The sequence below is a fragment of the Ruegeria sp. AF5 genome, assembly GCF_056541905.1.
On record NZ_JBQFYZ010000015.1, the window covers coordinates 1 to 57,671 of the forward strand.

The 57,671-nt window shown below is 55.6% G+C and carries 47 protein-coding genes and 1 tRNA gene (1 of these 48 running past the window's edge); 26 read left to right on the forward strand and 22 right to left on the reverse strand.

All coding sequences use genetic code 11. The features are described from left to right. Window positions 1–1,272 precede the first annotated feature (1,272 nt). A tRNA-Leu gene (locus ACR0DS_RS16520) sits at window positions 1,273–1,357 on the reverse strand. Between the two features lie 835 nt (window positions 1,358–2,192). Between ACR0DS_RS16520 and ACR0DS_RS16525 the strand changes: the two genes are divergently transcribed. From ACR0DS_RS16525 to ACR0DS_RS16585, 13 genes are all read left to right on the forward strand, one after another. Beyond that, window positions 2,193–2,615 carry a hypothetical protein gene (locus tag ACR0DS_RS16525; RefSeq protein WP_209507691.1) on the forward strand — a complete coding sequence of 141 codons (423 nt, stop codon included), beginning with the start codon at window positions 2,193–2,195 and terminating at the stop codon, window positions 2,613–2,615. Window positions 2,616–2,617: 2 nt separating this feature from the next. Continuing rightward, entirely contained in the window at window positions 2,618–4,630 is a 2,013-nt protein-coding gene (locus ACR0DS_RS16530; protein ID WP_480487410.1) for a dynamin family protein, read from the forward strand. An 8-nt stretch (window positions 4,631–4,638) separates the two neighbouring features. Next, on the forward strand, window positions 4,639–6,381 hold the full coding sequence (locus ACR0DS_RS16535; RefSeq protein ID WP_480487409.1) for a dynamin family protein: 1,743 nt from the start codon (window positions 4,639–4,641) through the stop codon (window positions 6,379–6,381). A 46-nt stretch (window positions 6,382–6,427) separates the two neighbouring features. Continuing rightward, entirely contained in the window at window positions 6,428–6,829 is a 402-nt protein-coding gene (locus ACR0DS_RS16540) for a hypothetical protein (RefSeq protein ID WP_480483676.1), read from the forward strand. Between the two features lie 23 nt (window positions 6,830–6,852). Further along, the gene (locus ACR0DS_RS16545) at window positions 6,853–7,719 is read left to right on the forward strand and encodes a hypothetical protein (RefSeq protein WP_480483675.1); all 867 of its coding nucleotides are present in this window, start codon (window positions 6,853–6,855) and stop codon (window positions 7,717–7,719) included. A gap of 69 nt (window positions 7,720–7,788) precedes the next feature. Next, window positions 7,789–9,831, forward strand: coding sequence for a dynamin family protein (locus ACR0DS_RS16550; RefSeq protein WP_480560262.1), 2,043 nt, complete (start codon window positions 7,789–7,791; stop codon window positions 9,829–9,831). Beyond that, the gene (locus tag ACR0DS_RS16555) at window positions 9,828–11,114 is read left to right on the forward strand and encodes a dynamin family protein (RefSeq protein WP_480560260.1); all 1,287 of its coding nucleotides are present in this window, start codon (window positions 9,828–9,830) and stop codon (window positions 11,112–11,114) included. Before ACR0DS_RS16550 ends, ACR0DS_RS16555 begins: the two co-directional genes overlap by 4 nt. A gap of 340 nt (window positions 11,115–11,454) precedes the next feature. Next, entirely contained in the window at window positions 11,455–13,626 is a 2,172-nt protein-coding gene (locus ACR0DS_RS16560) for a serine/threonine-protein kinase (protein ID WP_480560258.1), read from the forward strand. Between the two features lie 201 nt (window positions 13,627–13,827). Further along, window positions 13,828–14,847 (forward strand): FHA domain-containing protein, encoded by a 1,020-nt coding sequence (locus ACR0DS_RS16565; protein ID WP_480483671.1) that lies wholly within the window; start codon window positions 13,828–13,830, stop codon window positions 14,845–14,847. Between the two features lie 3 nt (window positions 14,848–14,850). Next, complete coding sequence (locus ACR0DS_RS16570; protein WP_267366226.1) at window positions 14,851–15,633, forward strand: PP2C family protein-serine/threonine phosphatase; 783 nt, start codon at window positions 14,851–14,853, stop codon at window positions 15,631–15,633. A 21-nt stretch (window positions 15,634–15,654) separates the two neighbouring features. Beyond that, window positions 15,655–16,917, forward strand: coding sequence for a type 2 periplasmic-binding domain-containing protein (locus tag ACR0DS_RS16575; RefSeq protein ID WP_480483670.1), 1,263 nt, complete (start codon window positions 15,655–15,657; stop codon window positions 16,915–16,917). A 43-nt stretch (window positions 16,918–16,960) separates the two neighbouring features. Then, a complete protein-coding gene (locus ACR0DS_RS16580) occupies window positions 16,961–18,067 on the forward strand; it encodes a transporter substrate-binding domain-containing protein (RefSeq protein ID WP_267366224.1) in 1,107 nt (368 codons plus the stop codon). A 269-nt stretch (window positions 18,068–18,336) separates the two neighbouring features. Then, entirely contained in the window at window positions 18,337–19,293 is a 957-nt protein-coding gene (locus ACR0DS_RS16585) for a glycosyltransferase family 2 protein (RefSeq protein ID WP_480528775.1), read from the forward strand. Between the two features lie 390 nt (window positions 19,294–19,683). Here ACR0DS_RS16585 and ACR0DS_RS16590 read toward each other — a convergent pair whose 3' ends face one another. The 3 genes from ACR0DS_RS16590 to ACR0DS_RS16600 all read right to left on the reverse strand — a co-directional run bounded on the left by ACR0DS_RS16590 (window position 19,684) and on the right by ACR0DS_RS16600 (window position 24,002). Beyond that, window positions 19,684–21,897, reverse strand: coding sequence for an NADP-dependent isocitrate dehydrogenase (locus tag ACR0DS_RS16590; RefSeq protein WP_480560256.1), 2,214 nt, complete (start codon window positions 21,895–21,897; stop codon window positions 19,684–19,686). 243 nt (window positions 21,898–22,140) lie between these two features. Beyond that, a complete protein-coding gene (locus ACR0DS_RS16595) occupies window positions 22,141–23,199 on the reverse strand; it encodes an ABC transporter ATP-binding protein (RefSeq protein WP_480560254.1) in 1,059 nt (352 codons plus the stop codon). Further along, window positions 23,196–24,002 (reverse strand): IclR family transcriptional regulator, encoded by an 807-nt coding sequence (locus tag ACR0DS_RS16600; RefSeq protein ID WP_480507002.1) that lies wholly within the window; start codon window positions 24,000–24,002, stop codon window positions 23,196–23,198. Before ACR0DS_RS16600 ends, ACR0DS_RS16595 begins: the two co-directional genes overlap by 4 nt. Window positions 24,003–24,142: 140 nt before the next feature. Between ACR0DS_RS16600 and ACR0DS_RS16605 the strand changes: the two genes are divergently transcribed. The 10 genes from ACR0DS_RS16605 (at window position 24,143) to ACR0DS_RS16650 (ending at window position 35,409) form a co-directional block, all read left to right on the forward strand. Beyond that, window positions 24,143–25,402 (forward strand): ABC transporter substrate-binding protein, encoded by a 1,260-nt coding sequence (locus ACR0DS_RS16605; protein WP_480560252.1) that lies wholly within the window; start codon window positions 24,143–24,145, stop codon window positions 25,400–25,402. Window positions 25,403–25,495: 93 nt separating this feature from the next. Then, window positions 25,496–26,422 carry a carbohydrate ABC transporter permease gene (locus tag ACR0DS_RS16610; RefSeq protein ID WP_480560250.1) on the forward strand — a complete coding sequence of 309 codons (927 nt, stop codon included), beginning with the start codon at window positions 25,496–25,498 and terminating at the stop codon, window positions 26,420–26,422. A gap of 1 nt (window position 26,423) precedes the next feature. Further along, complete coding sequence (locus tag ACR0DS_RS16615) at window positions 26,424–27,272, forward strand: carbohydrate ABC transporter permease (protein ID WP_480483663.1); 849 nt, start codon at window positions 26,424–26,426, stop codon at window positions 27,270–27,272. Next, entirely contained in the window at window positions 27,269–28,609 is a 1,341-nt protein-coding gene (melA, locus tag ACR0DS_RS16620) for an alpha-galactosidase (RefSeq protein ID WP_480560248.1), read from the forward strand. The genes ACR0DS_RS16615 and melA overlap by 4 nt, the downstream gene beginning before the upstream one ends. A 59-nt stretch (window positions 28,610–28,668) precedes the next feature. Further along, entirely contained in the window at window positions 28,669–30,375 is a 1,707-nt protein-coding gene (locus tag ACR0DS_RS16625; RefSeq protein ID WP_480477104.1) for an IlvD/Edd family dehydratase, read from the forward strand. Then, window positions 30,375–31,139, forward strand: a complete 765-nt coding sequence (locus ACR0DS_RS16630; RefSeq protein ID WP_480483660.1) for an SDR family NAD(P)-dependent oxidoreductase — start codon at window positions 30,375–30,377, stop codon at window positions 31,137–31,139. The genes ACR0DS_RS16625 and ACR0DS_RS16630 overlap by 1 nt, the downstream gene beginning before the upstream one ends. Before the next feature lie 4 nt (window positions 31,140–31,143). Then, window positions 31,144–32,037 carry a 2-dehydro-3-deoxygalactonokinase gene (locus ACR0DS_RS16635; protein ID WP_480483659.1) on the forward strand — a complete coding sequence of 298 codons (894 nt, stop codon included), beginning with the start codon at window positions 31,144–31,146 and terminating at the stop codon, window positions 32,035–32,037. Then, the gene (locus tag ACR0DS_RS16640) at window positions 32,034–32,639 is read left to right on the forward strand and encodes a 2-dehydro-3-deoxy-6-phosphogalactonate aldolase (RefSeq protein WP_480487396.1); all 606 of its coding nucleotides are present in this window, start codon (window positions 32,034–32,036) and stop codon (window positions 32,637–32,639) included. The genes ACR0DS_RS16635 and ACR0DS_RS16640 overlap by 4 nt, the downstream gene beginning before the upstream one ends. After that, window positions 32,636–33,496: an SMP-30/gluconolactonase/LRE family protein gene (locus ACR0DS_RS16645; RefSeq protein ID WP_480483657.1), complete on the forward strand. Its 861-nt coding sequence runs from the start codon at window positions 32,636–32,638 to the stop codon at window positions 33,494–33,496. Before ACR0DS_RS16640 ends, ACR0DS_RS16645 begins: the two co-directional genes overlap by 4 nt. Further along, a complete protein-coding gene (locus tag ACR0DS_RS16650; protein ID WP_480560246.1) occupies window positions 33,493–35,409 on the forward strand; it encodes a beta-galactosidase in 1,917 nt (638 codons plus the stop codon). The genes ACR0DS_RS16645 and ACR0DS_RS16650 overlap by 4 nt, the downstream gene beginning before the upstream one ends. A 42-nt stretch (window positions 35,410–35,451) precedes the next feature. Here ACR0DS_RS16650 and ACR0DS_RS16655 read toward each other — a convergent pair whose 3' ends face one another. The 9 genes from ACR0DS_RS16655 to ACR0DS_RS16695 form a co-directional block, all read right to left on the reverse strand. Then, on the reverse strand, window positions 35,452–36,720 hold the full coding sequence (locus tag ACR0DS_RS16655; RefSeq protein ID WP_480560244.1) for an ABC transporter permease: 1,269 nt from the start codon (window positions 36,718–36,720) through the stop codon (window positions 35,452–35,454). Continuing rightward, complete coding sequence (locus ACR0DS_RS16660; protein WP_209597330.1) at window positions 36,717–37,637, reverse strand: ABC transporter permease; 921 nt, start codon at window positions 37,635–37,637, stop codon at window positions 36,717–36,719. The genes ACR0DS_RS16655 and ACR0DS_RS16660 overlap by 4 nt, the downstream gene beginning before the upstream one ends. 12 nt (window positions 37,638–37,649) lie before the next feature. Continuing rightward, window positions 37,650–38,762 carry an ABC transporter ATP-binding protein gene (locus tag ACR0DS_RS16665; RefSeq protein WP_480487392.1) on the reverse strand — a complete coding sequence of 371 codons (1,113 nt, stop codon included), beginning with the start codon at window positions 38,760–38,762 and terminating at the stop codon, window positions 37,650–37,652. Between the two features lie 116 nt (window positions 38,763–38,878). Continuing rightward, window positions 38,879–40,003, reverse strand: a complete 1,125-nt coding sequence (locus ACR0DS_RS16670; protein WP_209507630.1) for an extracellular solute-binding protein — start codon at window positions 40,001–40,003, stop codon at window positions 38,879–38,881. A gap of 124 nt (window positions 40,004–40,127) precedes the next feature. Continuing rightward, a complete protein-coding gene (locus ACR0DS_RS16675) occupies window positions 40,128–42,113 on the reverse strand; it encodes a beta-galactosidase (RefSeq protein WP_480560242.1) in 1,986 nt (661 codons plus the stop codon). Continuing rightward, complete coding sequence (locus tag ACR0DS_RS16680; RefSeq protein ID WP_480560240.1) at window positions 42,110–43,756, reverse strand: amino acid ABC transporter permease; 1,647 nt, start codon at window positions 43,754–43,756, stop codon at window positions 42,110–42,112. Before ACR0DS_RS16680 ends, ACR0DS_RS16675 begins: the two co-directional genes overlap by 4 nt. A 66-nt stretch (window positions 43,757–43,822) precedes the next feature. Continuing rightward, a complete protein-coding gene (locus ACR0DS_RS16685; protein ID WP_480487386.1) occupies window positions 43,823–44,572 on the reverse strand; it encodes a basic amino acid ABC transporter substrate-binding protein in 750 nt (249 codons plus the stop codon). 22 nt (window positions 44,573–44,594) lie between these two features. Continuing rightward, on the reverse strand, window positions 44,595–45,641 hold the full coding sequence (locus tag ACR0DS_RS16690; RefSeq protein WP_480560238.1) for a LacI family DNA-binding transcriptional regulator: 1,047 nt from the start codon (window positions 45,639–45,641) through the stop codon (window positions 44,595–44,597). Further along, entirely contained in the window at window positions 45,641–46,390 is a 750-nt protein-coding gene (locus ACR0DS_RS16695; protein WP_480560236.1) for a sugar phosphate isomerase/epimerase family protein, read from the reverse strand. The genes ACR0DS_RS16690 and ACR0DS_RS16695 overlap by 1 nt, the downstream gene beginning before the upstream one ends. A gap of 220 nt (window positions 46,391–46,610) precedes the next feature. Here ACR0DS_RS16695 and ACR0DS_RS16700 point away from each other — a divergent pair, with 220 nt between their 5' ends. The 3 genes from ACR0DS_RS16700 (at window position 46,611) to ACR0DS_RS16710 (ending at window position 48,846) form a co-directional block, all read left to right on the forward strand. Next, complete coding sequence (locus ACR0DS_RS16700) at window positions 46,611–46,739, forward strand: family 1 glycosylhydrolase (RefSeq protein ID WP_480616868.1); 129 nt, start codon at window positions 46,611–46,613, stop codon at window positions 46,737–46,739. Window positions 46,740–46,830: 91 nt separating this feature from the next. After that, window positions 46,831–47,880, forward strand: coding sequence for a glucokinase (locus ACR0DS_RS16705; protein WP_480560232.1), 1,050 nt, complete (start codon window positions 46,831–46,833; stop codon window positions 47,878–47,880). 39 nt (window positions 47,881–47,919) lie between these two features. Beyond that, window positions 47,920–48,846: a carbohydrate kinase family protein gene (locus ACR0DS_RS16710; RefSeq protein WP_480560230.1), complete on the forward strand. Its 927-nt coding sequence runs from the start codon at window positions 47,920–47,922 to the stop codon at window positions 48,844–48,846. 124 nt (window positions 48,847–48,970) lie between these two features. Here ACR0DS_RS16710 and ACR0DS_RS16715 read toward each other — a convergent pair whose 3' ends face one another. From ACR0DS_RS16715 to nadA, 9 genes are all read right to left on the reverse strand, one after another. Beyond that, window positions 48,971–49,726 (reverse strand): methyltransferase domain-containing protein, encoded by a 756-nt coding sequence (locus tag ACR0DS_RS16715; protein WP_480560228.1) that lies wholly within the window; start codon window positions 49,724–49,726, stop codon window positions 48,971–48,973. Then, window positions 49,723–50,343: a pimeloyl-ACP methyl esterase BioG family protein gene (locus ACR0DS_RS16720; RefSeq protein WP_480560226.1), complete on the reverse strand. Its 621-nt coding sequence runs from the start codon at window positions 50,341–50,343 to the stop codon at window positions 49,723–49,725. Before ACR0DS_RS16720 ends, ACR0DS_RS16715 begins: the two co-directional genes overlap by 4 nt. Then, a complete protein-coding gene (gene bioA, locus ACR0DS_RS16725; RefSeq protein WP_480560224.1) occupies window positions 50,340–51,626 on the reverse strand; it encodes an adenosylmethionine--8-amino-7-oxononanoate transaminase in 1,287 nt (428 codons plus the stop codon). Before bioA ends, ACR0DS_RS16720 begins: the two co-directional genes overlap by 4 nt. Beyond that, window positions 51,623–52,243 carry a dethiobiotin synthase gene (bioD, locus tag ACR0DS_RS16730; RefSeq protein ID WP_480507022.1) on the reverse strand — a complete coding sequence of 207 codons (621 nt, stop codon included), beginning with the start codon at window positions 52,241–52,243 and terminating at the stop codon, window positions 51,623–51,625. Before bioD ends, bioA begins: the two co-directional genes overlap by 4 nt. Continuing rightward, window positions 52,240–53,373, reverse strand: coding sequence for an 8-amino-7-oxononanoate synthase (locus tag ACR0DS_RS16735; RefSeq protein ID WP_480507023.1), 1,134 nt, complete (start codon window positions 53,371–53,373; stop codon window positions 52,240–52,242). The genes bioD and ACR0DS_RS16735 overlap by 4 nt, the downstream gene beginning before the upstream one ends. Next, on the reverse strand, window positions 53,370–54,350 hold the full coding sequence (gene bioB, locus ACR0DS_RS16740; protein WP_209507670.1) for a biotin synthase BioB: 981 nt from the start codon (window positions 54,348–54,350) through the stop codon (window positions 53,370–53,372). Before bioB ends, ACR0DS_RS16735 begins: the two co-directional genes overlap by 4 nt. Before the next feature lie 114 nt (window positions 54,351–54,464). Further along, window positions 54,465–55,313 carry a carboxylating nicotinate-nucleotide diphosphorylase gene (gene nadC, locus ACR0DS_RS16745; protein ID WP_480483640.1) on the reverse strand — a complete coding sequence of 283 codons (849 nt, stop codon included), beginning with the start codon at window positions 55,311–55,313 and terminating at the stop codon, window positions 54,465–54,467. Continuing rightward, window positions 55,310–56,878: an L-aspartate oxidase gene (locus tag ACR0DS_RS16750; RefSeq protein WP_480560222.1), complete on the reverse strand. Its 1,569-nt coding sequence runs from the start codon at window positions 56,876–56,878 to the stop codon at window positions 55,310–55,312. The genes nadC and ACR0DS_RS16750 overlap by 4 nt, the downstream gene beginning before the upstream one ends. Window positions 56,879–56,884: 6 nt before the next feature. Then, window positions 56,885–57,671, reverse strand: the 3' portion of a protein-coding gene (nadA, locus tag ACR0DS_RS16755; protein WP_480483638.1) for a quinolinate synthase NadA. 263 nt of this gene lie beyond the right edge of the window; the window shows 787 of its 1,050 coding nt (coding positions 264–1,050); the start codon falls outside the window, past its right edge; it ends in the stop codon at window positions 56,885–56,887.

The window sequence follows — 57,671 nt, forward strand, 5'->3', positions numbered from 1 at the left end:
GTCGTGACTTCCATGGTGGGGCTCCTTTCCTTGCAGAAGATGTCTTCTGCAGTTTGCCGCAAAGCGCGACGGTTGGCTGCAGACGCCATCCACCCCATCCGCATTGTGTGAATTCAGCCAGCCGATGAATTTGCGCTTGCAGCGAACGGCAGGTTCGGCGGGCCGCGTCACAGCACCAGTTGCCGACGGTTAATGGCCGGTTAGGGCCATTGGAACTTCCGGATGAATACAAGGTTGGAAAAAACGCACCGGTTTCAGTAGCAATCAGTGATCGTTAAAACCGAAAGGATTTGAGTTTTTGTAATGAAATCAATGTGCGGTTTCTACGAACGCGAAGCGAACGTACTTCCATCAAGACATAGACAAAGAACAAGAAAAAGAAATTGATAAAGAGCACTCCATCCGCTTGTGTTACGCAAATCACGGTCGCTGTGTTTGCTGCACGAAGGACGCTTAATCAGAAAGCGGCAACCAGATTGTTTTGCCGGTCCTTCTGTCTCGACCAGCTTCGCGTTCCTTTTGTCCGTCACGGATCCGGGTGCGGGGATTTTCAATCGGGTCTAGGCTGTTCAGATAGGGTGTCAGGCAATAGAAATCTTGCGGATGCTCACGCGATGGTTTCCAGGTGATCATCGCCCACATCCGCTTTAACATTTTAGCACCTGAACGTTTGTATTAGCTGGGTTTTTCACCTGAATAGCATTGCATGGATTGGGTTGTAGCGACCAGCGATTTCTCTGGGAATTGGGTATTCACCGAAAAACCTCATCTCCTTATTGTGACCTTTAGCTGTAATGTGCCAGCTGCCTACTTTTTTGCTGCAGCCAACGCTCCTTATGCCCGCAACCCGACCCCTTTGTTGTGCAACTCGATCACTGTAGCGACTCAAGTGATTAATCGGTGTGGGAGAAATTGTAGCGGTTAAAGTAAAGCTCTGATTTTGGATGCTCAATATAGCACCACCTACATTTTTTCAGAATGCTTAGGTTTCGGACGAAAGTGAGAATTAAAGGAAAGTCCTTTAGCTTGAGGTATCGAACCCCGTGAATCAGATTACTTTTCAGTCAGTTAAGGCCTGCCAATTCTGAGGTGGAAGTGTCGCAAGGCTTCGAGAAAACCAATTTCGTATACCACAGTTGGCACTCGCGCCGATTTTTCGGATAGCAAACAAGGAAGTTGAGAATGGTATTTTCAAAAGGTGGGCCAAGGGGTGGGCTGTAAATAGAATCAAAAACACAACGCATTGATAATTAGATGAATTTTTTGGGGATATGGTGCGGGTGGAGGGACTTGAACCCCCACGCCTTGCGGCGCCAGAACCTAAATCTGGTGCGTCTACCAATTTCGCCACACCCGCAACTCAGCGCCGCAGCGCTGGATTGAAGCGGTCAATAACAAAGCTTGCTTCCGAGCGCGAGGGGTAAAATACATGTATCGCCAAGTTTGTAGATCCTCTGATGAGATATGGGGCAACCACGCTATCTTATGAAAATGTATAGCCCCAAGAGGCTTGTCAGTGGAAAGTTGATGGGAACATCAGTGGCCGTGAAACCCTATATCCTGCGGGACAATGTCCACGCTATTTTGGAAGAGCTCTTCATTCGTGCCGAAGTTAAAATTTAACCCAGTTTGCCTGCGAAATATCGCTCTTACGTTGACCAAAGTCCTAGAAAAAAGCCGACAGCTTGTTGTCAGATCACTAATGGCGAACATGGAAATCCTACTTCATTGCCCTTGCGGGTTCATAGTTGAATCCATGGGAGGAGGCGCGGGATTACTCGCCACGACACCCCAGAAAACGCATCTGCGACCCTTTCCAACTCAGAGAGCAACTTCAGGTTTCTGAAACAACAAGAATAACTTATCCGACTAAAGTGCCCTTCAGGGCCACACAGATTATTGAATAACCCGCACCGTCAGGTTCAGGCAATTGTGTTCCGCCGGTCCCCGCTCGGTTTCATACAGTTGGTGCGGAATGGCTCTTGCGTCATAGGCATTCCCGCGCAGGTTGAGGCATTCTCAAGAGAACTCCACCACAAAGCTGCCACATTTCAAACGCCAAAAAATCTTATTCACGTCAAAATAAGACCGCCTTGAAGGGTCTTGTTGTTTAGCAGGAGTTAATGAGTCTTTTTTGCCACTTTGGCGCCGGTACGAGTTTCCTGCTCAACTCCAGTACAAGGTTTACTGCTGTGACCGATCTGAATCCCTCCGCTACTGCCGAGCAAGAGGCTGTCTTCTTTGCTCGCGAAAGCTTTCTTGGCGAACTCAAGATCCTGAACCGGGACCACCCGAACACGGGCTTTGGGATATCGCTCCGAACCCATTCCGGAGACCACTACCTGCTGGCCAATGCGCGTATGCCATTGCCCGCGGTCAAATCCGAGGGTTTCCCGACCGGACGCCGCGTTGCGTGCCTTGAAAACGGCGATCGCTTCAGCTCGATCGAAGTGCTGGCTGACGCCAAGGCTTACGAAACCATCAGCCCGCGCGCCGAGGCTGACATTCTGGGCAACGCTTTGGACCTGATCGCACGTATCGACACGCTGACAGGAATTCCAACGGGCCGTCCTTCGCATGAACCCCGCATCGCAGCTACGGGAACCGGAGGTTAAGCATGGCGCGCAATGATCACCTGTTGTCTGTAGGCAACGAAGCTCTGGCGCCAATGACTTCGGCAATGTCATCACTGACGGCGCAGATTGATCAATTGACTGAGGTGGCTGATGCGCGCTCCTCGGCACGTCTGGCAACACTCAAGACCCGGATGGAAAACTTCACCGCCAGCATCACTATGGTCGGTCAGGTAAAAGCGGGCAAATCATCGATTGTAAACATTCTTGCGGGGCGCCCATCTTTGCTTCCGTCGGATGTGAACCCGTGGACGTCGGTCGTCACAACCCTGAACATCAACACGCGTCCACCGGGCGATACCAAGGCCAAGTTCACCTTCTTTGAGCAGGAAGAATGGGACAATCTGATGGTCGGGGGCGGCCGGTTGGGCGAACTGGCCAACCGAGCCGGTGCAGATGACGAGATGGAGGACATTCGCCGTCAGATCGGCGAGATGAAAGCAAAGTCGGAAGAGCGTCTTGGAAAGCACTTCGATCTGATACTTGGCCAAAGCCACCAATACGATCACTTCGATGAAGAACTGATCCAAAGATATGTCTGCCTGGGCGATGAGGACGACCCGGATATCAATCCAAAAACAGGCCGGTTCGCAGATGTGACCAAGTCGGCCGAGTTGTACATGGATATCCCTCAGTACCCGATTGCGCTGAAGCTTTGTGATACGCCGGGTGTCAACGATACCTTCATGGTGCGTGAACAGATTACCCTGCGCAGCCTGCGCGGGTCCGAAGTCTGTGTTGTGGTGCTTGCCGCAAGCCAAGCCCTGACCACCATGGACATGGCCTTGATGCGGATCATCGCCCAATTTGAGAACCGCCAGATTGTCCTGTTTGTGAACCGGATTGACGAACTGTCAGACCCGGTCAATCAAGTCCCCGAAATCCGCGACCGGATTCTGGATACTCTGAAACAGAACAACATCGACGCAAAGACAAGTGTCGTGTTCGGCAGTGCCTTGTGGGCCGAGGCAGCGCTGACCGGGAACCCCGAAATTCTGAACGAGGAATCCCGCGAAGCACTCAATACATTTTACCTCGCTGCCGGGTTCGGTGATCAGGCCCCCTCGCTGGATAAAATCTGGGCATTGTCCGGTTTGCCTGACCTGCTGCTGGCGATAAACGAGCGTATTGCAGAAGGTGCCGGAACAAGGCTGATGGATCGGGTTCGCCATCGTGCCCGCAACATCGCCAGCCAGATTCGTGCCACCGCCGTGGCAAAGACTCTGTCAGAGGGTGAAGGCGTTGCGCGTGATCTTGACGGTGTTTCTCCGGAAGATGCAATTGCGAAAGTTTCTGCGGAATATGAAAAGAAAGCAGCCGAACTGACCAATGCATTACGCGACAAAGTATTGGAGCGCCTGAACTCAGCCGAGGCGAATTTTGTGAAGCGCGCCACGGATTCTCTGATCGCGCACCTTGAGAAGAATGGCGAGCAAGGCACTTGGCAATACGACCCTGCTGGATTGAGGACTTTGCAAAAAGCCGCTTATTTCAGTTTTGCCCGCGCAATGCGTAAGGATGCTGGCGCGCTCTACTCAACTGCGGCTGCGGATGTCGAAGCGCTGTATCACAAAATTCTTGGCAACCACCTGGGCGAATTCAGCATCGAAGCACCTATCGTGCCGCGCGTTCCACCACCATTGGGGATCGGCCGGACGATCGCTCTGGACTTGCAAAGTACCTGGTGGCGGCGCTGGTGGCAAAAGCGCAAAGGTTTTGAAGCATACGCTGCCGATTACACACGCCTGATCGCGTCCGAGGCGAATTCGATCACCAAGGATATCGAGGAAAACCAGATTGCGGCCGTGTTGGAAAACGTCCGCGCTATTCTGGCGGATTTCATGCGGGAACAGAAGGAAACGTTGCTGAGCATCTCATCATCAGCAGACAAAAACTCCAGCCAGACCTCGGCAGCGATGGCGGGCCTGCAACCTCAGAAATCGCGAGACGAGATTCTGGGTGACATCCTGAAAGACCTAAGCAACGAAGCGGCATAAGTAGAAAAATGGCAAAAGATTCACAAACACGCTTTGTTTCACCGAAAGCATGGGAACGTATCGAGCAGTGGTCCCGCCGCAAACCGGTTTTCGCTTTGATGGGTGAATTCAGCGCTGGCAAATCCACACTGATGAACTTTTTACTGCGAACGCAAACCTTGCCAACGCAGGTTACTGCAACCCAGTTACCACCGGTCTGGTTTAGCTGGGGCAGTGAAAAACCATATATCAAGCGGCATGACGGAAGCATTGAGCCAATCGAACTGGATCAGCTTGAGACTGTTGGCGTCAACGACGCGCAGTTCATTCGTATCTTCCTTGAGGCAGATATTCTGGAAGCCGTCGATCTGATCGACACCCCCGGCATCTCGGACCCCAAAATTTCGACAGATGTCTGGCAGCGCGCAGTCGGGCAGGCAAACGGCGTCATTTGGTGCACCCATGCGACGCAAGCCTGGCGCGAAACCGAACGTGCAACGTGGGTTTCGCTGCCGGACCGCTTGCAACACAACTCGCTGCTGTTGGTGACGCGGGCGGATGCACTAAACCTTAAAGACCGTCAAAAGGTTCTGCGACGCGTCAATCGCGAAGCCGGACATCTGTTCAACCGGTCCATTTTGTTTTCCGCCCGGGATGCGATCAATGCCCGTGACAAGACTGGCGACGCCGAAATGTGGTCGCGCAGCGGCGGCGGCAAGATGATCGACAGTTTTCTGGAAATCACAGAACAGATCATGGACAATCGCGCCGATCAGCTGGCGCGGTACCAGATCGACAAAAGCCAGTCCGGCGCATTCAAGGTTCAACCACTGCGCCCCGCCCGCAAACCAGACGACCGAGAGGCACTGGCGGACGGCATCGAAGCTACTCCTTTGCGGCTGGTCAATCCGCTGGAAAACGAACAGCAGCCAGAAGCCGACGATCATAATGTCGTAACAAGCTTCCCCATCCGGCCAGCCCGTGTAGAGCGACGCGTTGACGAAGGCGAACGGGTTCGGATCAACCCGGAAGACGCTGAACGGCTGCGGGCAGAAATGGTATCAGACACCGAGCAGATGTCTGAGGAAACCGACACCAGCGACGAGTTGCGTGCCTTCTTCAAGGACACCTCAAGCGATCCTCTTGAGTTGAAGAATGTCGCCGGTCTGGAAGAAGACGTGGACGAGTTCGACCTGTCCGGTGAATTCGGTGCTGCCGATAATGCTGACGACCTGCTGGGTGACGCTCCTGATGCTGAAACGGGCGACAAGTCCGTTGATGACGTGCTGACCTCGTTGAACACGACTCTGCGTGAAGCCGCGGCCGAAGCGGACGAAGTCGAAGTTTTCACGCCGGAAGTTGAATCGCGTGATGATCGGGGTATCGAAGTCTCGGTATCCTCCATTGCGGCTCTGATGGCCGCTCAGCCCGAGAACAACGCCGAGGATTACGAACCTGAGCCTGAGACAAACGGCTTGATAGAAGTCGTAGCCTCAGTCGAGGAAGACGCCCGCGATATCCGCCACGATGCGCACATCGATCTTCCAGAATCCGCAGCCGGGTCGCCGCTTAGCGCGTCGGATATGTGGCGGGAAATTACAATCAAGGAGGACCTGCCAAAGGACGCAGACGGGCTTCAGAACGTATTCAAGGCCTTTCTTGCCGAATTTGACCAGATCGCAGTTGAATATAGTGCGAAACATTCCAAACACGCCCTGCAAGCCATTCCAAAGTCAAAAGAAAACAGCAGTGCAGAGTGGCATGTTTTGTAAGGATGCCTTAATCAAGGCGCTGAGAAAAAGGACGATAAAGAGTTAAATGTCCATTCAGGATGCATTGAACACCGCGATTGAAACAATACCCGACTGCATCGCAGCCGGGTATATCGACATGGAGACCGGCATGCTTTTGGGCAGCAGTGTCTCTGATTCCGATTGCGCTGAAGCGCTGGACACTTTGGCAATCGCAGTGGCCAATCTGTTTCAGGGGCGGGGTGTCGCTGCATTTGAAGCGCTCTTGCACGAGGCCGGAAACACTGATGAGGAAAACGCCGGGTTCGGGGAAATCGCGGTGTTTTCAAAAGACCGATTGAACATCTTTTTGCGGACCCAGGAATATCCTGATCATGTGGTCTGCTATATCTGCCGCAACAGCGCGAATGTGGGACTGGCACTCACGAAATCGCATCTCAGCCTCAAGCCGGTTGCGGCCGCAGTCTGAACGGGACCAGAGGGGGTCACGGTATGATGGACACAGACATTCTCGACATGCTCGAAGATATCGGGCGGTCTTCGGTTGCCCGCCTGTCTCCGACGGTGATTGTCCCCGGTGAAACTGCTGCAGCCCGTCGGGCGGCTGTATTGCGTTTCATTCGCGGAACGATATTGCCCAGACGACTCGAGCTGACCGCGGCCAACGGAAGCTGCCTGAAAATCGAAGTAAACAGTTCCCGGATCACGGATGTGTTTCAGGTGCCGTCCGGGCAGATCCCAGATTTCGAAACGGAATCACGTACCGCGCTGGTCGGCAAACTGGCCCAACTGATTTCTGATATTTCAGCCGCCCCTGCCCCACTGGAACTGATGCCTGGAAAGCCAGCCTCGACGCTGGAGGCTGATGATGTTGGTATTACGCTGAGTGAGATCGAGAACGCCTGCGCCGGAATTGAGCTTTCCTCTGAGCCCATCGTGTCTGTTGTTCCGGACGTTGAAAAACCTTCAGACAACAGCCCTGCCCCGACAGCAGGGTCGGGCAATTCGTTGGCGCAACAGTTTTTTGACGGAGCTGCACGCTTTGCCACAGGTCGTGTTCTAGTGGACAGTATGGAAAACACTGCACTGGCTTGCGAAGGAACCTGCAACCCTTCCGAGGGGATGCACCCCAATCAAGAGATTTTGACACGTTTTGTTTCGGATCTTGCTGGTTGGAACAATGACACCCGGGGCGAATTCGAAGGCCCACATCTGATCGTCATGCGGCCATCGGGTGGTAAGGGTGCGGGCATGGCTGTTCTGAGCGACAACGAACAGATTGCTGTGGCCATTCATGATGCCCGCAAACTTGGTGCGGTAATCAATCTTTGGAAATCTTTGGAGGAGGCTGAGGAATGACCGCCCCCAAAGCATTCAAATTTTCGACTAATTCAATGCGTTGTTTTTTTGTAGTCAGGGTAAAGAGTAATGAGTGAAACACATCGCCGCGAGCTTATTCGCATCGCAGAAGACATGAACGGGACAAGCAATGACGAAACACGTCAGTTCATATCGCGCATCATTGGTGATCTGGGAAAACTGAAACCGTCAGTTGCCTTTGTCGGGCAGATCAAGGCAGGAAAGTCGCGCTTGATCAACGGCTTCACCGGTCAGGCAGAATACCTGCCGTCGGACGTGAACCCCTGGACGACCGTGATCACCGACATGCATTTCGGGCACCCGAACGGTCGAACCGAAGGAGCCGAGTTCCATTTCTTCGACAACTATCAGTGGCAATCACTGATCGCCGAAGGCGAAGAGTTGCGCAACATGTTCCCGGATGACGAGGACAGCTACAAGCGCGAGATGATCGAAGAGCAGGTCGAAGCCATGAAGACCCGGGCGCGTCGGCGACTGGGGGACAGTTATGAACAGCTGTTGGGTCAACATCACGATCTGGATCAACTGACATCCGATGATCTGGCGCGTTACGTGTGCGCTGGGGACGACCCCGCAGAAGATGGGACAATTGACCCCGGCAGTGATCGCGGACTTTACAGCGACATCACGCGCAAGGCCGAGGTCTATTTTGACATCGGACATTTCCCATTCCCTCTGACCGTCACCGATACGCCCGGAGTAAATGACCCCCTGCTGATCCGTGAGGAGATTTCCCGCCAGTATCTCAAAGAATCCGATTTCTTTGTGGTGGTTCTGTCAGCGCATCAGGCGTTGTCGCGTGCGGACCTGAAACTGTTCCGGCTGATGCAGGCACTGGAACTTGGACAGATCGTTGTCTTCATCAACCGTGTCGATGAATTGGGCGGCGGGGCCGAAGATGCGGCAAAAGTGCGTCTGGATGTTGTAGACGGGCTGGAAAAAGCTTTGGGTACTTCGAATATCGATGTCCTGATGGGCAGCGCACAATGGGCGCACTATGCGCTGACCGGCGATGAAACCGGTGTGAACCACGATCATATTCTGGCGTGGTTGCGGGCGCACCCGGAACAGATGCAACAATACCTGAACGGTGTGGCCGAGATCAAACAAGGGCCGGGGCCCATCAGCCGTGAGGCTGTCTTGCGGTTTGCTGCTATGATCGCGTCAGGCTTGCCGGACTTGCGCCGCCATGTCACTCAGGCTTTGACGGAGGGGCCGATAAACGAACAGCTGCGGATGGCGTGGCAGCATCTAGACAGCTTCGCGCGTGGCGATTTGGAGCGGTCCCAGGTACATCTTCGTGCCCTGAAAGATGAAGGCAGCGCGGGTGCACACACCGCTGAGGACAGCGACAAGACGCTGAGCGATCTGCGCAAACTGATTGCGGATAAATCGCAAGACATTGTCAAGGACATGGACGACGTTCTTTCAAACCTGCGTGGGGTCATGGACGACACGGTCTCTGAATCCGTCTTTGTTGTGGTGCGCGGACCTGAAGGACAATCCCCATTGCTTGCCAAAGGCGGCGCTACCGAGTTGAATTTCACCCCTTTACGCGAACACATGCGCGAGCTGGTGCAAGGCGCGTCGCAAGTGGTGCGGCAACGCATGTTGAGCGAGCTTTACGCGATCGACATGCAATGCAACGCCGCTTTGCGGGCACTGCCAGGGTGGCAGGAACCAGTCGACAATCGCATGAACACAAGTGCAGTGCGTTGGTTCCGCCCGGACACCACCGCCCTGACCCGTGGCATTACCGTTGAGCTGCGTGTAAACTGGTTGTCGCGCCTGATATCGCGCAACAGTGTTGTGACGCGGGCCGAGCGCATGATCGTGCAGGAATTCGAGTTAATTGGTGATGACCTGATCGACACAACGCGTGAAAACCTTCTGGAACGGTTGAAAACTGTTCTGGATCATTACTTGGCCCTGTTGGCAGGCCATCTTGAGCACCGTTCCGGAGCGGGTGAGTTGAATGCTCAGGCGGAAGCACAAGCTGCGTTCGAACGGGCGCGCCGTATTGCTGACGAGTTGGATAGTGTCTTTGGAACAAGCAACGTGGACGAACGACAAGCAGAGGCTGCGGAATGATTGAGTTTCCCGGAACCGAACAGGAAGTGCGCCAGCTGGAGCGTTTTCTGACATCGACAGAAAAACTGTCGTCGGACCCGAAATTGGAAGATATGCGCGCACGGGCTCTGGCCCACGCCGAACGCCTCTCCAACGCGGTCAACATCGGTTTCGCCGGAGAGTTCGGGGCGGGCAAGTCAAGCCTTGCAAACATGCTGGCAGGGGCGGATATTCTTCCAACCGGTCCGCAGCACCTGAAGCTGCCACTTGTCATCGTTGCCTACGCGGATACGCCAGAGACGACAGTCGGCTGGTGGAACAAGGAGCCAAAGACATATTCTGGTATAGCACTGGAAAAGGCCGCTGCGGATGAGCCTGACTTTATTTCGGTTGGATTGAACACACCTGCTCTCAAAGAGATATCACTGTTCGATCTTCCCGGCTCTGGCGCATTGGATGATACATACAAACAGACACTGGACCTGCTGAAATTCGTCGACTGTGCCATCTGGTGTACCAATGGCACAAGCGCATGGCGTGAAACAGAACGGCATTTGTGGGCGCAGGTGCCGCCCGAGCTAAGAGCCAACAGCCTGCTGGCAGTTACACATGCTGATTTGCCCCCGGTGCAGGCCGCTCTGGATCGGGTACTGGCTCGATTGAACAAAGAAAAAGAAGGACTGTTTCGCGCTGTGGTCCCAATTGGCACGCCCGTCGCGGTGCGCGCCATGGCACAAGAGCCGGAACCAGATTTTGATCTTTGGGAAAACTGTGGCGGCCAGGAACTCGCGGAAAAGGTCCTTGATGCGGCGTCTGACCGGCGGCGCAGTGACCTTGACGCTGCCCGGAAGGATCTGAAGCACGAGTTTCTGCCATTCCTGGAAACATTGAATGGGCCAGAGCCGGAACCTTCCGTCAACGATGCTGCGTCAATGCAGTCAACGCTCGGGTCTGCCCTTCCGCCACTGAACAACCCCATTCTTGAAGACTGGTTGGCTGCCATTGCCAGCATTTATGAAGATCTGCGTGACACCACTGCCATTGAACCCGCAGCTTTTTTGCAAAGCTGCCAGGAAATCGTCGAAGATTTCGCGGAACGGCTGGACCAAGGTGGCGAGATCGATCCGGATGCTGACTGGATTCCGGCCGAATTCGAAAAAGCGACTGACTTGTTGTTGTTGCTTCAGTTTGAAAGCGGAGATGCGCCTTTGAAAGACGCAATCAGCATACTTGTACAGCTTGGTGACAACCTTGCATGGGCTGGCAGTACCGTCGCCGCGGCACAATCCAAAACCGGTACCTAGCACTTTCCATCAGGATTGAAGCGCTGTTCAGCGATTCGAAGGGCCGAAGAATCGGCCCTTTATTGTTTCGAATTCGTAGACCAAGAGACCGATTTGGGGTCGTCAGTTTTCATTTATTCCACCCCGTTAATCAATATATTGTGCTGTTGCTTCGCACTAGCACCGTATATGCCATATTCGAAAAAACGATCCTTAGTGAAGCCATCAGGCGGCCCCATTAAAGTCAAATTTGAAACGTCTAACCGTTCTCAAGTGTCCTGCGGTTGTTTTTGGTTGTGAGTTCGTGGGCTGCCGGCCCTGTTTAATTAAGCCGCAAAATGAGTAGAACGGGCGGATTAAAATGAGCCACAACCAGGCTGTCGGTGCAACGCACGACGAACCAAAAATTGAAGGACTGCAACCGGGCGCAAAGCTGTTGCGCGGGCAGTATGAGATCCTCCGATATCTCAGCAACGGCGGATTTGGGATCACCTATTTAGCACGCGACAGCCTGGAGCGTGATGTCGTGATCAAGGAATGTTTCCCCGGTGCGTTGTGCCGTCGCAACGGGGACTTGGTTGAGCCGAACGACCCGTCCTACAAGGATGATTTGCGCGCCATTATCGACCTGTTTATTCAGGAAGCCCGCAATCATGCGCGTCTGGTGCATCCGAACATCGTCGACGTTCATCAGGTGTTCGAAGACAACGACACAGCTTATATCGCTATGGATCTGATCCGTGGTTGCGACCTGCTGGACTATGTTGAGAATCCGGAAAACGACGGTGGTCCTGACTTTATCGTGCAAGTCACGGAAAAGATGCTGTCCGCGGTGTCGTTCATCCACCAAAGCGGGATGCTGCACCGTGACATTTCACCCGATAACATCCTGATTGACGAAAACGGAAACCCGGTCCTGATCGACTTCGGTGCCGCGCGTGAGCAAGCCGCAAACAAGTCGGCCGCATTGTTGACCCTGCGCGTTATAAAAGACGGATATTCGCCGCACGAGTTTTACGTCCGTGGTGCCGAACAAGGGCCCAGCAGTGACCTCTATGTCTTGGCCGCGACTCTGTATCACGCAATCAGTGGCGAACGCCCGGTAGACGGCCAGAGCCGCCTGAATGCCTTCAACAACGGGCAGGACGACCCTTATACCCCATTGGCAGGCCGCTTTGACGGATACCCCGATGGATTCCTCGAAGCAATCGACAAGGCAATGGAAGTACACGCAACGGACCGGTTGCAGACAGCCCTGGATTGGCTGCGCATGTTCCGCGGCCCTGGCGTGATGTTTGATACCTTCGCCTATCGCCCGGTTTCCGTGATTGTCGGCATGGATCGCAAGGACAAGGAAGAAGAAAAGGCGCGGATCAAGGCCGAAAGTGAAAATGCCGAAGCGGTTGTGACGGCTCTGCTCGCCGGGAACTCGGACATTGTTCGCGAAACCGAAAAAAAGAATGAACCCGAGATGGCAAAGATTTCTGCAAAAGCGGAAATACCGGTCGCAGTTGATACCGTGGTTCAGAGCGGATCCGGTGGCAGCGGCAAGATGATCGCTGGTGCAGCAGTGCTTGTGGCAGCGTTGGCTGCAGGCGGTTTCTTCGTGATGTCCGGCGACAAAGGTGAAGAACAAGCTGAGGTTACGACGACGCTGCCTGAAGCAACCACACAAACTGCCGAAGCAGACCCGCCCGCGGTGGAAGAACCCGTGGCCGAAACACCTGAACCCGACGTCACGGTCGCTTCAGAGCAACAACCTGAACCAGAAGAGCCTGTCGAGCAGGCGCAAGTTGAACCTGCGGAACCAACCGCTACAGAAACAGCGTCCGAAGCTACCGAGACTGCCGGTGCCCAGGAACAACCTGCAGAACAAGAGGTTGCGGCTGTTGTGGACGAACCCAAAACCGATGCCGCTTCCGGCACTCCGGTCGAACAACAGGTATCTTTCCACCATTGGGATGTTGAAATCCCCTTCCAGACGTCCCGCCGCCGGACCGCAACAGGTGCAACAATTGCGGTAACCGGTGTGGACGCCAATCAGGACATGAGCGTTATCGGCGAATGGGTGGAACCCGGAGTTGTGATCTTTACTCTGAACGGCAACCCGGTTCGTCAGGACGTCTCTTTCGCGGCGCAAGTCCTGGACAAGCTAAGCGTCGACCCAGACGGCTTTACACGGGTTGCAGCCCGCTACCGGCCGCTTGGAAAGACCCGCGCGCAGAATGGCCTGCTGGCACTGCCTGTGCTGCGCTCGGTCGGATTGGAGAACGGTTACTCGTTCACAGTCAGCAGCTCGGGAGGTGAAGGGTGGCAAACAAAAGTAAGCTCGGTTCCAGCCGAGGCGACAGGCAGCTTGCAAAAAGGCGATGTTCTGTTGAGCGAAAGCCAGACCAACATGACATTGAATACGTCTGAAAGCCTTGATGGCATGCTGGCTGCGCTGGTTTCCGACAGTCAGCCAGAGGCAAAGCTGACCGTATTGCGCAACGGTGCTGAGGTAGCTGCGACCATGCAGTTAGCGCAGGAGTGATCTGACCGGTTCAATTTTGATCTGCCAGTGTGTGTTTACTGAGGGTGGCTTTAAGTTTGCCGCCCGGCGGGAACCGGCCCGCCGCAGAGAGTACCAGTTTCCATGTTTTCAATTGAGTGTCTCTGCGTTGTTCCACGCAGGGTTAGGTAGCAGCCCCATGGCACAAAAGGTCCGTGCCAACAATTCGAAGGTGTCGACACCATGTTCAAATACAAAAGCCCTCTGAGCCGGCTTCTCGAAGGTGCCGGCAAATCCAAAGAAGATGATGTTGCTGAAAACGCTCATGCAGCTGACAGCGCGGCACCTGAAACCGAAAAGCAGGAGCCTATCGCAGACTTCAACGCGCTGCGTGCCGCACTGGCCGGTGGAAACATGACGTCTGAATCCTATGAGGAAACAGACGAGCTTATCCCTGAAGAGAAAATGCCGGAATTCGACGAAGTTGCGGCGGAGAACACGGAAGAGCCGGTTGAAGTGTCCATCTTCGTTGAAGATGCAACTGACGAGGACGACCAAGATACCAAGAACTTGATGGCCGACCCCGACGATGACGAGGATATCTCGGACGATCAAATCATCACTTTGCATGTAGCAGACGAGCTTGCCGAAACACCGGATGAAGTTGCGCCGCCTCTGGATGTAGCTGAAATGAGCGCGCCGGAAACGGTGGAAGCTGAGGTTGCAGCCCCGTCCGTGCAAGAACCGGCAGTGGTGGAAGAGGGTGCCGTACAGGCTCAACCCACGCCTGCCGCCCCAGCCGAGGACCGTCGCTCGCGGGTCAAAACAACGTTCCTTGGGTTTGAGCGTGCGGACACGCATGTTCAGGAATTGATCGAAACATCAGAACCCGTCTCAAAAACCGAAGCTGCTCAGGAAACATTCCCGGTTGGCTGGCTGGTGGTGACGGCAGGTCCCGGGCGGGGCGCCAGCATCACCCTGACCGAAGGCCTGATGCAAATCGGTCGAAACGATGACCAGGCGATCCAACTGGATTTCGGCGACACAGGCATTTCACGTTCGAACCACGCTGTTATTGCTTATGACCCGGAAGATCGGAAATGCTATCTAGGGCATGGCGGAAAGGCCAACCTTGTTCGCCTGAATGGTAAACCCGTTCTGAGCACAATCGCACTCTCCAGCGGTGATCTGATCCGCATCAGTGAAACATCAATCCGATTTATGGCCTTCTGCGATGAAGGTTTTGATTGGCGGGATTCCTGATAGATGCTGGCTACTCCGGCATATGATGTTGCGCTGATCCTGAACCAGGGTCAGCGGGAAACGCAGGAAGACGCGATTGCTGCGCGCATGTTCGACGCATCGGACGCGGGCTATATTGCGATCGCTGACGGTATGGGTGGCCACGAGGCGGGCGAAGTGGCTTCGGAAATGGTGATTGCCGCTTGGCGGAACGCGCTGGATACCGAGCTAGAAGCCGATACCTTGAATGAAGGCGCCGCAATTGACGCGCTGCCATTGGCTGCCATGCAAGCCAATGCAGCAATATCAGACCATAACGAGGCACAAGGCCAGGGTTTCAACATGGGCTCCACCTTGTTGGGTGTCCTCTTTCTGGGTCAGCGTGTGTTCCGGATTTCGATCGGTGACAGCCCCCTTTACCTGTTCCGCGAAGGCAAGTTGACACAGGTGAACGAAGACCACTCGATGGCCCCCGTGATCGACGCAAAACTGGCCGCTGGTGAGCTTTCGGAAGCTGAAGCACGGGGACTGGACCGGAACCAACTGACGTCGGTGATCATGGGGGGTGCTATTCCAAAAGTGGATTGCCCTGAAGACCCGCTGATCGTGTCTCCGGCTGATATTCTGATCCTTGGCAGCGACGGGCTTCAGTATCTTAGCGACGCTGAGATTCAGGATGTTCTGCGCCTGCATCAGCAAGAGCTAGCACAGGAAATCGCCGAAGCCTTGCAACTGGCAGTGCAGGCCAAGGGCGATCCCGATCAGGACAATCTGTCGATCGCAGTCGCAAAACTTACGAGAAAATAACCAGGCAAAGCAACAGGACCCATGAGAAAACACCTATTCATATCAAGCCTTGCCCTTGCCGCCGCCACAGGCGCGGCGTCAGCGCAAGAGGCATGTTCAAACTACGAGATTCAGCGTGGCGATAGTCTGCGGGAATTGGCAATCCGAGTTTACGCGACCGAAGATTATCGGCCAATCTACGATGCTAACAGGGATGTTATCGGCACAAATCCCAATATCATTCGTGTCGGCGATGTTTTGAAATTGCCTTGCCTGGAAGATGTCGGGCGCGCACCCGAGTTGCCCGACACCGAAGCAGGACGCCTCGCGGCTGAAATGGCCTCAGAACTGGTAAAAGCGGCAGAAGAACGCGCGGAGAAAGCCGTGGCCGAAGCGGAAGCCCGTGTCGCGGCGGCAGAAGCTGAGGCAAAGAAGGCAAGTGAAGATGCAGTCGTCGCTGCACGGGCCGCTGCCAAAGAAGAGATCGAGGCAGCCCGCTCGGAAGCCGCCGCACTGATCAGAAATGCTAACGCTGAAACGCGCCCGGAAATTCGTGATCGTCAGTTGCTGTTGATTACCGGCGGGAACTACGCTCCGTTTACGGACGAAGCGTTGCCCAACCGGGGGCTTTACACGCATCTGGTTGAGACAGCGATGCTGCGGGCCGCACCAGAACAAGCGTACAAAATTCAGTTCGTGAACGATTGGTCGTCGCATCTGGATCTCTTGATGCCAACACTTGCATTTGACGGCACCTTCCCCTGGTCACGCCCAAATTGCGAAGATGCAGCAGCGTTGTCGGAAAGTGACCGCAATCGTTGTGAGACCTACGATTTCTCAAACCCGTTCTATGAAGTCGTGGATACATTCTTTGCGCGCGATGGATCGGGGTACGAGCAGACGCTGACCTATGCCGACTTTGCCGGGACAACAATTTGCCGCCCGGAAGGTTGGTCGCTTTCACATATGGACGCGGTAAGTCTTTACGAACCCGTCATCAAGCTGATGCGGCCAACATCGCCTGATGATTGCTTTCATGCTGTGATGGACGGAACTGCCGATATCGTGGCAATCGAAGCGCATCTGGCAGAGGAAGCCATCGCACGACTTGGCTATAAACACCGGATTATCGAAAACCCCAACCTGGCGGCGATCAAGTCGCTTAATGTCATGACCCATAAAGATAATCCTGATGGGGAAGCGATCTTAGAGACGCTGAATCAGGGTCTGGCAATCATGCAGCAGTCAGGCGAATGGCGCGATATCGTGTCGACCGCCCTGCGTCACCAAATGGAAAATGGATAAGGCCTCGTCTGGCCTGACAAACAAAAGTCTGGAGGAAGTGAAAATGTTTAACGAGAAAATTAAGAAACTGGCGCTGTCGGCAACTGCCATCACAGCTCTGAGTGCGGGAGCCGCCGCTGCACAGGAAGCGTGCACGAACTACACCGTGCAAGATGGTGACACATTGGCAACCATCGCCATCGCCGCCTATGGCACCTCGAACTACCAGCCGATCTTCAACGCGAACAGGAACGCGATCACAAACCCGGGGGCTCTTAATCCTGGGCTGGTGCTGGCCCTGCCCTGTGAAGACGGTAGCTTGCCGAACGGCCAAAGCGCGCAGGAAATCATCGCCGCTGAAGAACAGCGCGCCGCCAGCGTAAAGCGGTCGAATGTCTATGCGCCGCCGATCAAAATGGTGGCTGGTAACGGTTGGGAACCGTTCACAACCGAAACACTGAATGGCGGGGGCATCATGACTCGTCTGGCAACGACCAGCCTTCAGCGGGCAGGAAACAGCCGTGAGTATTCAGTCAGCTTTGTCGACGACTGGAGTTCGCATCTGGATACACTGTTGCCGCTTGGTGCCTTTGATATTTCAATTGCATGGACCGTTCCTGATTGTACCAACCGTACATACGAATGGTCCCCTGAAACCGAAGCTCGCTGCACTCAATTCGTAGCTTCGGTCCCGGTTTATGATATCGTCGGCGGCTTCTTCACACTGCCGGAAAGCGAATACGCAAGCGCGACCAGTTTCAAGGACCTGGAAGGCTCGACCATTTGCCGTATGGCAGGCTGGAGTATGGTTGTTCTGGAAGAACAGGGACTGAACCGCGAGAACACGACTGTGGTTCAGCCCAGCTCGGCCCGTGATTGTCTTGACGCTGTATTGACCGGAACCGCAGATGTTGCGGCATTCGAAGTTGATCTGTTCGCATCGACAATGAAAGACATGGGTTTGACTTCGGCTGACATCGTTGAGAACCCCTATGTGTCCACACTGTCGTCGATGAGCTTCCTTGCGCACCGCACCAACCCGTTCGCGCGCGAATACATCGCTATGATGAACAAGGGTCTGATCGAAATGCGTCAATCCGGTGAATGGTACGCGATCATCTCGGATACGCTGCGTGAGCAAAACGCAAAGTTGAACGCAGCTTCGAACTGATCCCTCGGTTCAGCTGAAACTTTGGGGCCGGTTCTTGAACCGGCCCCCTTTTGCTGAATTATCGGCGCGATTCAATCGGATGCCAAAATTCGGCCATTTATCTGCTTCAGAAATACCTCATACGCGCAGCATCTTGGGAACAAAGTGCAATCATCCCTCAAGTGACACGTCCGAGCGAGCAAGAGTGACATATGATACAGTGTGCCTTGAATATCCAAAGTGGATCTCTGACACGGGCGTCGTGGCCGGGTTTGGAAATTGCTGTTATCTTGCCCTGTTACAATGAAGCCGTTGCCATTGGTGAAACAGTCAAGCAGTTCCGCGCCGCCCTGCCGGAGGCGGTAATTTACGTATTCGACAACAATTCCACGGACGGCTCGGCGAGAGTGGCGCAAGAAGCTGGCGCGCTGGTCTACTCTGAAACATATCAGGGCAAAGGTAACGTTGTCCGCAGGATGTTTGCTGACGTGGATGCGGATGTCTACGTCATGGCAGACGGGGATGCGACCTACGACAGTATGGCAGCACCTGAAATGATCAATCTGCTGGTCTCGCAAAACCTTGATATGGTCAATGGCGCACGGGTGAACGACGACATTCAAGCCTATCGACGGGGTCATAAGTTTGGAAACGCCTTGTTCAGCGGGCTGGTGAAATTCTTCTTTAACAGCAAAATCAACGACCTGCTGTCCGGTTATCGTGTTTTCAGCAGACGCTTTGTCAAAAGCTTTCCGGCGGTTTCCAACGGGTTCGAGATTGAAACTGAACTTACAGTGCACGCGATGCAGATGCGCATGCCGATTGGAGAAGTTGAGACAAAATACGTCTCACGGCTTCCGGATTCGAACTCAAAACTGGCCACCTATTCAGATGGGTGGCGAATTCTCAAGATGATTGGCCTTTTGATCAAAGACGAAAAGCCAATCGCGTTCTTCCTGTCTTTGGCATTGTTGATATTCTTACCTTCGCTGTCCGTATTCGTATCGGTTTTCCGCGAGTTTTTGGAAACTGGCTTGGTTGACCGAATTCCGTCCTTGGTTGTCGCGGTATCCGGTTTTGTCGGAACCATGCTGTCAATCGTGTGCGCGCTGATCCTGGAATCTCTGGCACTTGCCCGGCGTGAGGCGCGTCGCCTGTCTTATCTGCGACACAAAGGTGTTGCAGCGTACGGAACGAAAAGAACACAGACGCCGATTGCCAACCCAGAACCCCGGCGCGTTGGCTAAGACCCAATCTCCAGTATAATTGTGAGCACTCGATATAGTGTTCGTGTTCAACCATGGTTGAACTGCTTGGCTGCCCAGCAAATTCTGAGAACCAAAATGAAATGACCAGCACCCCAAATGCTGGTCATTCTCTGAGTGAGTGATAAGGCCCTGAGGCATCACCAGTGAAATTCTGTGTTATCCAAGGTTTAAAACAGTCAGAGCTGCCGTGCTATTAGGGGAATCCCGTAAGTACAAACAAATTCATTATAAAGCATTGTAAATGAATAATACTTTTCTCGACCCACTTTCCGTGACAGTGTCGACGATACAAAAAAGGGACCGCACAACTGTGCCGGTCCCTTTCCGTGTTTTGAACAGGCAAAGGATCACCTGTTTTGCCGTTAGCGATTAGCCGATGATTGCGTTCAACGTTGTGCTGGGCCGCATAACCGCTGCCGTTTTGGCCGGATCGGTGTGATAGTAACCGCCCAAATCCGCAGCTTGACCTTGCGCTGCGGCCAACTCCGACAGGATTTGCCCTTCGTTGACGGCCAGATCCTTGGCCAGCGATGCAAACTCGGCAGCCAGTTCCGTATCTTCGGACTGGGCGGCCAAAGCCTCAGCCCAGTAGCGTGCAAACCAATAGTGGCTGTCGCGATTGTCCGGCTGACCAACTTTGCGGCTGGGTGAGCGGTTGTTGTCCAGAATACCCTGCGTCGCTGCTTCGGCCGCCGCACCCAGAATGCCCGCTTTCTCGTTGCCTTTGCTGTCAGCAAGGAAGTTCAGCGATTCACCCAACGCACAGAACTCACCCATCGAGTCCCAGCGCAGGTGATTTTCTTCGACCAACTGCTGCACATGTTTGGGCGCCGAACCACCGGCTCCAGTTTCGAACAAACCGCCACCGTTCATCAATTTGACGATGGAGAGCATTTTGGCCGAGGTACCCAGTTCCAGGATTGGAAACAGGTCAGTCAAATAATCCCGCAGCACGTTGCCGGTGATGGCAATCGAGTCATTACCTGCTGTGATCGTCTCCAACGACTGACGGGTCGCTTCGCGCGGGGCCATGATCAGGAACTTGTCGGCCACCCCAGCGGCCTCAAGCGCCGGTTTGACATATTTGATAAGCTCTGCGTCATGGGCCCGGTTTGCGTCCAACCAGAAAATCGCCTCGGAACCCGTCAGACGCTGACGGTCCATGGCCAACTGAATCCAGTTCTCGATTGGCGCCTTTTTGACGGTGCAGGCGCGCCAAATATCGCCGGCCTCAACACCGTGGCTGTGCAACGTTTCACCATTGGCCAGAACGATGCGGATTGTACCATCCGCCGGTGCCTCGAAAGTTGTCGGGTGCGAACCGTATTCCTCGGCTTTCTGAGCCATCAGGCCCACGTTCGCCACGGCTCCGGCAGTGGACGGGTTCAACGCGCCATTGGCTTTGAAGAACTTAATGGCCTCATCATAGACGGTCGCGTAGCAGCGATCAGGGATCACACAGTTGGTGTCACCTTTGGCACCCGTCTCATCCCAGCCCTTACCCCCGGCGCGGATCACTGCAGGCATTGAGGCATCAATGATTACATCCGATGGGACATGCAGGTTCGTGATTCCGCGGTCCGAATCCACCATATACATGGACGGGCGGTCCGCCTTGATCGCGTCGATGGCCGTCATGATGTCGGCGTGACCCTGTACGCGCTCCAGCAGCGCCCCCAAACCGGAATTTGGGTTCACACCCAACGCATCCAGTTCCGCGCCGAACTTTTCGAACACGGGGGCCAGCCAGGCTTTGACCGCATATCCAAAGATGATCGGGTCTGAAACCTTCATCATCGTGGCTTTCATATGCAGCGAGAACATGGTCCCGTCTTTTTTGGTGTCCTCAATGGCATCTGAAAGGAACGCAGACAGTGCCTTGACCGACATGAAAGTCGCGTCGGCTATGGTTCCTTCTTCCAGCGACCAGCCGTCTTTCAGAACGGTGACGTCACCATCCTTGCCCACAAATTCGATTGTCGCATCGCCTGCTTGTGCTGCGGTAATGGTGGCCGAAATCTCGTTTGCATAGAAATCACTGGCCGGCATGGACGACACTTTGGTCTTGCTGTCCGACGCCCATTCGCCCATCGAATGCGGGTTGTTCTGGGCATAGTTTTTCACGGCACGCGCCGCACGGCGGTCACTGTTCCCTTCGCGCAGAACCGGGTTAACAGCAGAACCTTTGATCGCGTCATAACGGGCGCGGATCGTCTTTTCCTCATCCGTTGCAGGTTCTGCAGGGTAGGTCGGAATGTCGTAACCCTGCGATTGCAGCTCTTCGACGGCCGCAACCAACTGTGGAACCGAGGCAGAGATATTTGGCAGCTTGATGACATTGGCATCAGGTGTCTTCACCAGATCGCCCAAATCAGCCAGATCGTCGCTTACACGCTGATCGTCGGTAAGGTTCTCGGGGAATGCTGCCAGAATACGTCCCGCCAGAGAAATATCTTTGGTGCCAACGCGGACGCCAGCAGCAGATGCGAACTTGCGGATGATGGGCAGGAACGAAGCGCTGGCCAGTTCTGGCGCTTCGTCTACAATGGTATACAATATGTCGAAGTTCGATTTATCTGCCATATTCTTTTACCTTTTTTAAGCCTTTCGGGGCGTGCGATCCAAGAGTTGCAACCACAATTGCGCGGCGTGAGAGGGGCTAAACCACGATACAGCCCCTGGGTGACTCTGTTTTGACAGGGCTTCCCTTAAATCACGTTTGACTTGGAATCAATCGCATCTGCCCGCGCGTTTTGCCACGGGTCAGATAAAGTGTCGTGCAACTCTTGGGACGGGTAAGACTGCCCGTGGGCTGGAAGGTCGTGACTAACGATACCGTTGCCCGGTCTCTGGATCAAAAAACATCACACGATCTGGCTGTATGGCGATGCCGATCCGATCCCCGGTTCTGCTTCGTTGATCGTCCCGTTCCTCAATGATCAGCTTATCACCATTTGGCGTCCGTAAATAGGAATAGGACACGCCGCCTAAGGCTTCGGTCAGGTCCACGGTGCAGGCATCGGCCGAACGGTCAATCTGAATATGCTCGGGCCGCATGCCCAATGTCACCTTGGTCCGACCAGAGGGTATAGCCACAGAAACGGGCAAGGGCTTGCTAAGTGCGGGATGGGAGACTAGGCCGTCCTCATACTCACATTCCAGAAAGTTCATTGCAGGCGAACCGATAAAACCTGCGACAAACCGGTTGTCGGGATCGCGGTACAAATCCATCGGAGCGCCAACCTGTTCAACACGACCATCCCGCAGCACGACGATCTTGTCGGCCATGGTCATGGCTTCGACCTGATCATGGGTCACGTAAATCATGGTCGCGCCGATTTCCTGATGAAGGCGCGCGATCTCGACACGCATTTCCACGCGCAACTCGGCGTCCAGATTGGACAAAGGTTCGTCAAACAGAAAAACCTCGGGGCCACGAACGATGGCACGGCCAATCGCAACCCGCTGCCGCTGACCACCCGACAGGGCCTTGGGTTTGCGTTTGAGGTACTGGTCAAGCTTCAGAATGTTCGAGGCTTCCTGCACTTTTCTGGTGATCTCTGCCTTTGGGATGCCGTTCATGCGCAGCCCAAAGCCCATGTTTTCCGCTACGGTCATATGTGGATAAAGCGCATAGGTCTGGAACACCATCGCCACGCCGCGCTTAGCCGGGTCCATGTGGGTTACGTCCCGCGCCCCTATGTGGATCTCGCCTTCCGACGTTTCTTCAAGACCCGCGATCATCCGTAACAATGTGGATTTGCCACATCCCGAAGGGCCAACGAAAACACAGAATTCACCATCTTCGATCTGCAAGTCGATGCCGTGAATGACTTGCGTCTGGCCGTACCGCTTGATTGCCTGGTTCAGAGTTACACCTGTCATGTCGCTTGCTTCCTGTCATTGCCGAGGTCTGGTCGCGTTTCAGGGAAACGCCAAGCCTGTGCCTCGGTGCTGATTTGTTCAGCCACCCGCCGCACACGAGGCACCCATGCCTCGAGTTGTTCAAAATCCATTCGTTGAGTCGAGCCGGTTACCGAGATTGCGCCTAGGACCCGTCCGCTTGTTGTCAGAATGGGGCAGGCAACGCAGATAATTCCGGGTTCATGTTCTTCGTCATCAACGGCAAAACCCTTGCTGCGAATTCGATCAAGATCGGTGCGCAGATCATTGTCCGACGTCAGGGTCTTGTCGGTAAAGCGGTGAAAACTCTGCTGCGAAATTGCCCGGTTAAGGTCTCCCTCATCCAGAAATGCAAGCATCGCCTTGCCGACGCCCGTGCAGTAGGCCGGGCCCACCTTACCCGCCTGAGAATACATCTCGATCGGTTGCGCTGCGTTGCGTTTATCAACGTATAGAACCTGACCTGCATCGAGCTGCGCCAAATGCACGGTCTCGCCGGTTTCCTGGCTTAGAATATCGAGAAACGGACGTGCGATAGGGGCCAGTGAGCTTTGGGTCCAGGCTGCATGCGCAAGCCGTACCAAACGCATACCCGGCGCGTAGGTTTGGCGCTCGGGGTCGTAACATAGCATTCCCTGATTGGTTAATGATTGCAAAAACCGATACAGTGTTGCTTTCGGGAAATCGCTGTCGTCCAGCAATTCCGAAAATCGCACAGGGCGCTGAAATGCGGCGACCTGATCCAGCACGTCACATGCTTTGCCAATAGTTCCGTCACCTGACACGGGCGTCCGTTCTCCTCCGCTTGCCCATCGCAGTTTGCACGAGGGTCTTGACAAGACTAACCGAGTCGATGTGTAGTTTTCAATATATAAAACTAGGTTTCATTATTTGAAACTTGCGTGGAGACAACAGGGAGGAAACCATGTATTCCACTTTCAAGCGCACAACCGCTGCGCTGGCACTTGGCGTTGCTATGGCGGCACCGGCGGCGGCTGACCTGACCGGAGAGCTTCGGATATTCCTGGACACGTCAAACCCGGCCCCGCGCGCAACGATGGAAGCGATGATCGAACGGTTTGCAGCGCAGCACCCCGGCCTGGAGATTGAAACCACGGTTATCGACCGCGAGGCGTATAAGACCCAGATCCGCAACTTTCTGACGGCTGACACACCTGACGTGGCCACTTGGTACGCCGCCAACCGTATGAAGCCGTATGTCGAGGCTGGCCTGTTTGAAGACGTATCAGACCTGTGGGCCGAGCCCGAAATTGCCGAGAACCTGGCTTCGACCAAAGGCGCTATGACCATAGACGGCAAACAATGGGGCGTGCCCTATACCTACTACCAGTGGGGCGTTTACTACCGCAAAGATATCTTTGATGAGCTGGGCCTCAGCGAACCGACGACGTGGGAAGAAGAGCTGGCAAACTGTCAGAAGATCGTCGATTCCGGCCGCGCCTGCTATACTATCGGCACCAAGTTCCTGTGGACCGCTGGTGGCTGGTTCGACTACCTGAACATGCGCACCAACGGGTTTGATTTTCACAACCAGCTGGCCAATGGTGAAATCAGCTGGGAAGATGACCGGGTCAAGCAGACCTTTGCCAACTGGAAGCAGTTGATCGACATGGGGGCCTTCATTGATAACCATCAGACCTATAGCTGGCAGGAGGCTTTGCCATTCATGGTCAACGGAGAGGCCGCTGCTTATCTGATGGGCAACTTCGCAGTCGCGCCTTTGCGTGAAGCAGGGCTGACAGACGATCAGCTGGATTTCTACCAATTCGTGTCGATCAATCCTGATGTCGAACTGGCTGAAGACGCGCCGACCGATACATTCCATATCCCGGCGAATGCCTCGAACAAAGAAGCAGCGCGTGAATTCCTGCGCTTTGTTGTCTCGGCGGACGAACAGACCGAGATCAACAATGGGTCAAACCTCGGTCAGCTGCCGGTGAACGCGCAATCTTCGGTGGATGATGACAAGTTCCTGCAGCAGGGCTTTTCGATGCTCTCGACCAACAGCCCCGGCGGAGTGGCTCAGTTCTGGGACCGCGACGCACCGGCTGAAATGGCCAAAGTGTCAATGGAAGGTTTCCAGGAATTCATGGTTAAACCAGACAATGTTGACCGTATTCTGGCCAAGCTGGAACGCGCGCGAGAGCGTATCTACGACAACTGATCAGGCTTGGGCCGGGCTGAAGCCCGGCCCATTTGACCCGCTTTGTAGGGCGGGCTTCAGCCCGCCTTCACCTCAAGAAAATCCGGGACACCCATGACCACTGCCGCCGACGCCCCAGAACAGGAAAGCTGGTTCCACAGAAACCAACAGCGCATCGCGCCGTGGCTATTTCTGGCTCCGGGCCTGCTGTTCTTTATGGTCTACGTGATCATTCCGGTCTTCCAATCCTTCAACCTGTCACTTTACGAGTGGGATGGGTTGGGGGCCGCTGAATATGTGGGCTTGCGCAACTATGAAGACTTGTATTGGGAATGGGTTGACCGGGACGCATTCTATATTTCGCTCAAAAACAATCTGATCTGGCTGATCCTGTACCTTCTGGCCATTCCGGCGGGCCTGTTCATTGCCTTGTTTCTGAACCAGACAGTCTGGGGTATCCGCCTTTACAAATCGCTGTTTTTCTTTCCATTTGTCATTTCTCAGGTTGTCGTTGGCCTCGTATTCACGTGGTTTTACGACCCGACTTTTGGTCTTCTGAATGAGCTTCTTGGCTTATTTGGAATAGGCCCCTTGAATGTGTTGGGCGACGAACGTTTGGTCACCTACGGCATCATCGTCGCGGGCCTTTGGCCGCAAACCGCCTATTGCATGATCCTCTACCTCACCGGTCTGAATGCCGTCGACCCCGAACAGATCGAAGCCGGGCGCCTGGACGGTGCCAAAGGCTTGAGAATGCTGTGGCACATCATTCTGCCGCAGTTGCGCCCGGCGACTTTCATTGCATTCGTCGTGACAATCATCGGAGCGCTGCGCAGTTTCGACCTGATCTCAATCATGACACAGGGCGGGCCGTTCGGATCCTCCCGCGTGCTGGCCTATTACATGTTCGAAGTCGCCCTATCTGAATATGGCTTCCGCATGGGGTATGGCGCGGCAATCGCTGTGGTGCTTTTCCTGATTATGCTCTGCTTCATCGCCTATTTCCTCTGGTCGATGTATCGCGAAGAAAGAGGGCACTGAGATGTTTCCCAAACCCATCGAAAAACAACCTCGCGCCGCGCAGATCACCTATCAGGCGATGCTGCCACTTGCATTGTTGCTGTGGCTGGGGCCCCTGCTGGCGGTGGCTCTGTTTTCGGTCAAACCAGCGGCGGATTTCACCAACGCCAACTATTGGGGCTTGCCATCCAGTTTTGAAGGTGCAGTCAATTACGGGCTGGTGTTCTTCAACTCGGACATGCCGCGATATTTGCTGAACTCTTTCATGATCACCATTCCTACGGTAATCGGTGCCGTTGCTCTCAGTTCCATGACCGGCTTTGCACTAGGCATCTACAAATTCAAATCGAACCTATGGATTTTCTTTATGTTCGTAGCCGGCAATTTCGTGCCATTCCAGATCCTGATGGTGCCTGTGCGCGACCTGACACTGGATTTAGGCCTCTACAACACAAAAACCGGCCTCGTCTTGTTCCACATCGCCTTCCAGACCGGCTTTTGCACATTGTTCATGCGCAACTTTATCCGGGCCCTGCCCTTTGAATTAATCGAGGCCGCGCGGGTCGAGGGTATCAGCGAATGGCGCATCTTCTGGTACGTGGTGCTGCCGTTGATGAAACCCGCAATAGCCGCACTCAGCGTGCTGATCTTTACCTTCATCTGGAACGATTACTTCTGGGCGGTCGTCCTGACACAGGGCGCGGAAAGCCAACCTGTCACGGCAGGCATCACCAGTTTCAACGCCCAGTTCCGCGCCGCCTACCAATTAATGAGCGCGGGCTCGATCGTAGCAGCGCTGCCGCCGGTTGCCATGTTCTTCCTGATGCAAAAGCACTTTATCGCGGGCCTGACCCTCGGAGCTGTAAAATGACAAAGATAACTTTTATCGGAGCAGGTTCCACGATCTTTATGCAGAACATCGTGGGGGATGTTCTGTTAACGCCTGCTCTGGCGGACAGTCATTTTGCGCTGATGGATATCGACCCCGTACGCTTGACGGAAAGCGAATCTGTAGCCCGCGCCATGGTCCGTTCCGTCGGGTCAAACGCGACAGTATCCACACATGCGGATCGTCGCGCGGCACTTGATGGCGCCGATTTCGTTATCACTGCCTTTCAGATTGGCGGGTACCAGCCTTGTACCGTCACTGATTTTGAGATCCCCAAACAATACGGGCTGCGCCAGACCATCGCGGATACGCTGGGCGTAGGCGGCATCATGCGGGGGTTACGCACTGTGCCGGTCTTGTGGGACGTGGCGCATGACATGATGCAGCTATGCCCGGATGCGACATTGCTACAGTACGTCAATCCGATGGCCATCAACACCTGGGCACTGGCCGAGCAATACCCATCCTTGAAGCAGGTCGGTCTGTGCCACTCGGTTCAGAACACGGTGGCGGAACTGGCACATGATCTGGACCTGTCAAAAGACGACATTCGCTACAAGGTCGCGGGCGTCAATCACGTCGCCTTCTTCCTGCGGCTTGAGCATCAGGGCCATGATTTATACCCCGCCCTTCGGCAAGGTTATGTCAGCGGCAGGATCCCCAAGGCACCGCTGCTGATGCCGCGCTGCCCCAACAAGGTGCGCTACGAAGTGATGGATCACCTTGGCTTTTTCTGCACCGAAAGTTCTGAGCATTTGGCAGAATACGTGCCATGGTTCATCAAAGACGGGCGGGCGGACCTGATCGAGAAATTCTCAATCCCACTCGATGAATACCCGACCCGCTGTATGGAACAGATGAACAACTGGAAAGAGCAGGCCAAAACCCTGACTGACGGGCGCGACATAGCCGTCACTCGCAGCCATGAGTTTGCGGCAGACATAATGAACGCAATCATCTCTGACACCGCCTACGTGGCCTATGGCAATCTGCCAAACACCGGCCAGATACCTCAGCTGCCTATGGGGGCTGCTGTCGAAACACCGTGTCTGGTTGATGCAAATGGCATTCAGCCTTCTGTCATCACAGACGTCCCAGCGCAGCTGATCGCCCTTATGCGTACCCAGATCAACGTTCAGGAACTCACAGTCAGGGCATTGGTCGACCAGAACCCCGAGCATATCTATCATGCAGCCATGATGGACCCGCACACCGCCGCCGAACTGGACCTGCGCCAAATTCGAAATCTGGTGAACGACCTTCTGTCTGCCCATGCCGACTGGCTGCCAGATTGGTGCCGCCCATCTCGCGCCGCTTGAATTTCACCTTTTTACAAATACTCAAATCCACCCAGACCTAAAAAAAGCATCACAGAACAATGTCAAAACGCCGCTCACAGCATTGGTACGGGAAACTCGACAAGGATGGGTTCATCCATCGATCCTGGATGAAAAATCAGGGTTTTCCTGATCACGCCTTCGATGGGCGGCCAATCATCGGAATCTGCAACACATGGTCGGAGCTGACCCCTTGCAATTCCGGCCTGCGTGATCTGGCCGAAGGGGTAAAGCGCGGTGTGTGGGAGGCCGGGGGCTTTCCCGTCGAATTCCCGGTCATGTCGCTGGGCGAGACCCAGATGAAACCCACAGCCATGCTGTTTCGCAATCTGCTGGCCATGGATGTCGAAGAGTCGATCCGCGCATATGGCATTGACGGTGTGGTTCTGCTGGGCGGGTGCGACAAGACCACGCCGGGCCAATTGATGGGCGCGGCCTCGGTCGATCTGCCGTCGATCGTTGTCAGCTCCGGCCCTATGCTGAATGGAAAATATCGCGGTCAGGATATTGGCTCAGGAACCGATGTGTGGAAGTTCTCCGAGGCCGTGCGTGCCGGAGAAATGACCCTTCAGGATTTTATGAACGCGGAATCCGGGATGTCCCGCAGTGCCGGGGTTTGCATGACCATGGGGACAGCCAGCACCATGGCGTCTCTGGTCGAAGCGATGGGCATGAGCCTGCCCACCAATGCCGCCCTGCCCGCCGTTGACGCCCGCCGCATGGCCCTAGCCCATTTGACCGGCAAGCGGATTGTCGAAATGGTCGACGAAGACCTGAAACCATCGGACATTTTGACCAGGGAAGCCTTCGAGAATGCAATCCTCGCCAATGCAGCCGTTGGGGGATCGACCAATGCCGTTGTGCATCTACTGGCACTCGCAGGTCGCGTGGGCGTTGACCTGACGCTCAAGGACTTTGAAATCGGATCAGAGATTCCCCTTCTGGTGAACTGCATGCCCTCGGGCACATACCTGATGGAAGATTTCTGTTACGCTGGCGGTGTTCCGGCTGTGTTGAGCGAACTCAAACCTTTCCTGCGCCCGGCCAGAACGGTTCTCAACAAGGACATCTCGGCCCATTTCGAAGGTGCCGAATGTTTCAACCGCGACGTCATCCGCCCCTTCAACGATCCGGTGAAGCCCGCTGCTGGCCTTCGCGTTTTGCGTGGCAATCTTGCGCCCAACGGAGCCATCGTCAAACCTTCTGCCGCAACAGATGCCCTTCTTGAAACCGAGGGAGAGGCGTTCGTTTTCGAAAACATCGAAGACCTGAAAGCCAATATCGACCGGGATGATCTGCCGGTTACTCCCAAAAGCATTCTGGTGCTCAAGGGATGTGGACCCAAGGGTTATCCCGGGATGCCCGAGGTAGGAAACATGCCGATTCCGGCCAGATTGGTGAAGGAAGGCGTTCGCGACATGATCCGTATCTCGGATGCCCGTATGTCCGGCACCGCCTATGGCACCGTCATCCTGCATGTCAGCCCTGAGGCACAGGCGGGTGGCACGCTGGCGCTGGTGAAAACCGGCGACCGCATCCGCGTATCTGCCAGCGCCGGCAAGCTTGAACTGTTGGTGGACGAAAAAGAATTGGACGCGCGCCGAGCTCAATGGAAACCAGACAAGCCGCATTATTCCCGCGGGTATGCCAAACTTTACGTCGATCATGTGCTGCAGGCCGATCAAGGTGCCGATCTGGATTTCCTTGTCGGCAAAGACACCCGCCTTGTGACCAGAGAGAGCCACTGATGACCCAACCAGCAACATTTCATGACTTGAACGGCTCATCCGTCTATATCACCGGCGGAGGCTCGGGCGTGGGCGCAGCATTGACGGATGGGTTTCTGGCTCAGGGGGCCAATGTGGCTTTTATCGGCAGATCGGACGCCAGCGGTTTTGTCGAAGAGATGCGCGACAAACACGGCCGCGCACCTCTGTTCATGCAGGGTGACATGACCGACACCCAGCTTCTTCACACGACAATGGCCAAAGCCGCCAAAGCCCACGGCCCCCTGAACGTTTTGGTTAACAACGCGGCCAATGACCAACGCCATACACTTGAGGAAACCACGACCGAGTTCTGGGACTGGATGATCGAGGTAAACCTGAAAGCCTATTATTTCGCCTGTCAGGAAGCGGCCCGGCAAATGAAAGAAGGCGGCGTTATCATCAACTTCAGCTCGATCAGCTACATGATGGGCAATGCAGGCTATCCGATCTATACGACGTCAAATGCGGGCATTACAGGGATGAGTCGGTCTTTGGCCCGCGAACTGGGACCAAAAAACATACGTGTGAATGCGCTGGCTCCCGGTTGGGTCTTGACGCAAAAACAACTGGATATGTGGGCGACGCCCGAAGATTTGGCCGCGCATTTGGATCGACAATGCCTGAAAGAACATTTGACGCCCGAAGACATGGTTGCACCGACATTGTTCCTGGCATCCAACGCCAGCCGGGCGATGACCGGTCAGTGTATGGCGGTTGATGGCGGCGTCGTGGTTTCAGGGTGACACAATGAATACTGAATGGATCGCCGCCGATTGGGGCACATCTCACCTGCGGGTCTGGGCCATGCAGGGGGCCACGGTGCTGGACTGCGCGCAGTCCGACAAAGGTATGGCACGTATCGAAGCCGACAGTTTCCAGCCCGCTCTGTTGGACCTTGTTGAAAACTGGCTGAAGGATGGCCCCATCGATGTGATCGCCTGTGGTATGGTCGGTGCACGCCAAGGCTGGGTCGAAGCACCTTATTCTACCGTTCCGTCGCAGCCCTTGCCGCAAGTACCGGTCCGTGTTCCCAGCACAGACCCGCGCATCCGGGCCTTCGTCATACCCGGATTAAAGCAATTGACCCCACCGGATGTGATGCGGGGCGAAGAAACACAAATCGCGGGATTTTTGGGAACTCGCCAGAACTGGGATGGTGTCCTCTGCCTTCCAGGAACCCATACGAAATGGGTTCAGGTCAGCGCAGGTGAAATCGTGAGCTTTCGGACGCTCATGACTGGAGAGCTTTTTGATTTGTTAAGTGCGCAATCTGTTCTGCGGCATTCTATAGGTGAAGGATGGGATGAAGATGCCTTTGCAGATGCTGTGGCGGATACATTGTCCAAACCCGAACAGTTGGCTGCGCGCCTGTTCGGCTTGCGGGCTGCAGACCTGCTGCACGATCAGGACAAAGACATCGCGCGCGCACGGCTGTCCGGACTGCTTATCGGTGCTGAATTGGCCGCCACTCGTCCATATTGGCTGGGCCAACAACTGGCTATCATCGGCGCAGATGCCGTATCGCGGGTCTATGCGGCAGCGCTGAGACAACAGGGCGCTTTTGTTGAGACTGCAAACGCCACCGAAACAACCCTGGCCGGGCTGGCGCTGGCGCGCAACATGACAAGGCAAATCGCATGAGCCGCCCCATCATCGCCATTCTGCGTGGTCTGCAACCACAGGAAGCCGAGGCGGTTGGCAGAGTTATCATCGATGCAGGGATCGACCGGATCGAAGTTCCACTCAATTCGCCTGATCCGCTCGACAGCATTTCCATTCTGGCCGAAGCTTTCGAAGATCGCGCCCTGATTGGCGCTGGTACTGTACTAACGGTTGATCAGGTGGACGCAGTTCGGAATGCCGGCGGCAAGCTGATCGTGTCACCCAATTATGATACTGATGTGATCAAACGGTCTGTGGCGTTGGGGATGCAAAGCTGGCCGGGCGTTTACACGCCGACCGAAGCGTTTGCCGCTCTCAAAGCAGGGGCCACAGGATTAAAGCTGTTTCCTGGCGTCATGGCAGGCCCCGCAGGGTTGGCTGCACTCCGACCCGTATTACCCAAGGAAACACGCGTCTTTGCCGTCGGCGGTGCCGGGCCCGAAAATTTCGACCAATGGATCAAAGCCGGTGCCGATGGATTCGGGATTGGATCAGCGCTGTACAAACCCGGCATGGACACAGTCGAAGTCGCAGAACGCGCGGGGCAAATCGTGGCAGCCTTTGACAAGGCGGCAGGATGAGTACGGTCTTTGACGACCGCCCATGCGCGTTGGGCGAAGGTCCGCTATGGCACCCCGCTCGGCAACAGCTTTTCTGGTTCGACATTCTCAACAAACGCATGATGACGCGCGAAGGCGAACATCAGATAAGCTGGGATTTCGATGAACATGTGTCTGCCGCAGGCTGGGTGGATCGTGACACATTGCTTTTGGCGTCAGAAACGGGTCTTTGGCAGTTTGACTTGAAGTCAGGGCATCGAGCGCTGGTCACGCCGCTTGAGGCAGACAACCTAATCACCCGCTCGAATGACGGTCGCGCTGATCCTTGGGGCGGTTTCTGGATCGGCACGATGGGCAAACAGGCTGAATCCGGGGCCGGATCAATCTATCGGTTCTGGAAAGGTACACTCAGATGTCTCGTGCCGGGTGTGACGATTTCTAATGCAATCTGTTTTGCACCGGATCGATCCGTGGCCTATTTCTGTGACACGACGGTCAGGCAGGTCAGGCGCTGGAGCTTGAATGCAGAAAGCGGATGGCCCGAAGGGAAAAGCACGGTATTTCTGGACCTTCGCAAAGAAGGCCTGAACCCGGACGGTGCGGTGGTTGATGCCGACGGCAACATCTGGATCGCGCAATGGGGGATTGGACGTGTCGCGGCCTACACGCCCGAAGGTCAATTCCTGAAGGCCATTTCCTTCGACGCGTCACATACGTCCTGCCCGGCCTTTGGTGGCGACGGCTTGGGCACGCTGTTCTGCACCTCGGCACGGCAGGGGTTGAGCAACGCGGATATTGAATCCCAACCCACCAACGGCATGACCTTTGCAATGCCAAACGCGGGGCGAGGGCAGGCAGAACACAGGATCATATTATGAAGCCGGAACTTGGTGTGTGTTACTACCCTGAACACTGGCCCGAGGCGATGTGGGCGGAAGATGCCGCGCGCATGGTGGACACCGGCATCTCGTGGGTACGCATAGGAGAGTTCGCCTGGAGCCGGCTGGAGCCCCACCCCGGAACCCTGCAATTCGAATGGCTGGACCATGCGGTTGAAACACTTGGCGAGGCGGGATTGAAAGTCGTGCTTGGCACACCAACAGCAACGCCACCGCGTTGGATGCTGGACAAACATCCGGACATGCTGGCCGTGGATGCACATGGAAACGTGCGCAAATTCGGGTCACGGCGACATTATTGCTTTAGCCACCAGGGTTATGTCGATGAATGTGTCCGTATCGCAAGGGTCCTGGGGAAGCGCTATGGTCACAACCCGTATGTGGCGGCATGGCAGATCGATAATGAGTATGGGTGTCACGACACAACCGTCAGCTATAGCACCCCGGCTCTGAACGCATTCAGGCGCTGGCTGGCTGTTCAATACAGTTCCATAGAACAGCTGAACAAGGCCTGGGGAAACGTGTTCTGGTCGATGGAGTACCGTAGCTTCGATGAGGTTTATTTACCCAATCAAACTGTAACCGAGCCTAACCCCGCTCATGTACTGGCGTTCCGTCGGTTCAGTTCAGATCAGGTTGTGGCATTCAACAAAGCTCAGGTCGATGTATTGCGACCTTTGACCGATGCGCCGCTGTTGCACAACTACATGGGCCGTATTCTGGATTTCGACCATTTCGAGGTTGGCGCAGATATGGATATTGCGACTTGGGACAGTTATCCGATCGGATTTCTATCGGACCGATTGGAAGATGACGAAGCCCACAAGACCGCCTTTCTTCAGCAAGGCGATCCGGACATGCAGGCGTTTCACCATGATCTTTACCGGGCAGTAGGCCGTGGCCGATGGTGGGTGATGGAACAACAACCCGGTCCGGTGAATTGGGCGCCCTATAACCCGGCACCCCTGCCCGGAATGGTACGGTTGTGGTCGCTTGAGGCTGTCGCCCACGGTGCTGAGGTTGTGAGCTACTTTCGATGGCGCCAAGCCCCCTTTGCACAGGAACAGATGCACGCGGGTTTGCTAACACCGGACAATCGCCCTGCCCCTGCCTTGCACGAGGCCCGTCAGACAGCGGATGAGCTATCCACATTGGGCGAGGTGCATCAGGCGCAATCCAAAGTTGCCATATTGTTTGATTACCCCTCGGACTGGGCCTGGACATCGCTACCGCAAGGAGCAGGCTTTGATTATTTCCGGTTGGTCTTCTCATCTTATCGTGCATTGCGCCGTGCGGGGTTGTCGATTGATTTCGTTTCGTCCAATGACCTGTCCGCGCATTATGCACTGATCCTTGCCCCCGGACTGGCAACGATTGACCCGGATTTGGAGCGTAGGTTAACGGACAACTCGGATCTGGCAATCCTCGGCCCGCGCAGCGGCGCAATTACTCGTGATTTCCAGATCCCCGTCGTCGGTCGACCTGGCCTGAAAGGGTTGGATTGCAACGTGGATTTGGTCGAAACACTGCCCCCCGCAAACAACCGGACTGTCCGAGGTGGCGGCGCGGTACAACATTGGATTGATCGCCTTTCAGGATCAGCCGAAGAAATTCTGAGTTTTGACGACGGAGCGCCTGCGCTTATGGCAGGGGACGGGCTCTGGTATCTTGCAGGCTTCCCAAACGAAATATTATGGGATCGCGTCATCGGCCTGGCTGCGGAAGAAACGGGATTGAGCCTGAAGCCAATGCCGCCAGGACTGCGACTGCGTGAGACAGCCGATCACGTGTTCCTGATCAACTATAACGCTGAACCGGTGGTCTGGAACGGGTCGACCATCGGCGGTTGTGATGTAAAAATCCTGAAGCGCAATCTGCCCGGACAGATTTGAATCCTGTCCGGGCAGTTGCGTTGGTTGCCGCTTAGCACAGCATTAGTCGCTTTTCAGGCTGTTGGGGTCAAACACCCCTCCGAAACCACTGTTGTTGGATGGCTCACTCTCGGATTCAGAAGTACCTTCGTTGCTTTCATTCTCGCTACCATCCAGCGAGTTCGGAGCGAAGACATTACCAAAACCGCTGTTATTTGACGGCTTTGGCGCGGTTTGGGCATCACCCTGCCCGGCTTTTTCCGCCTCCTGCTGTTTGCGGCGTTCCTCACGCTGCTTGCGAAGTTCCTGAATGCGTTGTTCCGCTTCCAGCTGTTTTTGCTCGCGAACATCGGCAATGCATTGCGCCGGACTGTAGGTCGCCGCTGTGCCGATAACAATGATCGTTGCAACCGCAAATGCGACCAACAACACGGCGGCCATGTTACCGGCAAAGAAACTGGGCAGCTTGATCTTTCCAGCCAGTTCCTCGACCGTTGCGTTCTTACGCGCCGCGGCCACCAGTTCCTGACGTTTCAGCTTGGCTTCGTTAAGCAGAGCGAAGAAAACCGTCAGCGCAACGATGATGAATGCCAGCGCCGAGATCGCAGGCGTGATGCCGTAGCGAACCTTCTGAGCCAGCTCAATCGTCAGCGTCGGGTATTCACCAAAGGTGAAAGTGGTGGTGTTGTAGTTCTCGAACGAAGCCAAGAATGCCAGCACCGCCGCCGAGGCAATCGCCGGGCGCATGAACGGCAGCAGGATTTTGCGGAAAGCCTGAGCGTGGCTGGCCCCAAGGTCCAGCGCAGCCTCGGTCAGGGCGACATCATAACGCTGCAACCGCGCCACCAGCACCAGCATACAGTAACTGGCGATGAAGGTGGATTGGCCGATCACCGTCAGGAAAATACCGTTCGACAGAAAGCTGTCTGCACCCAGCCCCAGCATCCGGTTGATCCGGTCCCAGAAGACCAGCGTCGAGATACCAAGAACCACACCGGGGATCAGGATCGGAGCGATGATGACTGTATAGTAGGTCGCACGAAGCTTCGGCCAGATCTGGGTCAGCATCAGCGCGCCCGCCAAACCCATCGCCACGGACAGAATCACTGTGCCAATTCCGATGATCAGCGAGTTCTTGATACCGTTCAGGATTCGCTGATCCTGAAACAATTCACCAAACCATTGGAATGTCAGACATTCCCATGGGCTCATCCGGGGGAACCCGGACGAGTTGAACGCGGTGATCGACATGATCACAAGCGGGCCCAGCAGATACAGGAAGAAGATCGCCAGATAGACCCAGATGCTTATACGGAGGAAGGAATTGTTCATTTCCCGATATCCCCCATGTTCACTTTGAACAGGCGCATCATGGCCAGTACGAACAGAATACAAGTGACCAACAGAACGATTGCGTAGGCGGCGCCCTGTGGCCAGTCGTTGTTGTCATTGAATTGCTGATAGATCAGTTGGGTGAACCACAAACTGGACGGCCCGCCCAGAATTTGCGGCGCAGCCAACGCACCGGCGGACAACATGAAGACCATGGTACAGCCCGAGCTGATCCCCGGCTTGGCATAAGGAATGACCACACGCCAATGTATCCGCCACCACGGCGCCCCAAGGTCGCGTGCTGCTTCGATCTGGTTTTTGTCCAGACTTTCAATCACGTTATACATCGGGAAAATCATCAGCAGAATGTAGGCGTATCCCAGACCCGCATAGAGCGCGATGTCATTGCGAATGAAGTCGAACGGCGTATCCCAGATGCCCAGTCCCGTGAACAACGTGTTCAACACACCTGTTTCCCCAAAGATGATGCGTAGCGCAAAGGCGCGCAGGATTTCGTTGATCCAGTAAGGGATGATCAGCATGATCGCAAAGATACGAATATGGCTACCTTCGGCCTGACCCAGGTAATAGGCAATCGGATAGCAGATGATCAGGTTGAAAACCGTCACAAAAACCGCAGCCACAAGAGTTCGGAAAAACACCCTCAGATCAACGGTGTTGTAGTCCTGACTGCCGCCTTCGGGGCCATAAATCAGATATTTGTAGTTCTCTAGCGTATATACGTCTTTGGGTCCGCCGATCTCTGGCGGCGGCAGGTTCGGACGGAACGAGAAGTCCAACATCGACAGCTGCGGAAGGATGATCAGGCCGATGGTCCAGAACAGAACCAGACCCAGGATCGCCACTCCCATGCCGGTGCCGTTGCGATTGAAGAAGTCTTTCAGAAACTGGGGCATGAGTTTTTCCCCTTATTCTGCAGCCAGTTCACCCGCAGGAACGATGACGGCATTATGCGTCTTGTATTCCAACGTGATGTTCTGTCCGGTGTGGTCCTCGAAGGATTGTCCATGGTTCGGGATCGACACCTTGATCTCTTTTCCACCTTCACCTTCGGTAAAGATGTTGAAGACGTTGCCTTCGAATTCTTCGTGGTTGACCCGCGCGGTAACAAAATGGTCACCCGAAGCCCCCTCGGGCGCAATGGCGAAGGCTTCGGGACGAATGAACATCATCGCACTATCGCCTTCTTTCATCTTGCCTTGGTTGGCGGTCGATATCCGTGCAACCAGGTCGCCCGAGCGGTTGGTCGAGATCAGCGCCTCGTTGCCCATGACCTGTTTGATCTTGCCACGGAAAACGTTGTTTTCGCCGACAAATGAGGCCGCGAAAGCCGTGTTGGGATCGTTGTAGATGGTTTTACCGTCGGCAATCTGGTCAATCACACCTGCACGCATGACGGCGATATTGTCTGACATGGTCAGTGCCTCGCCCTGGTCGTGTGTGATGTAGATAAAGGTAATGCCCACACGCTGCTGTATCTCACGCAGTTCCGTTCGCATGTGCTGGCGCAGTTTGAGGTCAAGTGCCGACAAAGGTTCATCAAGAAGCAGAACGTCCGGCTCGGCGCAAAGGGCGCGAGCGATGGCCACTCGCTGACGCTGACCCCCAGACAATTCGCTGGGAAGTTTGTCACCTTGCCCCGGCAGCGCGATCATGTCCAAAAGCTCATCAGCGCGCTTGCGCCGTTCGGCGCTGCTGGCACCTTTGATTTCCATCGAGAACGTGATGTTCTCCCAGACCTTCATCAAGGGAAACAACGCCAGGTTCTGAAAGATCAGAGCAGTGGGGCGCTTGTTGGGCCCGATGCCCCGCATGTTCTTGCCGCCGATCAGGACATTGCCTTCGCTAGGCTCGAGAAAGCCGGAAACAGCCCTTAAGATCGTTGTTTTTCCGCAACCCGAGGGCCCGAGGAACGAAAAGAAATCGCCCCCGTTTATATTGACGTTTGCATCGCGCACGGCGACGAAGTCACCGAAGCGGATCCACAGGTTTTCCAGATCGACTCCGACCCCTGCACTCATTTTTGGTATCTCCCTGAGGTGCGTGCTGTCACCACACCACATAGCTTTCCGTTACGCCGGAGCGGCGCACAGATTGTTGCCCCCCGCAGAACGCGAGGGGCATGGTTTCAGATCGCTTATGCGCTCTTGAACTTGTTGACGAACTCGGTCCGCGTTTCAGCATACCACGGTGCTTCGGCCGGCCACGGGTTGAGGTTGGCCAGCGAGTCGCCCGGATAGGCCTCGGCAAAGTTCTTCTTGTAAGTGTCGCCAGAATACTGGTCAGCCCCCAGAACAGGAGAGTTGTACCCGTGGCTGTCGATGGCAACACCGGCAGGTTTGGCCTGATAGGCGAAGTCGATGAAGGCATAGATCTGGTCGATATTCGCCGCGCCGGATGGAATCGACATCCCGTCAACCCATGCCATCGCCCCTTCGATAGGCGCCTGATAGTGCACCGGTTCACCAGCCGATTTCAGTGCCAGTGGTGGGCCGTCCCAGGTTTGACCGACAACAACACCTTCGTTCAGAAGGCCGTTCTTCTGCGTGTCGGCGTCGTTCCAGATCAGCTTGATGCGATCCTTACGTGCAATGCACCAGTCGGTGATCTGACCCCAGACCTTGCGCATGGTTTCTTCATCGCCATATGCGGCCCAGACCGAACCCGGTTCCATCTCGCCGGAACGCTCCATGTAGAGACCAGCGCCAAGCATCATCGAATGCGCACGACCCATGGTTTTGCCTGCGTTTTCTTCTGACCAGACGTCGCCATAGGATGGTGCGTCCCCAGCCGGCAGCCACAAGTCGGTGCGGTATGCAATACCTTCGGTGCCCCAGATATGCGGCAACCAGTGGACCCCGGCGCCGCCAAAGTTCCAAGCATCCGTACCGATTTTGGCCATGGCAGGGTTCACCAAGTCGACCGGAACCTTGTTCATGTCAAAGGGCTGCAACAGCTCCAGAGGCTCCCACTGCAACGAGCGGTTGTTGGTCGGCGAGACGATGTCAAAGCCCTGACCTTTGGTTGCCTTCATCTTGTTGATGATTTCTTCGTTTGAGCCGATCCCGGTGTAGTTCACCTTGATGCCGGTAAGGGTCTCAAACTCTTCGATAAAGCTGGGCGGCAGGTAATCCGACCACATCAGGATGTTGATTTCACCGGACGACGCCAGTGCGCTCTTGCTGTAAAGAGGCGCGGCAAGTGCAGCGGCACCTGCTCCTTTCAAAACAGTGCGTCTGGAAAGTGATGATTTGGTAACCATAGTGTTCTCCCGTTGTTGGACTCGATTTTTTTGTTTTCTATTCATAGGACTTTCTGCGCCCATCCGTCAGTCCAAAAGTGACAGTTTGCGAAAATCTTATGTCCAGTTTCGCGATTTGACACGTCTAAGCTGAATTATGAGGCGCCGCATTCTCCTGCCAAACGGTAATGTCCTTTGGATTGACCGGATCTGAACCAAGCAAAATTTGACGTGCAAGGCCAACAGGCAAAGGCTTTGAAACGTCACTGAAGTTGAACGCGTAGTAGGTCGAGCCGCGTTGGGTTATGCGCAAATCGGGATCGCAAGGCGTTGCATTTATCCCAGCCCAGTTCAGTACCTCACCGACAATCGCTTGCAAAAGCTCATTACGCGGAACCATTGCCAGATAGGTCGTGCGGTCAGAACGGATGACCGCCGGGCTGGCATCGCAATAAGCGCTCTTGAAGCGGGCCAAAACGTGCTCTTTGGTTTCGACGATTTCACGCCAGCCCGTGAATTCGAGTTGCTGACCATCGGGAAGAATCACAGCCTCCTGCGCAAGTGAAGGGAGTGATTCGACGCGCGTGACACGGATACCTGTTAACTTTGCCAGTTCGCCCGGAGCCAGATTGGAAGGAGTGTTCATCCCGGATGTCTTGCTGCCCGAACGGGCACCTATCAGTATCTTGGCTCCCGAAGCGTCAAGCTTGTCTGCAAGGTCAGCCGTCACGATCATGCTTTGCGGTAATACGATGAGGGCATAGCCGCTCAGTTCATCTTCAGGGCCAACAAAATCAAGATCGACCCCAAAACCACGAATAGCAGTGTGCCACTCGCGAAAAATCTGGACATTGGGGAAATCCCTGTCATGCGGCAGGATATCCGCCGCCCAGATCGAGGTATAATCCAGCAGCATTGCAACCCGCGCTTTTGCCCGCCTCTCGGGTGGCAAAATGGCGCGATCCTTTACGATCTCAGCCAATTCAATAGCAGCCTGATCCAGGCTGCCATCTGACCGCAATATCGCTGTATGGTATTGTTCTTGAGCAGATTTTGCCTGTCGCCAGCGAAAGAACATCACGGCTTGCGCGCCATGTGCATAGGCCGCCCAGGTCCAAAGCCGAACCATCCCCTCTGCCGGAGAGGGGTTCTTATCGGCCCAATCTACCGGACCCGGCTGCTGTTCCAGAACCCACATCCGACCGCGCCCCTGACTGCGATATAAATCACAATGAAATCCCTGATAGTCCGGTGCGCCGGTGCGCAGATAACGGCGCTTTTCTTCATCCGAAAGGGAAGAGCCCAATAGGTTCCCCAGCGGGTAACTGTCGAACCCGACAATATCCAGATCAGCAGCCACGACGTGGTGATCGAACTCGAAACTGCCTGCCATAAAGTTATGGGTGATATCCCGGCCCGGCGCATATTTGCGCAGAACATCCACCTGCGTTTTGTTGAACAGCCGAACCCGCTCTGAAGAATAGCGCGCGAAATCCAGCGCGTGGGCTGGATTGGGCATGGCGACCAGCCCGTTGGGCAGTTCGATCTGACCAAACCGTGAGTAAAGCGACCCCCAGAAAACGGTTCCCCACGCGTCGTTCAATACGTCGATTGCACCATATCGTTCCTCCAACCAGTTCTGAAAACCAGTCCGCGCGGCATCGGAATAGCTGAGAACTGTATCGTGGTCGTTATACTCATTGTCGATCTGCCACGCTTGTACATACGAATTCTGACCATATCTGCGAGCGTATTCGGTTGCGATCCTTTGCGCCTCGGTCAGATAAACCTCACTGGAAAAACAATAATGCCTGCGCGAACCGAACCCTCTGACCCGACCATCCGGCCCTACAGGCAGGATTTCGGGGTACTCATCGATCAACCATTTTGGGGGGGCGGCTGTTGGGGTGGACATCATGACCCGCAGACCGGCTTGCCCCAAAATCTCAATCACCTCATCCAGCCAGCCCCAGTGGAACTGACCGCGCGCGGGTTCGATCAGGCCCCAGGTGAATTCAGCAATCCGCACCCAATCCAACCCCATATCTGCCATTCGGGCAGCATCGTCTCGCCATTGCAAAGGGTCCCACTGTTCGGGGTAGTAACAAACCCCAAGTTCCAGCGCGCTCATCGTGTGTCCTTTGCCGTGCGTCGTTCGATCCACTTCAGGAAACTGGCGCAGCCGAGTGTGAGAACGACATACAGGATTGCTGCCGTGTTGAAGGGGGCAAAGGGCAAAAAGCTAGCCGCCTGAAATTCTCGCATCCTCTGGGTCATGTCGCGGACGGACAGGATTGACAGCAATGACGTGTCCTTGATCATCGCGATAAACTCATTGCCAAGCGGTGGAGTTACAATCCGCAGGGCTTGCGGCAGAACGATAAGCCGCGCCGTATGCCATCGCGACAAACCCAGAGAGCTGCCCGCTTCCAATTGGCCTTTTGGTATCGCCTCGATCCCGGACCGGAAAATTTCGGCCATATAGGCGGAATAACCAACCGAGATCGCGATGATCCCCCGTGTCATATTGGTCATATCGATACCGCCGCCGGTTACATCCTTGACTGCGCCCGCCAGCGGCAAACCGATATAAAGAATGATTACCAGCATCGGAATGCCGCGTATCGTATCCACGAAAAACTCGGCCCCGACCGCCAGCGGGTGCAGTTTATGCTGCGCCCCGCCGATGGTCAGTGTCAGCAACAAAAACCCGAGCACGGCAAATGCCAGGGCCGGATTGCGGTACTTATCGGGTAGAAATCTTGTTTGCCACAGGACCGGATAACCTTGCGTATGCGCCTCCGCCGGGACAAAAGCGCCCGAGACGCTGTCGACCGTTTCGATCTGTTCAAGCGCGGCAGTGGCATCGGTTGCGCTGCGGATCCGATACTGCTGACCATCGGCCCCCTCGAACTCGCCAAACCGGATGACGTCAGCCTGCGCCTGCGGCGTGCCGCGCACAACCGCGATACGCCCCTCGGTGCTGCCCACCAGAACAAAGCTGACCTGCGGCTGCATGAAGAAAAAGGCCGAGGCTGCCAGCAATGCCAAACTGATCGAACCATAGACGACCGTAGTACGCGCCTTTGGTTTAAACGATTGCAACCCGACCCAGACCAAACCAAGAATGGCCGCGAAGATATAGGCAAAGATGGCCGCGCGGAAAGTAATGGCCACCCCGGTCGCGAACTGCCAATGAGCCATGAACATGAGATAAAACAGAACCGCGCCTGTGAGACTCTCCAACCCCAACAAGACGCGCCCGCGCCAGGGCGGCTGCAAACGTGCCGACAATAGGCAAAGCGCGACTACAGCTGCGTAAACCGCCAGGAAAACCTGTAATCCCGTCTGAACCCTGGCGATCACGTCCGGAAACAGTACCCAGGTCTGATTGGACCGATCGATGAGGGGCGAGGTGTTTTCGCTGAGCGCATGAAAGAAGACCGACTCGGCAAATGGCATCAGAAGTTGAGGAGAAACAAAGCTGATGACCAAAAGCGCCGCAGCAGCCGGTAACGCGGCAAGCGCGCTGAACCTCAACCAGCCGGGGGAGTTTTGTGAAAACCGCGCGTAGCGGGCGCAAAGATATCCAAGGATCGCAACGGTCGAAATCAGCAGAAACCCTACAAAAATGGGCCCCGCGTCAATACCGATCCCCAGAATTGCGACCAACGACCGCAAGTATTTTGAGGATGTAGCGAACAGGTAGATAATAAAGGGCGCTGCAGCGAGCAACACCAGGTTACTCGGGCGGATCGTGCTGAGGCGCGACATGGAACTTCTCCGCTATGACAAGGCCCGGCGGCACTGGCCGCCGGACCAAAAAAGGGCGCTAATGGATCAGTTGGTGCCCCAGTACTTGGCTGTCAGCTCGTCCAGCGTTCCATCCTCCTGAATGGCTTTCAGACCAGCGTTAATTGCATCCACTGTCGGATCGCCTTCCTGAAACACGATGCCTAACGGGTCGGATTGCAGGCCTGTGATGCCAACAGTCAATTCGCCCGCAAATTCCTGTTCGTAGGCCGCCGCCGATGTGCCATCGATGATCACGCCCTGGACGTCTGCGTTCTGAAGCGCCAGAATGGCGGCCGAGAAGTTGTCGTAAAGGCTGACATTCTCGCGCCCGACAAGCTCTTCCGCCAATTGGGCGTTGGTCGTCGCGGTTTGCGCGGCCAGTTTCTGGCCACCGGCTTTGAAATCCTCAAGTGTCATGTCAGCATTATCGACCTGCAACAGAATGGCCTGGCTGACAACGATGTAAGGCTCGGAAAAATCCATGGTTTCTTCGCGTTCCGGTGTGATCGACACGCCCGAGATAACCAGATCGAACTCGCCCTGCTGAAGGGCCGCAAAGATACCGTCCCAGGCGGTGTTTACGAAGTTGGGAACGCAATTGACCTTCTCACAGATCGCATTCATCACATCGACGTCAAAGCCCACGATCTCTCCGGTTGTTTCATCCACGGTTTCCATCGGTGGGTATGTCGCATCGGTTCCGATTTTCAGAACACGACCTTCCAGGTCGGCAGCAATAACCGCTGGAGCCATAAGTGTCGTGAGTGTGGCAGCGGCAAGTAGGTTTTTAATCATGTTCAGGTACTCCTTTGTTGGATCAGGTGGTCTGCGCCGCATCCGGCGCCGGGGTGTCAGGTTGTCGCTCGATCAATGTGGCCCTGATCTTTTTCTGAATCTCGGACGGATCGACCCCGTCCAAAGCTTTCAACATGAACTCACCCAGCAGACGGCTTGTTTCAGCAATCGGCAAGTAATAAGTGCTAGGTGGCGGTACAAAATACTGGCTGAGCTTCAAGTCGTCGTTCGAGATGACCACAACGTCCCTGCCAACCTGCACTCCGGCTTTGTCGGCAGCTGACAGCGCCCCAAGGGTTATGGCCTCATTGGCGCAGATTATTGCGCTCGGCGGTTTCGGCAACTGCATAAGCGTCGCAAATTTCTGCTGACCGGATTCCGCAGTGGTCGGGCCGGTGGAAACCAGTGTCGGATCGAACTCCACACCGCATTCTGACAGCGCATCAGCATAACCCCGGCGGCGTTGCTGTGCATAGATCAGGTCATCCGGCGGGTTTATCAAAGCGATGCGACGATGCCCCAGCGCAAGCAGCCGGGTCGTGGCATCATAGGCCGCTGCCTGACTGTCGAGATCCACATAAGGATGCGGTTGAGGGCTGTCGCTCATGCCGTATGTGACAAAAGGAAAGCCCTGCCCCTGCAGATACGCGACGCGTTCATCATGAACACGCGTGCCGGAAAAGATCACGCCATCAGCCTGCCCTTCCTGCACGATGGACTTCAACGTTTGCAGCGCGGCCTCGCCATCACATGCGCTGAATACGCTCAGCTGATAGCGTGATCCCATTAGTGCATTGGATATTCCGGCCAGAATTCGCGTAAACTCTACACCTTCCCACTCTTCCGCGGCATCGTTCGAAACACGGACCATAACCGCGATTCGATAGGATTTATTGGTGCGCAGCTTCAGGCCATCCAGATTTACCCGATATCCCAGATCCGATGCAACTTTCTGAATCTCTTCCCGGGTTTCCCGTTTTACCGATACGGAACCCCGCAAGGCATTCGAGACTGTGCCAACCGAATACCCGGTACTTCTGGCAATCGATTTAATCGTCGCCCGCGCCATCACCCAAACCCTGCCAGTTGTTCCGTCAAAAATGACCGACCCGTTTGCAGGGTGCGCACGTGATCATCGGTTTCGTCATGTTCGACAAACAGGTCCGTGCAGTTGGTCGAGGCAAGCGCGCGCAGGGTTGCGTGCCAGTCAACCACGCCTTCGCCCATATCGCGCCAGCGCGCGTCACCTGTTCCGCCTGCTGGGTCGATATCCTTTGCATGCACGGACAGGATTCGATTGGCGTGGCGGCGGATCGCGTCCGCCGGATTCAGACCAGCCGCAACCAGCCAACCGATATCTGGCTGCCAAAAGACGTCTCCGCCGGAAAGGATCAGATCAAGAGGTGTGTCGCCAGCCTCACCGATAAGATCAAAATCATGATTGTGATACGCAAGGCTGATACCATGATCTGTCAGTTGGTTTGCCCATTTGGACAACTGGCCCGACACCGCCCTCCATCCCTCTTCAGTGTCGGGCCGCACCTGGGGCGCCAGCCAAGGCATGACAGCCACCCGGCATTCCATTAGGTTTAATACTTCGACGATATCCGTAAATCGCCCTTCAAACTCTTCCCAATCAAAATGTGCTGACCGAACATTAAGGCCTGACCCGATAATAATGCCCGCCATCTGAGCGGGGGTCAGGCCATGCAAGCCGGTGGTTTCGACATCTGAATACCCGCAGTTCGCAACCAATTGCAGTTGATCTGCAAGATCACCGCATTGCCGCACTGTGTAGAGTTGGGCAGAAACTCGCATCCTTCACCATTGAAACGTTTCAATTAGGGTGAATTACGAGCTGCACCCTTGTCAAGCGCCGTATGGTTGCGATCTGTATGGCCAGCCCTGAGAAGGGGCTCCGAACCTTTGCCCAAAACCCAGATGGGGTGGGCAATCGAGCCTTTTTTTCAACCGATTTCAGATCCAAACAATGAAGGGCTATACGAGCGGGCTACCAATCTGTATCACCGAAAACGGTATGGCGAGCGGGGAACGTCTTCAGAATGATGATCGTATGGATTATCTCAACCGACACCTGGCTGCCGTAAGGGACGCTTTGGCACAAGATGTTCCGGTAAAGGGCTGTTTTGTCTGGTCACTGCTGTGACAAATGCGATTGGGCCTTCGGATGTGGAAAAAGGTTTGGACTGGTGGACGTGAATTTTGAAACGCTTGAGAGAACACCCAAAGCGTCTTTCATGGCGCTCAAGCCTGCCCTTTCCGGGGGTCAGAACGTCTCTCAGCCGTTAGCGCAACCATCCAGTGCAGTGCATGAGCATTGGAATCTGGTTGCCGACATAGGAGGCACCAACACGCGGCTGGGCGTGGTAACGAACGGAGAGCTGACAGACCTGCGCAAGCGCCCAACGGGGACACTGGAAGATCTGCTGGAAGCGTTTCACGCGCTTAGGGATGAAATCGGAACAAATCCACAGGCGGTCGTGGCGGCGGGTGCGGGCCCTGTCCGGAACGGCACGATTCGGCTGACAAATGCCAATCTGGACCTGTCCGAGGCCGAATTGGCAAAGGCCACTGGTGCCAGTCATACGTTTGTAATTAATGATTTCACCGCTGCAGCGTGGTCGGTGGCAGAAGTAACCCAGAAAGATGTTGCCGTCTTGCAAGGTCACGCGACACCGCCCGCGGGCACGCGATTGGTGGTGGGCCCCGGCACAGGGCTTGGCGTGGGGGCGTTGCTGTTTTCCGAGGGCCACTATCACACAGTCTCTGGCGAAGGTGGGCATGTGGGCCTGTATCCGCGTCACCGCGACGAAGTTGACATCTTTGAAGCAGCCCGCAGCATTGCGCCTGAGTGTTTTTTTGGTGACAGCCTCGCGCTGGAAGCTGAAATGTTCCTGAGCGGTACGGGCTTGCCTATCCTCTATCAGGCGATCGGGCTGGCGGCAGGCCATATGCAGACACCAACGCGCTCGGCGAAAGACATTCTGCTTGATGCCCGCGACCGTTCTGACCCCATCGCGGTACAGGCCGCTCGGATGTTCAACACCCATCTGGGGGCTTTGATGGGCGACATGGCCGTCACACTGATGCCTGCAGGCGGAGTATTTCTTGTTGGCGGTGTCGCAGAAAAGAACCGCTGGTTATTCGGTGATGAGTTCAGAGAGGCGTTCAACGGCGGTGGCCGTTTCAGCGAACTGCGCCGCTCATTGAACCTTTATGTGTCCGAGCAAGCAGAATTCGGCATCATCGGGGCGAACAATTTCTGCAAGAACGCTTTGATGCGATAGCAAGTCTTCCTGACGAAAAATTCTGAAAAGGACTACGAAATGATCCTGTGCTGTGGTGAAGCCCTGATCGACATGATTTCCGAGCCGACAGTGTCGGGCGCACAAGGATTTGTACCGCACACAGGTGGGGCGATATTAAACACAGCGGTCGCAGTCGGTCGTCTGGGTGTTTCCGTCGGAATGCTGACCGGTGTGTCGTCTGACATGTTTGGCCAACAAATTACAAAGGCGCTGAATTCAAGCCATGTTGACACGTCACATGTGATTGTCTCTAACCGCCCCACGACCCTTGCCTTTGTACAGCTTAAAGATGGTCACGCCACTTACAGCTTTGTTGATGAAAACACCGCCGGACGAATGCTGCAACCCGAGGACATGCCGGACCAGCTTACAGCCGTGTCCGCCTTGTATCTTGGGGGTATCAGCCTGGCATGTGAACCCTGCGCGGATGCTTATGCCTCCCTTCTGAATCGCCACGGAGCGGATCGCGCAGTGATGTTGGATCCGAATATCCGACCGGGCTTCATCAAGGATCAGACCCGGTATCGAACCCGTCTGAACCGCATGATTGCGCAGTCCGATATTGTGAAGGTTTCAGACGAAGATCTTGACTGGATCATCCCGGGAGCCGAACCCGAGGCGGCTAAAGCGTCTCTTTTGTTGCAGACCGGTCCGTCAGCCCTCATCGTGACCAGGGGTGGCGACGGGGCGAATGGGTACCTGGCCGACGGATCCAAGGTTTCGGTTCCTGTGAAACCTGTTCAGGTTGTCGACACAATCGGCGCGGGCGACACGTTTAACGCTGGTGTTCTGACTGAACTCAGCCGCGCAGGGCATTTGACAAAGCAAGGGCTGCGCAATCTGACCTCCGAAAGCTTGCGGGCGGCCATGGCGTTGGGCGCAACTGTTGCCGCCGTAACAGTATCACGCGCCGGGGCAGAACCGCCCTGGGCACATGAGATTTGATTGCCTGCAAAAACCCGAAAAAACGAACTGGTGACAATCGCTTCAAGGCCGAGGGCCGTGGCTGCGGAGATTGCGACCGTCTGGCAGGCTCACAAATTACGTTTGGCCACGGCAGAATAAGCACCTATCGCTTCCGGGCAATGATCCACACGGGATGATATGTCAGTGAGACCCCGCGATCCGTGCCGAACTCCTTAGCGTATTCGTTTTCGAACCGAGCCAGCGTGGACTTGGTCCATGTCCCTTGCGCCCTGCCGTTTACACCTGTTCTTCGCAAATACCTAAGTACCTCGCGGGGCGTATCGAAATAGGTTTGCCTCAGGCTTTCACCAACGGCCAATACCTGCATCGGGCCGTCGACAGCAGCGGCAAGAGCAGTCGGCGTAGTAAGTCCCGGTGCACGCGCAGTTGATCCAATCTGACTAAGCTCTTGATATTGCTGAGGGCCAAAACCCGAAACCGCCAACCACCCGCCGGGCTCCAGCGCGTCCATCGCTTTGTGAAGCAATTGCAACGGGCTTGCCATCCATTGGATCATCGAAGCCGAGGCGATCAGATCAATCCGGGAAGGCCAGTGAACTTCACGCGCATCACCGGCAATGAACGTGGCCTGTTCCGCATCCGCCGTTGCCTGAGCCTGCGGCGCGATGTCGTTCAATATGAGGTTTGGCAGGTGAAATTTTTGTCGCATCAGACGGGTCAGATGCCCTGTGCCACATCCCAGCTCGAAGACAGTTTCAAAGCGGTCCGGGACTCCGGCACGACGCAGTTCGGACACCAGCTTGCCTGCGACCCAGGCTTGCTGATTTGCCGTGTCGTGGTAGGTTTGAAAGCTTCGGCTAAAGCTCCGCTGCACCCTGTCTGCCAGTTGCGCTGTCATGATACCCAACTCGCCCAACTTTGCTCCGGTAGGAATGGTACGTGCGGCCCCGCAACATGTTCGACTCGGGCCGAGGTTGAGGCCCATGCGGCATCTTGGGCCGCTGTCGGAATGATCCGGTCGTTTGTGGGTATCCACACCCTGTCAAAACCCGGATCAGGGGCAGACCCGCGTTGGATCACGGCAAATAGTTCCCGCCGCGCCGCTGCGATGTCCAGTTCCGGGGGCTCGCCTGGCAAACCCGCGCGGCGGCAGAACTTGGCAAAGCTGCGCTCGGAAAGCTGAGCCGCCGTTGCCTTGATCATGTCAGGCGCAATACCACGTTCCGGGCACGCCGGGTGCAAAGTGCCGCTGATGGCGATCAATCGGTCGGGACGAAAGCCCGAGCACGCCAGCCAATGTGCAGCCGACGCGACACCAAAGGAAAAGGCCAGCATATCAATGTGATCGAAACGGGCGAGATCAGGCAGGGGGTCATTGAGGCTGGTGTAGCCTTCCACCAACAGGATATTCCCGCCCCCCGTAAGACCCCGGAACGGAGCATCGCTTAATGCCCATCCACCGAACACAAGGGTCAGAATACTGTCGTCTGATTGGGCCAGCCAACGGCTTTTCATTTCTGCCCCCCAGCCAGAGCAAGCATCGCAGACGTTACCCTGCTCAGTTCGTCCGGCGAAATAACATAGGGAGGCATGCAATAAATATTGCGAGCAAACGGGCGCAGCCAAACACCGGTTTCTGCGGCCAATCCATGTGCGATGGAGGGGTCGACCCGCTCTTCCATCTCGATAACGCCAATTGCGCCAAGAACGCGCACATCTGCAACACCGGGCAGATTGCGCGCGGGCGCGAGTTCGGTTTTCATCTGCTGCGAGATTGATGCAACTTCCTGCTTCCAGTTTCGCTGTTGCAACTGGTCAAGGCTCGCCACACCTGCCGAGCAAGCCAAAGGGTTGGCCATGTAGGTGGGACCGTGCATCAAAACACCGGCCTCGCTTTCGCCAATCCCGTGAGCGACGGCCTCGGTCGCAATAGTGGCGGCCAAAGTGATATGCCCACCGGTCAGCGCCTTGCCAAGACACAGGATATCCGGAACTACCCCGGCGTGATCCATTGCAAACATCTCGCCGCTGCGTCCGAAACCGGTCGCGATTTCATCGAAGATCAGCAAAACGTCATGCGCATCACACAAGGCACGCGCCCCGCGTAACCAGGTGGGGTGATAGAAGTACATCCCACCAGCGCCCTGCACCACCGGTTCAAGGATCAGCGCGGCGATCCTGTTGCCTTTGTCATTCAGCAACGCCTCTAGCGCCTCCAACCCGTTCTCGGAAGGATCGTCGAGCCACACATCGCCGAACTGGATGTGAGGGCGTGGCAGAAAGTGCTGGATCGACAACGCACCGCGAAACAGACCATGCATCCCGTTGACGGGATCACAAACGCTCATCGCTTTCCATGTGTCGCCATGATAGCCACCCCGGATCGTGGCAAATTCAGACCGTTCGCCCCGGCCTTTGGCAATCTGGTACTGGACTGCCATCTTCAACGCGACTTCAATCGCGACCGAGCCGCTGTCGCTGTAGAAAATGCGATCCAGGCCATCTGGCAGAAGGTCGACCAACCTGCGCCCGAGTTCCACGGCGGGTTCGTGGGTCAGACCGCCAAACATCACATGCGGCAGTGTATTCAGCTGCATTTGCATCGCATCGATGATGGCCGGGTGCCTGTGGCCATGCACCGTACACCACCAGGACGACATTGCGTCGATCATTCTGATGCCATCAGCACGCGTCAGCCAGACACCTTCTGCCCCGGAAATCAGGTGCATCGGGCCGGGTTCAAGCACATGTGTATAAGGGTGCCACAGATGGCGCGCATCAAATTCCAACGGGGTCACAGGAACCTCCGAATGGTCGCCACATCGATTGCCGAAAATGCGCCGTTCAGGCGCTGCGGTGTCAGGTCGCTCAGAAATGGCAGGCGTCCCAGATGATGCACTTTACACATCTCGACGATGGTTTGCTCTACGTCCGGCACGGGGTCACCCACGAATGCGACGCCGACAACCTCGCAGCCAGCAGCCCGAAGCGCCATTAGAGACAATGTGGTGTGGTTGATCGTTCCCAAGGCGGTGCGCGCAACAAGAACAACCGGAGCCTGCCATCCGGCAATCAGGTCCAGAAAAAACGACTGGCGGTTCAGCGGCACCATAAGGCCCCCTGCCCCTTCGACAACAAGAGGCCCGTCCACTTTCGGAATTTCAAGACGCGAGAGGTCAATCTCAATACCCATGTCTTCGGCAGACAGATGCGGTGAGGCGGGCATGTTCAGCCGGTACGCTTCGGGCAGGACCTCGGCACCGCTCAGCGCGCTGACGGTTTCAGTGTCTGTAACATCCTCAAGACCAGATTGAACAGGTTTCCAGTACCGAGCCTGCAAAGCTGCCGCCAGACCGGCCGAAAACACGGTTTTCCCGACACCTGTGTCGGTTCCGGCAACGATCAGCGCGCTCATGCGGCCTCCGACTGACAGATTGCGATGGTTGAAAATAGGGTCGAGATATCCTGAAGGGTGACATTTCCGGTAATCGAGACGCGCAAACGGGATGTGCCTTTTGGGACAGTGGGCGGGCGGATGCCCCGAACGTCAAAACCCTGCTGCTGCAAAGTGGCCGCCATCGCCATTGTGCGCTCGTCGTCTCCCAGTACAACCGGGATGATCTGGCTGTTCAACGCGGCTGCGGGCAACCCCAGTTCCCGTGCGGTGTCATGGGCATGGCGCATACGTTCATGCGCACCTTCAACCAGACTGACATCCTTGGCCAACTCCCGTAGCGCAGCACGAACCAGAGAAGCGTTCAAAGGCGACGGAGCGGTCGCAAAGATGAAGGGACGAGCGCGGTTGATCAGGGTATCTATCATCACGCGCGGACCGCAGATCAGCCCACCTGAGACACCAAGCCCTTTACCACAGGTATGCAATGTCAGCAGATCAGCATTCAGGTCATGCGCAAGACCCCGGCCTCGCCCTCCGAAAACGCCGGTGGCGTGGGCTTCATCAACAACCAAAACCGCATCAGCTTCGCGCGCAAGTACGGACAGGTCTTCCAGTGGCGCCAGATCACCTTCCATGGAATACACGCTTTCGACGGCAATCCAGACCTGGCCCGAACCGCCTGTAGATTGCCAGTCGCACAATACGTTACGTGCATCCGCAACATCATTGTGGCGGAAGGCACGCAGGCCTGCACGGCTGGACCGCATACCTTCATGGGCGCTCGCGTGAACCAGTGCGTCATAAAGGACCAAATCCTCAGCCGCAGGCAACGTGGAGAAGATCGCCTGATTGGCCTGAAACCCGCCTCCCATGAACAGTGCGGCCTCGGCTCCAAAGAATGCGGCCGCTTCCCGCTCCAGCGCTTCATGTTCAGGGTGGTTGCCCCGCAACAGACGCGAACCTCCCGAACCTACAGGCACACCCCGCGACAACGCATCATGCGCCGCACGTTGTAACACTTGAGATCCGGCAAGACCCAAATAGTCATTCGACGCGAAATCCAGCCCTTGTGTCGGGATCAAGGCCCGGCGGCGGTGCCGGGCTTGAAGCGCATCAAGCATCGATTCCAGTCGGTTGACTGCTTTCATTCGGCAGCTTCCGTGCAGTTTCGCGTTTCGGCTTTTTCGGCCTGAAGACCAAGTTTCGCAAACAGGACCGCGTCGGTGTCTTCTTCGGGGTTTTCTGCTGTCAGAAGCGTTTCGCCAACAAAGATCGAGTTGGCACCGGCGAAAAAGCACATCGCCTGCATCTCGTCACTCATGTCGCTGCGCCCGGCCGAAAGCCGCACATAGGACTTGGGCATCAAAATGCGGGCCGTTGCTATGATCCGCACAAAGTCGATCGGGTCAATCGGCTCGGCGTCGGCAAGTGGGGTATCGGCCTGCGGCATCAACATATTGATCGGCACCGAGTCCGGTGGAGGCGTCATGTTGGCCAATGTCAGCAACATGTCGATACGGTCACCAGTATGTTCACCCATCCCCAGAATGCCGCCTGAGCAAACCTTGATCCCTGCTTCCTGCACCCGGTTCATCGTATCGATCCGATCCGCAAAGGTACGGGTGGTGATGACTTCGGAGTAATAGCGTTCCGATGTGTCGATGTTGTGATTGTAATAGTCCAAACCGGCATCGCGCAGCTGCACCACCTGAGTGTCGTCGAGCATACCCAACGTCATGCAGGTTTCCATGCCCAGTTCCTTGACGCCCTCGACCATCGCGACCAGCGCATCCATGTCACGCGCCTTTGGCTCGCGCCACGCCGCGCCCATGCAAAACCGGGTCGCGCCGCCATCGCGGGCTTTCTTGGCCTCGGTCAGAACGCGCTGAACCTCGATCAGCTTCGATGCTGGTAAGGTTGATCCATTGCGGGCTGATTGCGAGCAATAGGCACAATCTTCGGCGCAGCCACCTGTCTTGATCGACAATAGCTTCGAAGTCTGGATCTGGTTTGGATCAAAGTTTTCCCGATGCACGGTCTGCGCACGGAACAAAAGGTCCATTAGCGGAAGATCATGAATAGCTTGCGCAGTTTTACGGGTCCAGCCGGAGTGTGGGATGATCATTTTATCTATAAAACTTTCTGCAGCTTGCGTTGCTGTGGATTTATTATCGATAAAATCTGAATGCGCAACTGTGTTGGCGCAAACGATCATAAATCAAGCGGAAATGCCGCGCCTTCAGAAATCGAGCCCCAGATCGACGGTGCGGGCGGAATGCGTCAAGGCACCGGACGAGATGTAATCCACCCCTGTCGCCGCAATTGATGCGACCCGTTCCAACGTCACATTGCCGCTGGCTTCGGTCTTCAACCGCCCGCCCACCATGGCAACCGCTTCTCGCAGCATGTCATTGTCCATGTTGTCCAGCAAAACCACTGAAGCACCGCCAACGTCCAGCACTTCGGCAAGCTGGTCCAGTCGATCAACTTCAATCTCGACCGCCATCATGTGACTGGCCTGCGCCTTGGCGGCTTCAAGAACCTGACGGATACCGCCTGCCGCAGCAATGTGGTTGTCCTTGATCAGGATCGCATCTGATAAGGAATAGCGGTGGTTGAAACCGCCACCGTGCAGCACGGCCTGTTTTTCCACGATGCGCAGGCCTGGCGTGGTTTTGCGCGTGCAGGTCATGCGGGCCGTAGTGCCGTTGGTCTGCTCCACAAATGCGGCTGTCTTTGTGGCAATACCCGTCAGGCGCCCGGCAAAGTTCAGAGCGACACGTTCGCCGGACAGGATCGATGCGGCAGAGCCCTTGATGGTCATCAGTGTATCACCGCGTGCGCAACGCGAACCATCGTTGATCCGCACGTCAACCTCAAGCGACGGGTCCACAAGCCGGAACGCGATTGCGGCGACCTGCATCCCCGACACGACGGCGTTTTCGCGCGCGTTCAGTCTGGCTGTATAGGTTGTTTCCTGCGGAATAACCGCGCGAGTTGTCACATCACCGTAGCTTCCCAGATCCTCCATCAGCGCAGCGCGGACCATGGGTTCCAGGATCAGATCTGGCAGGATCGCATATGTCATGACACTTCCTCGCAGGCTTTGGCCCGAATGCTCATTGCTTCGGACAAATACATCCGGGACCGCTCTCCGGGCCCATCATTGGCTTTTGGAAAATCGGATCGCTTGTGTGCACCGCGGCTTTCTTCACGGTACAAAGCAGCAGCAGCGATCAGGGTCGCGGTGGCACACATGTTGCAAAATGACGGGCAGGCATCGTGCTGCGCCTCCAAATGCGCAATAGTTTGCAGAGCACGGATTAGGCCCGTCCGGTCCCGGACAACACCAACGTCGCGCGTCATGGTTTCGCGCAACTCCTGGATAGCCCTTGTCGTGTCTGGAGTCACCACATGGACAAACTGCAATGTAACGGGGTCGGCATTTGACACCACCGGAACGGATGCCCCGATGCTTTCGGCGCAGATGCGCGCAAAGACAAGCGCCTCAAGCAGCCCGTTCGAGGCCAGCCGGTTGGCGCCGTGAAGGCCGGTCGAAGATGCCTCGCCGCAGACCCAAAGCCCGTCAAGTGTCGCGCGACCGTCAGTGTCGGTGGCAATACCACCCATGTGATAATGCGCTGCCGGTGCGACCGGAATCGGTTCGTTGACCGGGTCGATACCATTGCGCGCGCAGTATTCGGCAACTGCCGGGAACAGGTCCGTTATCTTCGAGCCTAATGCGGTACGGGTGTCCAGCATGGGTCGGTTACCCGCCTGCACTTCGGCAAAAATTGCACGCGCAACGACGTCTCGCGGGGCGAGTTCTGCGTCCGGGTGAACGGATAACATGAACCGGTCACCCTTATTGTTGATCAGCGTTGCCCCTTCGCCGCGCAACGCCTCGGTTGCCAGCGGAGCCGGATCTTCACCAACATCCATTGCCGTCGGATGAAACTGAACGAATTCGGCGTCAGCAATAAGCGCACCAGCACGTGCGGCCATCCCGATGACCTGCCCGCGAATGCGTGCCGGATTGGTCGTCAAGGCATACAACCCGCCAGAGCCACCCCCGGCAAGCAATACGGCAGGCCCGCAGATCGTAACGGGCTCGGACCCTGTTTCTGATGCGTCCTGAACCGTGACACCTGTCACCCGACCGTTTGATACGTCCAGCGCCGTGGCAAGGACACCTTCCAACACTTGAACCGAGGGTGTTTCATGCACCCGTTCGATCAGGGCAGCCATGATTTCACTACCTGCCTGATCCCCCTTCACCCGTACGACACGGGCGAAGCTATGCGCCGCTTCGCGTGACAACACGTAACTGCCATCCTTGGTGCGATCGAATGGTGTGCCCAATATCGTCAGGTCAAGGATATATTGCCGAGCCTCGCGCGTGACCAGATCGGCAACGGCCGGAACGACTATTCCCGCGCCAGCCTTGACGGTGTCCAGGCTGTGGCTTTCCGGGCTATCCGACAAATCCATTGCCGCGGCCACACCGCCTTGCGCCCATGAGGAACTTGCACCTTCGCCCAAAACATCGGGTGAGATTACAACCACTGGCCGCGGCGCGAGCTTCAATGCTGCATAAAGCGCGCCGATGCCAGCCCCCACAATAATGACGCGATCCGTGGTGACTTTGGTCATTTCAGATCAAATGCCGAGCTTGCGGGACAGATCAATCATCGCCTGAACGGATTTTCGCGCCTTTTCAGCCACATCTTCGGCGACCTCGACCTGCCCTTCCATCGTGTGCAGGGCGAAGAGGATCTTTTCAAGCGTGATTTTCTTCATATACGGGCACATGTTGCATGGCCCTACAAATTCGACCTCGGGCAATTCATCGGCAATGTTGGATGCCATCGAACACTCGGTGATCAGCATCGCCTTTTTCGGCTTTTCATCATGCACGTATTTGATGATGCCGCTGGTCGAGCCGGAATAGTCTGCCTCGGCCACCACATCCGGCGGGCATTCAGGATGCGCGATCAGCCGTGTTCCCGGGTTCCATTCGCGGAAGTCGCGCAGGTCCTGTGCCGTATATTGTTCGTGCACAATGCAAGAGCCGGGCCAATACACCACGTTCTTGTGGCTTTGATTGGCAACATTTTGCGCCAGGTACTGATCCGGCGTCATGATGACCGTATCACTTTCCATGGCGTTGACGATCTGAAGCGCGTTCGAAGAGGTGCAGCAGATATCCGAAGCTGCTTTGACCTCGGCAGTGGTGTTTACATAGGACACAACCGGCGCGCCGGGGTATTTGGCGCGCATTTCATCGATTCCCTCAGCGGTGATCGATTCTGCCAATGAACAACCGGCTTCCATGTCGGGCATCAGCACAGTCTTCTGAGGGCTGAGGATTTTCGATGTCTCGGCCATGAAATGAACACCGGCCTGAACGATCACATCTTCTTCGACTTCACTGGCCTTGATCGCA

Coding starts and splice junctions, on each gene's coding strand:
- ACR0DS_RS16530 (WP_480487410.1), top strand. CDS start 2,618: ATGGCGCGCAATGATCACCTGTTGTCTGTAGGCAACGAAGCTCTGGCG.
- ACR0DS_RS16535 (WP_480487409.1), top strand. CDS start 4,639: ATGGCAAAAGATTCACAAACACGCTTTGTTTCACCGAAAGCATGGGAA.
- ACR0DS_RS16540 (WP_480483676.1), top strand. CDS start 6,428: ATGTCCATTCAGGATGCATTGAACACCGCGATTGAAACAATACCCGAC.
- ACR0DS_RS16545 (WP_480483675.1), top strand. CDS start 6,853: ATGATGGACACAGACATTCTCGACATGCTCGAAGATATCGGGCGGTCT.
- ACR0DS_RS16550 (WP_480560262.1), top strand. CDS start 7,789: ATGAGTGAAACACATCGCCGCGAGCTTATTCGCATCGCAGAAGACATG.
- ACR0DS_RS16555 (WP_480560260.1), top strand. CDS start 9,828: ATGATTGAGTTTCCCGGAACCGAACAGGAAGTGCGCCAGCTGGAGCGT.
- ACR0DS_RS16560 (WP_480560258.1), top strand. CDS start 11,455: ATGAGCCACAACCAGGCTGTCGGTGCAACGCACGACGAACCAAAAATT.
- ACR0DS_RS16565 (WP_480483671.1), top strand. CDS start 13,828: ATGTTCAAATACAAAAGCCCTCTGAGCCGGCTTCTCGAAGGTGCCGGC.
- ACR0DS_RS16570 (WP_267366226.1), top strand. CDS start 14,851: ATGCTGGCTACTCCGGCATATGATGTTGCGCTGATCCTGAACCAGGGT.
- ACR0DS_RS16575 (WP_480483670.1), top strand. CDS start 15,655: ATGAGAAAACACCTATTCATATCAAGCCTTGCCCTTGCCGCCGCCACA.
- ACR0DS_RS16580 (WP_267366224.1), top strand. CDS start 16,961: ATGTTTAACGAGAAAATTAAGAAACTGGCGCTGTCGGCAACTGCCATC.
- ACR0DS_RS16590 (WP_480560256.1), bottom strand. CDS start 21,897: ATGGCAGATAAATCGAACTTCGACATATTGTATACCATTGTAGACGAA.
- ACR0DS_RS16595 (WP_480560254.1), bottom strand. CDS start 23,199: ATGACAGGTGTAACTCTGAACCAGGCAATCAAGCGGTACGGCCAGACG.
- ACR0DS_RS16605 (WP_480560252.1), top strand. CDS start 24,143: ATGTATTCCACTTTCAAGCGCACAACCGCTGCGCTGGCACTTGGCGTT.
- ACR0DS_RS16610 (WP_480560250.1), top strand. CDS start 25,496: ATGACCACTGCCGCCGACGCCCCAGAACAGGAAAGCTGGTTCCACAGA.
- ACR0DS_RS16615 (WP_480483663.1), top strand. CDS start 26,424: ATGTTTCCCAAACCCATCGAAAAACAACCTCGCGCCGCGCAGATCACC.
- melA (WP_480560248.1), top strand. CDS start 27,269: ATGACAAAGATAACTTTTATCGGAGCAGGTTCCACGATCTTTATGCAG.
- ACR0DS_RS16625 (WP_480477104.1), top strand. CDS start 28,669: ATGTCAAAACGCCGCTCACAGCATTGGTACGGGAAACTCGACAAGGAT.
- ACR0DS_RS16630 (WP_480483660.1), top strand. CDS start 30,375: ATGACCCAACCAGCAACATTTCATGACTTGAACGGCTCATCCGTCTAT.
- ACR0DS_RS16635 (WP_480483659.1), top strand. CDS start 31,144: ATGAATACTGAATGGATCGCCGCCGATTGGGGCACATCTCACCTGCGG.
- ACR0DS_RS16640 (WP_480487396.1), top strand. CDS start 32,034: ATGAGCCGCCCCATCATCGCCATTCTGCGTGGTCTGCAACCACAGGAA.
- ACR0DS_RS16645 (WP_480483657.1), top strand. CDS start 32,636: ATGAGTACGGTCTTTGACGACCGCCCATGCGCGTTGGGCGAAGGTCCG.
- ACR0DS_RS16650 (WP_480560246.1), top strand. CDS start 33,493: ATGAAGCCGGAACTTGGTGTGTGTTACTACCCTGAACACTGGCCCGAG.
- ACR0DS_RS16655 (WP_480560244.1), bottom strand. CDS start 36,720: ATGAACAATTCCTTCCTCCGTATAAGCATCTGGGTCTATCTGGCGATC.
- ACR0DS_RS16660 (WP_209597330.1), bottom strand. CDS start 37,637: ATGCCCCAGTTTCTGAAAGACTTCTTCAATCGCAACGGCACCGGCATG.
- ACR0DS_RS16665 (WP_480487392.1), bottom strand. CDS start 38,762: ATGAGTGCAGGGGTCGGAGTCGATCTGGAAAACCTGTGGATCCGCTTC.
- ACR0DS_RS16670 (WP_209507630.1), bottom strand. CDS start 40,003: ATGGTTACCAAATCATCACTTTCCAGACGCACTGTTTTGAAAGGAGCA.
- ACR0DS_RS16675 (WP_480560242.1), bottom strand. CDS start 42,113: ATGAGCGCGCTGGAACTTGGGGTTTGTTACTACCCCGAACAGTGGGAC.
- ACR0DS_RS16680 (WP_480560240.1), bottom strand. CDS start 43,756: ATGTCGCGCCTCAGCACGATCCGCCCGAGTAACCTGGTGTTGCTCGCT.
- ACR0DS_RS16685 (WP_480487386.1), bottom strand. CDS start 44,572: ATGATTAAAAACCTACTTGCCGCTGCCACACTCACGACACTTATGGCT.
- ACR0DS_RS16690 (WP_480560238.1), bottom strand. CDS start 45,641: ATGGCGCGGGCGACGATTAAATCGATTGCCAGAAGTACCGGGTATTCG.
- ACR0DS_RS16695 (WP_480560236.1), bottom strand. CDS start 46,390: ATGCGAGTTTCTGCCCAACTCTACACAGTGCGGCAATGCGGTGATCTT.
- ACR0DS_RS16700 (WP_480616868.1), top strand. CDS start 46,611: ATGGCGAGCGGGGAACGTCTTCAGAATGATGATCGTATGGATTATCTC.
- ACR0DS_RS16705 (WP_480560232.1), top strand. CDS start 46,831: ATGGCGCTCAAGCCTGCCCTTTCCGGGGGTCAGAACGTCTCTCAGCCG.
- ACR0DS_RS16710 (WP_480560230.1), top strand. CDS start 47,920: ATGATCCTGTGCTGTGGTGAAGCCCTGATCGACATGATTTCCGAGCCG.
- ACR0DS_RS16715 (WP_480560228.1), bottom strand. CDS start 49,726: ATGACAGCGCAACTGGCAGACAGGGTGCAGCGGAGCTTTAGCCGAAGC.
- ACR0DS_RS16720 (WP_480560226.1), bottom strand. CDS start 50,343: ATGAAAAGCCGTTGGCTGGCCCAATCAGACGACAGTATTCTGACCCTT.
- bioD (WP_480507022.1), bottom strand. CDS start 52,243: ATGAGCGCGCTGATCGTTGCCGGAACCGACACAGGTGTCGGGAAAACC.
- ACR0DS_RS16735 (WP_480507023.1), bottom strand. CDS start 53,373: ATGAAAGCAGTCAACCGACTGGAATCGATGCTTGATGCGCTTCAAGCC.
- bioB (WP_209507670.1), bottom strand. CDS start 54,350: ATGATCATCCCACACTCCGGCTGGACCCGTAAAACTGCGCAAGCTATT.
- nadC (WP_480483640.1), bottom strand. CDS start 55,313: ATGACATATGCGATCCTGCCAGATCTGATCCTGGAACCCATGGTCCGC.
- ACR0DS_RS16750 (WP_480560222.1), bottom strand. CDS start 56,878: ATGACCAAAGTCACCACGGATCGCGTCATTATTGTGGGGGCTGGCATC.